Source organism: Streptomyces sp. NPDC054849 (genome assembly GCF_053610945.1).
In genome coordinates, this window is the sequence record NZ_JBSGZI010000009.1 from 1 (window position 1) to 50,788 (window position 50,788).

At 70.4% G+C, this 50,788-nt stretch carries 77 protein-coding genes and 1 pseudogene (1 of these 78 cut by a window edge); 67 read left to right on the forward strand and 11 right to left on the reverse strand.

What is annotated here, in order from left to right:
* Positions 1 to 23: 23 nt before the first annotated feature.
* A complete protein-coding gene (gene fabI / locus ACWGIF_RS06225; RefSeq protein ID WP_314249208.1) occupies positions 24 to 794 on the reverse strand; it encodes an enoyl-ACP reductase FabI in 771 nt (256 codons plus the stop codon).
* Between the two features lie 5 nt (positions 795 to 799).
* Positions 800 to 1,519: a 3-oxoacyl-[acyl-carrier-protein] reductase gene (gene fabG / locus ACWGIF_RS06230; protein ID WP_453491777.1), complete on the reverse strand. Its 720-nt coding sequence runs from the start codon at positions 1,517 to 1,519 to the stop codon at positions 800 to 802.
* 145 nt (positions 1,520 to 1,664) lie between these two features.
* On the opposite strand from fabG, the gene ACWGIF_RS06235 reads away from it, so the two are divergent.
* The 3 genes from ACWGIF_RS06235 (at position 1,665) to tyrS (ending at position 5,967) form a co-directional block, all read left to right on the forward strand.
* Positions 1,665 to 3,227: a TldD/PmbA family protein gene (locus ACWGIF_RS06235; protein WP_453491780.1), complete on the forward strand. Its 1,563-nt coding sequence runs from the start codon at positions 1,665 to 1,667 to the stop codon at positions 3,225 to 3,227.
* Positions 3,224 to 4,627 carry a metallopeptidase TldD-related protein gene (locus tag ACWGIF_RS06240; protein ID WP_453491783.1) on the forward strand — a complete coding sequence of 468 codons (1,404 nt, stop codon included), beginning with the start codon at positions 3,224 to 3,226 and terminating at the stop codon, positions 4,625 to 4,627. Before ACWGIF_RS06235 ends, ACWGIF_RS06240 begins: the two co-directional genes overlap by 4 nt.
* Positions 4,628 to 4,692: 65 nt before the next feature.
* Positions 4,693 to 5,967 (forward strand): tyrosine--tRNA ligase, encoded by a 1,275-nt coding sequence (gene tyrS, locus ACWGIF_RS06245; RefSeq protein WP_453491786.1) that lies wholly within the window; start codon positions 4,693 to 4,695, stop codon positions 5,965 to 5,967.
* An 82-nt stretch (positions 5,968 to 6,049) separates the two neighbouring features.
* On the opposite strand, the gene ACWGIF_RS06250 is transcribed toward tyrS, so the two are convergent.
* On the reverse strand, positions 6,050 to 6,328 hold the full coding sequence (locus ACWGIF_RS06250) for a GlsB/YeaQ/YmgE family stress response membrane protein (RefSeq protein ID WP_453491789.1): 279 nt from the start codon (positions 6,326 to 6,328) through the stop codon (positions 6,050 to 6,052).
* Positions 6,329 to 6,502: 174 nt separating this feature from the next.
* On the opposite strand from ACWGIF_RS06250, the gene ACWGIF_RS06255 reads away from it, so the two are divergent.
* The gene (locus ACWGIF_RS06255; RefSeq protein ID WP_453491792.1) at positions 6,503 to 6,844 is read left to right on the forward strand and encodes a DUF3099 domain-containing protein; all 342 of its coding nucleotides are present in this window, start codon (positions 6,503 to 6,505) and stop codon (positions 6,842 to 6,844) included.
* A gap of 136 nt (positions 6,845 to 6,980) precedes the next feature.
* Positions 6,981 to 7,232: a hypothetical protein gene (locus tag ACWGIF_RS06260; protein ID WP_453491795.1), complete on the forward strand. Its 252-nt coding sequence runs from the start codon at positions 6,981 to 6,983 to the stop codon at positions 7,230 to 7,232.
* A 6-nt stretch (positions 7,233 to 7,238) separates the two neighbouring features.
* On the opposite strand, the gene moaA is transcribed toward ACWGIF_RS06260, so the two are convergent.
* From moaA to ACWGIF_RS06275, 3 genes are all read right to left on the reverse strand, one after another.
* Positions 7,239 to 8,228, reverse strand: coding sequence for a GTP 3',8-cyclase MoaA (moaA, locus tag ACWGIF_RS06265; RefSeq protein WP_453491798.1), 990 nt, complete (start codon positions 8,226 to 8,228; stop codon positions 7,239 to 7,241).
* A 177-nt stretch (positions 8,229 to 8,405) separates the two neighbouring features.
* Entirely contained in the window at positions 8,406 to 10,034 is a 1,629-nt protein-coding gene (locus ACWGIF_RS06270) for a solute symporter family protein (RefSeq protein ID WP_453491800.1), read from the reverse strand.
* On the reverse strand, positions 10,031 to 10,399 hold the full coding sequence (locus ACWGIF_RS06275; RefSeq protein WP_453491803.1) for a DUF485 domain-containing protein: 369 nt from the start codon (positions 10,397 to 10,399) through the stop codon (positions 10,031 to 10,033). The genes ACWGIF_RS06270 and ACWGIF_RS06275 overlap by 4 nt, the downstream gene beginning before the upstream one ends.
* Positions 10,400 to 10,655: 256 nt before the next feature.
* Between ACWGIF_RS06275 and ACWGIF_RS06280 the strand changes: the two genes are divergently transcribed.
* A complete protein-coding gene (locus ACWGIF_RS06280) occupies positions 10,656 to 12,200 on the forward strand; it encodes a S8 family serine peptidase (protein ID WP_453491806.1) in 1,545 nt (514 codons plus the stop codon).
* Between the two features lie 75 nt (positions 12,201 to 12,275).
* Here ACWGIF_RS06280 and ACWGIF_RS06285 read toward each other — a convergent pair.
* Positions 12,276 to 12,581 (reverse strand): annotated as a pseudogene (locus ACWGIF_RS06285) (IMP dehydrogenase); the annotation flags it as partial.
* 38 nt (positions 12,582 to 12,619) lie between these two features.
* Here ACWGIF_RS06285 and ACWGIF_RS06290 point away from each other — a divergent pair.
* Positions 12,620 to 14,098 (forward strand): recombinase family protein, encoded by a 1,479-nt coding sequence (locus ACWGIF_RS06290; protein WP_453491809.1) that lies wholly within the window; start codon positions 12,620 to 12,622, stop codon positions 14,096 to 14,098.
* 2 nt (positions 14,099 to 14,100) lie between these two features.
* Here ACWGIF_RS06290 and ACWGIF_RS06295 read toward each other — a convergent pair whose 3' ends face one another.
* Both ACWGIF_RS06295 and ACWGIF_RS06300 read right to left on the reverse strand, forming a co-directional pair.
* Positions 14,101 to 14,295: a hypothetical protein gene (locus tag ACWGIF_RS06295; protein ID WP_453491812.1), complete on the reverse strand. Its 195-nt coding sequence runs from the start codon at positions 14,293 to 14,295 to the stop codon at positions 14,101 to 14,103.
* 214 nt (positions 14,296 to 14,509) lie between these two features.
* Entirely contained in the window at positions 14,510 to 14,953 is a 444-nt protein-coding gene (locus tag ACWGIF_RS06300) for a hypothetical protein (protein WP_453491815.1), read from the reverse strand.
* Between the two features lie 239 nt (positions 14,954 to 15,192).
* On the opposite strand from ACWGIF_RS06300, the gene ACWGIF_RS06305 reads away from it, so the two are divergent.
* The 32 genes from ACWGIF_RS06305 (at position 15,193) to ACWGIF_RS06460 (ending at position 30,229) form a co-directional block, all read left to right on the forward strand.
* Positions 15,193 to 15,531, forward strand: coding sequence for a helix-turn-helix domain-containing protein (locus ACWGIF_RS06305; protein ID WP_453491818.1), 339 nt, complete (start codon positions 15,193 to 15,195; stop codon positions 15,529 to 15,531).
* Entirely contained in the window at positions 15,528 to 15,689 is a 162-nt protein-coding gene (locus tag ACWGIF_RS06310) for a hypothetical protein (protein ID WP_453491821.1), read from the forward strand. Before ACWGIF_RS06305 ends, ACWGIF_RS06310 begins: the two co-directional genes overlap by 4 nt.
* A gap of 80 nt (positions 15,690 to 15,769) precedes the next feature.
* On the forward strand, positions 15,770 to 16,105 hold the full coding sequence (locus tag ACWGIF_RS06315) for a hypothetical protein (RefSeq protein ID WP_453491824.1): 336 nt from the start codon (positions 15,770 to 15,772) through the stop codon (positions 16,103 to 16,105).
* Positions 16,102 to 16,713 carry a hypothetical protein gene (locus ACWGIF_RS06320; protein ID WP_453491827.1) on the forward strand — a complete coding sequence of 204 codons (612 nt, stop codon included), beginning with the start codon at positions 16,102 to 16,104 and terminating at the stop codon, positions 16,711 to 16,713. Before ACWGIF_RS06315 ends, ACWGIF_RS06320 begins: the two co-directional genes overlap by 4 nt.
* Positions 16,706 to 17,023 carry a hypothetical protein gene (locus tag ACWGIF_RS06325; protein WP_453491830.1) on the forward strand — a complete coding sequence of 106 codons (318 nt, stop codon included), beginning with the start codon at positions 16,706 to 16,708 and terminating at the stop codon, positions 17,021 to 17,023. The genes ACWGIF_RS06320 and ACWGIF_RS06325 overlap by 8 nt, the downstream gene beginning before the upstream one ends.
* Complete coding sequence (locus tag ACWGIF_RS06330) at positions 17,020 to 17,256, forward strand: hypothetical protein (protein ID WP_453491833.1); 237 nt, start codon at positions 17,020 to 17,022, stop codon at positions 17,254 to 17,256. The genes ACWGIF_RS06325 and ACWGIF_RS06330 overlap by 4 nt, the downstream gene beginning before the upstream one ends.
* A complete protein-coding gene (locus ACWGIF_RS06335; protein WP_453491836.1) occupies positions 17,256 to 17,516 on the forward strand; it encodes a hypothetical protein in 261 nt (86 codons plus the stop codon). Before ACWGIF_RS06330 ends, ACWGIF_RS06335 begins: the two co-directional genes overlap by 1 nt.
* Complete coding sequence (locus ACWGIF_RS06340) at positions 17,513 to 18,334, forward strand: hypothetical protein (protein WP_453491839.1); 822 nt, start codon at positions 17,513 to 17,515, stop codon at positions 18,332 to 18,334. Before ACWGIF_RS06335 ends, ACWGIF_RS06340 begins: the two co-directional genes overlap by 4 nt.
* Position 18,335: 1 nt before the next feature.
* Positions 18,336 to 19,334: a recombination directionality factor gene (locus tag ACWGIF_RS06345; protein WP_453491842.1), complete on the forward strand. Its 999-nt coding sequence runs from the start codon at positions 18,336 to 18,338 to the stop codon at positions 19,332 to 19,334.
* A 77-nt stretch (positions 19,335 to 19,411) separates the two neighbouring features.
* Entirely contained in the window at positions 19,412 to 19,858 is a 447-nt protein-coding gene (locus ACWGIF_RS06350; protein WP_453491845.1) for a hypothetical protein, read from the forward strand.
* Positions 19,855 to 20,559 carry an exonuclease domain-containing protein gene (locus ACWGIF_RS06355; RefSeq protein ID WP_453491848.1) on the forward strand — a complete coding sequence of 235 codons (705 nt, stop codon included), beginning with the start codon at positions 19,855 to 19,857 and terminating at the stop codon, positions 20,557 to 20,559. The genes ACWGIF_RS06350 and ACWGIF_RS06355 overlap by 4 nt, the downstream gene beginning before the upstream one ends.
* Positions 20,559 to 20,930: a hypothetical protein gene (locus tag ACWGIF_RS06360; RefSeq protein WP_453491851.1), complete on the forward strand. Its 372-nt coding sequence runs from the start codon at positions 20,559 to 20,561 to the stop codon at positions 20,928 to 20,930. Before ACWGIF_RS06355 ends, ACWGIF_RS06360 begins: the two co-directional genes overlap by 1 nt.
* The gene (locus tag ACWGIF_RS06365) at positions 20,927 to 21,511 is read left to right on the forward strand and encodes a hypothetical protein (RefSeq protein WP_453491854.1); all 585 of its coding nucleotides are present in this window, start codon (positions 20,927 to 20,929) and stop codon (positions 21,509 to 21,511) included. Before ACWGIF_RS06360 ends, ACWGIF_RS06365 begins: the two co-directional genes overlap by 4 nt.
* Complete coding sequence (locus tag ACWGIF_RS06370) at positions 21,508 to 22,170, forward strand: class I SAM-dependent methyltransferase (protein ID WP_453491857.1); 663 nt, start codon at positions 21,508 to 21,510, stop codon at positions 22,168 to 22,170. Before ACWGIF_RS06365 ends, ACWGIF_RS06370 begins: the two co-directional genes overlap by 4 nt.
* A complete protein-coding gene (locus ACWGIF_RS06375; RefSeq protein ID WP_453491860.1) occupies positions 22,167 to 22,748 on the forward strand; it encodes a WhiB family transcriptional regulator in 582 nt (193 codons plus the stop codon). The genes ACWGIF_RS06370 and ACWGIF_RS06375 overlap by 4 nt, the downstream gene beginning before the upstream one ends.
* Positions 22,745 to 22,972 (forward strand): hypothetical protein, encoded by a 228-nt coding sequence (locus tag ACWGIF_RS06380; RefSeq protein ID WP_453491863.1) that lies wholly within the window; start codon positions 22,745 to 22,747, stop codon positions 22,970 to 22,972. Before ACWGIF_RS06375 ends, ACWGIF_RS06380 begins: the two co-directional genes overlap by 4 nt.
* The gene (locus ACWGIF_RS06385; RefSeq protein ID WP_453491866.1) at positions 22,972 to 23,406 is read left to right on the forward strand and encodes a hypothetical protein; all 435 of its coding nucleotides are present in this window, start codon (positions 22,972 to 22,974) and stop codon (positions 23,404 to 23,406) included. Before ACWGIF_RS06380 ends, ACWGIF_RS06385 begins: the two co-directional genes overlap by 1 nt.
* A 99-nt stretch (positions 23,407 to 23,505) precedes the next feature.
* On the forward strand, positions 23,506 to 24,453 hold the full coding sequence (locus tag ACWGIF_RS06390) for a mucin-2 (RefSeq protein ID WP_453491869.1): 948 nt from the start codon (positions 23,506 to 23,508) through the stop codon (positions 24,451 to 24,453).
* A complete protein-coding gene (locus ACWGIF_RS06395; RefSeq protein WP_453491872.1) occupies positions 24,450 to 25,127 on the forward strand; it encodes a zinc finger domain-containing protein in 678 nt (225 codons plus the stop codon). Before ACWGIF_RS06390 ends, ACWGIF_RS06395 begins: the two co-directional genes overlap by 4 nt.
* Before the next feature lie 10 nt (positions 25,128 to 25,137).
* Positions 25,138 to 25,422 carry a hypothetical protein gene (locus ACWGIF_RS06400; RefSeq protein WP_453491875.1) on the forward strand — a complete coding sequence of 95 codons (285 nt, stop codon included), beginning with the start codon at positions 25,138 to 25,140 and terminating at the stop codon, positions 25,420 to 25,422.
* A 112-nt stretch (positions 25,423 to 25,534) separates the two neighbouring features.
* Entirely contained in the window at positions 25,535 to 25,690 is a 156-nt protein-coding gene (locus ACWGIF_RS06405; protein ID WP_453491878.1) for a hypothetical protein, read from the forward strand.
* Between the two features lie 17 nt (positions 25,691 to 25,707).
* A complete protein-coding gene (locus ACWGIF_RS06410; RefSeq protein ID WP_453491881.1) occupies positions 25,708 to 26,289 on the forward strand; it encodes a hypothetical protein in 582 nt (193 codons plus the stop codon).
* Positions 26,290 to 26,361: 72 nt separating this feature from the next.
* A complete protein-coding gene (locus ACWGIF_RS06415) occupies positions 26,362 to 26,619 on the forward strand; it encodes a hypothetical protein (protein WP_453491884.1) in 258 nt (85 codons plus the stop codon).
* A gap of 31 nt (positions 26,620 to 26,650) precedes the next feature.
* The gene (locus ACWGIF_RS06420; protein ID WP_453491887.1) at positions 26,651 to 26,863 is read left to right on the forward strand and encodes a hypothetical protein; all 213 of its coding nucleotides are present in this window, start codon (positions 26,651 to 26,653) and stop codon (positions 26,861 to 26,863) included.
* Entirely contained in the window at positions 26,860 to 27,192 is a 333-nt protein-coding gene (locus tag ACWGIF_RS06425; protein ID WP_453491890.1) for a hypothetical protein, read from the forward strand. Before ACWGIF_RS06420 ends, ACWGIF_RS06425 begins: the two co-directional genes overlap by 4 nt.
* Positions 27,189 to 27,566, forward strand: a complete 378-nt coding sequence (locus tag ACWGIF_RS06430; RefSeq protein ID WP_453491893.1) for a hypothetical protein — start codon at positions 27,189 to 27,191, stop codon at positions 27,564 to 27,566. The genes ACWGIF_RS06425 and ACWGIF_RS06430 overlap by 4 nt, the downstream gene beginning before the upstream one ends.
* Entirely contained in the window at positions 27,563 to 27,847 is a 285-nt protein-coding gene (locus ACWGIF_RS06435; RefSeq protein WP_453491896.1) for a hypothetical protein, read from the forward strand. The genes ACWGIF_RS06430 and ACWGIF_RS06435 overlap by 4 nt, the downstream gene beginning before the upstream one ends.
* Positions 27,848 to 27,850: 3 nt before the next feature.
* Positions 27,851 to 28,069: a hypothetical protein gene (locus ACWGIF_RS06440; protein WP_453491899.1), complete on the forward strand. Its 219-nt coding sequence runs from the start codon at positions 27,851 to 27,853 to the stop codon at positions 28,067 to 28,069.
* Positions 28,066 to 28,353 (forward strand): hypothetical protein, encoded by a 288-nt coding sequence (locus tag ACWGIF_RS06445; protein ID WP_453491902.1) that lies wholly within the window; start codon positions 28,066 to 28,068, stop codon positions 28,351 to 28,353. Before ACWGIF_RS06440 ends, ACWGIF_RS06445 begins: the two co-directional genes overlap by 4 nt.
* A 109-nt stretch (positions 28,354 to 28,462) precedes the next feature.
* Entirely contained in the window at positions 28,463 to 28,978 is a 516-nt protein-coding gene (locus ACWGIF_RS06450; RefSeq protein ID WP_453491905.1) for a hypothetical protein, read from the forward strand.
* Between the two features lie 91 nt (positions 28,979 to 29,069).
* The gene (locus ACWGIF_RS06455) at positions 29,070 to 29,414 is read left to right on the forward strand and encodes a hypothetical protein (protein ID WP_453491908.1); all 345 of its coding nucleotides are present in this window, start codon (positions 29,070 to 29,072) and stop codon (positions 29,412 to 29,414) included.
* A gap of 95 nt (positions 29,415 to 29,509) precedes the next feature.
* Positions 29,510 to 30,229 (forward strand): hypothetical protein, encoded by a 720-nt coding sequence (locus ACWGIF_RS06460; protein ID WP_453491911.1) that lies wholly within the window; start codon positions 29,510 to 29,512, stop codon positions 30,227 to 30,229.
* A gap of 49 nt (positions 30,230 to 30,278) precedes the next feature.
* On the opposite strand, the gene ACWGIF_RS06465 is transcribed toward ACWGIF_RS06460, so the two are convergent.
* Together ACWGIF_RS06465 and ACWGIF_RS06470 are read right to left on the reverse strand one after the other, a co-directional pair.
* A complete protein-coding gene (locus ACWGIF_RS06465; RefSeq protein WP_453491914.1) occupies positions 30,279 to 30,791 on the reverse strand; it encodes a hypothetical protein in 513 nt (170 codons plus the stop codon).
* 61 nt (positions 30,792 to 30,852) lie between these two features.
* Positions 30,853 to 31,116, reverse strand: coding sequence for a helix-turn-helix domain-containing protein (locus ACWGIF_RS06470; protein WP_453491917.1), 264 nt, complete (start codon positions 31,114 to 31,116; stop codon positions 30,853 to 30,855).
* A gap of 188 nt (positions 31,117 to 31,304) precedes the next feature.
* On the opposite strand from ACWGIF_RS06470, the gene ACWGIF_RS06475 reads away from it, so the two are divergent.
* The 28 genes from ACWGIF_RS06475 to ACWGIF_RS06610 all read left to right on the forward strand — a co-directional run.
* Positions 31,305 to 31,661, forward strand: a complete 357-nt coding sequence (locus ACWGIF_RS06475) for a hypothetical protein (protein WP_453491920.1) — start codon at positions 31,305 to 31,307, stop codon at positions 31,659 to 31,661.
* A gap of 34 nt (positions 31,662 to 31,695) precedes the next feature.
* The gene (locus ACWGIF_RS06480) at positions 31,696 to 31,872 is read left to right on the forward strand and encodes a hypothetical protein (protein ID WP_453491923.1); all 177 of its coding nucleotides are present in this window, start codon (positions 31,696 to 31,698) and stop codon (positions 31,870 to 31,872) included.
* Positions 31,873 to 31,933: 61 nt separating this feature from the next.
* On the forward strand, positions 31,934 to 32,785 hold the full coding sequence (locus tag ACWGIF_RS06485; protein ID WP_453491926.1) for a protein transporter Sec31: 852 nt from the start codon (positions 31,934 to 31,936) through the stop codon (positions 32,783 to 32,785).
* Positions 32,782 to 33,282 carry a hypothetical protein gene (locus tag ACWGIF_RS06490; protein WP_453491929.1) on the forward strand — a complete coding sequence of 167 codons (501 nt, stop codon included), beginning with the start codon at positions 32,782 to 32,784 and terminating at the stop codon, positions 33,280 to 33,282. Before ACWGIF_RS06485 ends, ACWGIF_RS06490 begins: the two co-directional genes overlap by 4 nt.
* Entirely contained in the window at positions 33,279 to 33,869 is a 591-nt protein-coding gene (locus tag ACWGIF_RS06495) for a hypothetical protein (RefSeq protein WP_453491932.1), read from the forward strand. Before ACWGIF_RS06490 ends, ACWGIF_RS06495 begins: the two co-directional genes overlap by 4 nt.
* 76 nt (positions 33,870 to 33,945) lie before the next feature.
* Positions 33,946 to 34,080: a hypothetical protein gene (locus ACWGIF_RS06500; RefSeq protein WP_453491935.1), complete on the forward strand. Its 135-nt coding sequence runs from the start codon at positions 33,946 to 33,948 to the stop codon at positions 34,078 to 34,080.
* 445 nt (positions 34,081 to 34,525) lie between these two features.
* The gene (locus tag ACWGIF_RS06505) at positions 34,526 to 34,789 is read left to right on the forward strand and encodes a hypothetical protein (protein ID WP_453491938.1); all 264 of its coding nucleotides are present in this window, start codon (positions 34,526 to 34,528) and stop codon (positions 34,787 to 34,789) included.
* A gap of 148 nt (positions 34,790 to 34,937) precedes the next feature.
* Positions 34,938 to 35,327, forward strand: a complete 390-nt coding sequence (locus ACWGIF_RS06510) for a hypothetical protein (protein ID WP_453491941.1) — start codon at positions 34,938 to 34,940, stop codon at positions 35,325 to 35,327.
* Between the two features lie 9 nt (positions 35,328 to 35,336).
* On the forward strand, positions 35,337 to 36,362 hold the full coding sequence (locus ACWGIF_RS06515; protein WP_453491944.1) for a hypothetical protein: 1,026 nt from the start codon (positions 35,337 to 35,339) through the stop codon (positions 36,360 to 36,362).
* Positions 36,356 to 36,658, forward strand: a complete 303-nt coding sequence (locus tag ACWGIF_RS06520) for a hypothetical protein (RefSeq protein ID WP_453491947.1) — start codon at positions 36,356 to 36,358, stop codon at positions 36,656 to 36,658. Before ACWGIF_RS06515 ends, ACWGIF_RS06520 begins: the two co-directional genes overlap by 7 nt.
* Positions 36,659 to 36,917: 259 nt before the next feature.
* Positions 36,918 to 37,346 (forward strand): hypothetical protein, encoded by a 429-nt coding sequence (locus tag ACWGIF_RS06525; RefSeq protein ID WP_453491950.1) that lies wholly within the window; start codon positions 36,918 to 36,920, stop codon positions 37,344 to 37,346.
* A 15-nt stretch (positions 37,347 to 37,361) separates the two neighbouring features.
* On the forward strand, positions 37,362 to 37,646 hold the full coding sequence (locus ACWGIF_RS06530) for an HNH endonuclease (protein WP_453491953.1): 285 nt from the start codon (positions 37,362 to 37,364) through the stop codon (positions 37,644 to 37,646).
* A gap of 154 nt (positions 37,647 to 37,800) precedes the next feature.
* Positions 37,801 to 38,241 (forward strand): AAA family ATPase, encoded by a 441-nt coding sequence (locus tag ACWGIF_RS06535; RefSeq protein WP_453491956.1) that lies wholly within the window; start codon positions 37,801 to 37,803, stop codon positions 38,239 to 38,241.
* A gap of 283 nt (positions 38,242 to 38,524) precedes the next feature.
* Entirely contained in the window at positions 38,525 to 38,779 is a 255-nt protein-coding gene (locus ACWGIF_RS06540; RefSeq protein ID WP_453491959.1) for a hypothetical protein, read from the forward strand.
* Entirely contained in the window at positions 38,739 to 40,244 is a 1,506-nt protein-coding gene (locus ACWGIF_RS06545) for a terminase (RefSeq protein ID WP_453491962.1), read from the forward strand. Before ACWGIF_RS06540 ends, ACWGIF_RS06545 begins: the two co-directional genes overlap by 41 nt.
* Positions 40,226 to 40,423, forward strand: a complete 198-nt coding sequence (locus ACWGIF_RS06550; protein WP_453491965.1) for a hypothetical protein — start codon at positions 40,226 to 40,228, stop codon at positions 40,421 to 40,423. The genes ACWGIF_RS06545 and ACWGIF_RS06550 overlap by 19 nt, the downstream gene beginning before the upstream one ends.
* Positions 40,420 to 41,790 carry a phage portal protein gene (locus ACWGIF_RS06555; protein WP_453491968.1) on the forward strand — a complete coding sequence of 457 codons (1,371 nt, stop codon included), beginning with the start codon at positions 40,420 to 40,422 and terminating at the stop codon, positions 41,788 to 41,790. The genes ACWGIF_RS06550 and ACWGIF_RS06555 overlap by 4 nt, the downstream gene beginning before the upstream one ends.
* Positions 41,790 to 42,770, forward strand: coding sequence for an HK97 family phage prohead protease (locus ACWGIF_RS06560; RefSeq protein ID WP_453491971.1), 981 nt, complete (start codon positions 41,790 to 41,792; stop codon positions 42,768 to 42,770). The genes ACWGIF_RS06555 and ACWGIF_RS06560 overlap by 1 nt, the downstream gene beginning before the upstream one ends.
* The gene (locus ACWGIF_RS06565) at positions 42,770 to 44,245 is read left to right on the forward strand and encodes a phage major capsid protein (protein ID WP_453491974.1); all 1,476 of its coding nucleotides are present in this window, start codon (positions 42,770 to 42,772) and stop codon (positions 44,243 to 44,245) included. Before ACWGIF_RS06560 ends, ACWGIF_RS06565 begins: the two co-directional genes overlap by 1 nt.
* Positions 44,246 to 44,303: 58 nt before the next feature.
* Positions 44,304 to 44,714, forward strand: coding sequence for a hypothetical protein (locus ACWGIF_RS06570; RefSeq protein WP_453491977.1), 411 nt, complete (start codon positions 44,304 to 44,306; stop codon positions 44,712 to 44,714).
* A 9-nt stretch (positions 44,715 to 44,723) separates the two neighbouring features.
* Entirely contained in the window at positions 44,724 to 45,134 is a 411-nt protein-coding gene (locus ACWGIF_RS06575) for a hypothetical protein (protein ID WP_453491980.1), read from the forward strand.
* 10 nt (positions 45,135 to 45,144) lie between these two features.
* A complete protein-coding gene (locus tag ACWGIF_RS06580; protein ID WP_453491983.1) occupies positions 45,145 to 45,981 on the forward strand; it encodes a hypothetical protein in 837 nt (278 codons plus the stop codon).
* Positions 45,982 to 46,446, forward strand: coding sequence for a hypothetical protein (locus tag ACWGIF_RS06585; protein ID WP_453491986.1), 465 nt, complete (start codon positions 45,982 to 45,984; stop codon positions 46,444 to 46,446). It abuts the gene before it with no gap.
* Positions 46,447 to 46,458: 12 nt separating this feature from the next.
* On the forward strand, positions 46,459 to 46,668 hold the full coding sequence (locus ACWGIF_RS06590) for a hypothetical protein (protein WP_453491989.1): 210 nt from the start codon (positions 46,459 to 46,461) through the stop codon (positions 46,666 to 46,668).
* On the forward strand, positions 46,668 to 47,654 hold the full coding sequence (locus ACWGIF_RS06595) for a phage tail tube protein (protein ID WP_453491991.1): 987 nt from the start codon (positions 46,668 to 46,670) through the stop codon (positions 47,652 to 47,654). Before ACWGIF_RS06590 ends, ACWGIF_RS06595 begins: the two co-directional genes overlap by 1 nt.
* A gap of 2 nt (positions 47,655 to 47,656) precedes the next feature.
* Positions 47,657 to 48,160, forward strand: a complete 504-nt coding sequence (locus tag ACWGIF_RS06600) for a hypothetical protein (protein WP_453491994.1) — start codon at positions 47,657 to 47,659, stop codon at positions 48,158 to 48,160.
* A 12-nt stretch (positions 48,161 to 48,172) separates the two neighbouring features.
* Positions 48,173 to 48,601 (forward strand): hypothetical protein, encoded by a 429-nt coding sequence (locus tag ACWGIF_RS06605; RefSeq protein WP_453491997.1) that lies wholly within the window; start codon positions 48,173 to 48,175, stop codon positions 48,599 to 48,601.
* A 345-nt stretch (positions 48,602 to 48,946) separates the two neighbouring features.
* Positions 48,947 to 50,788: the 5' portion of a hypothetical protein gene (locus ACWGIF_RS06610; protein WP_453492000.1), read on the forward strand. Its footprint extends 366 nt past the window's final position; only the first 1,842 of its 2,208 coding nucleotides appear in the window; its start codon is at positions 48,947 to 48,949; its stop codon lies beyond the right edge, outside the window.

A 50,788-nucleotide genomic window follows, 5' to 3' on the forward strand; every position in this document is an offset into this window, starting at 1 on the left:
GATGCAGGGGAACCGATCGGAGATCAGGCACCCATCGCGTGCAGGCCGCCGTCCACGTGGACGATCTCGCCGGTGGTCTTCGGGAACCAGTCCGACAGCAGGGCGACGACGCCCTTGCCCGTCGGCTCCGGGTCGCTCATGTCCCACTCCAGCATGGAGCGGGAGTTCCAGACGTCCGCCAGCTCCGAGAAGCCCGGGATGGACTTCGCGGCCATCGAACCGATCGGACCGGCCGAGACCAGGTTGCAGCGGATGTTCTCCTTGCCCAGGTCGCGGGCGAGGTAGCGGCTGGTGGCCTCCAGCGCGGCCTTGGCCGGGCCCATCCAGTCGTACTGCGGCCAGGCGAACTGCGCGTCGAAGGTGAGGCCGACGACGGCCGCGCCCTCCGCGGGGAAGAGCGGCTTGCAGGCCATGGTCAGCGACTTCAGCGAGAACGCCGAGACGTGCATGGCGGTGGCGACCGACTCGAACGGCGTGTTCAGGAAGTTGCCGCCGAGGGCGTCCTGCGGGGCGAAGCCGATGGAGTGCACGACGCCGTCGAGGCCGCCGAGCTCGTCGCGGACGAGGCCCTCCAGGCGGGCCAGGTGCTCGTCGTTGGTGACGTCGAGCTCGATCACCTTGACCGGCTTGGGCAGCTTCTTGGCGATGCGCTCGGTCAGCGACGGGCGCGGCCACGCGGTGAGGATGACCTCGGCGCCCTGCTCCTGGGCCAGCCTGGCCGTGTGGAAGGCGATGGAGGACTCCATCAGCACACCCGTGATGAGGATGCGCTTGCCCTCGAGAATTCCGCTCATGGTGATCAGTGACCCATGCCCAATCCGCCGTCAACGGGAATGACGGCTCCGGTGATGTACGCGGCGTCGTCGGACGCCAGGAAGCTCACGGCTGCCGCGATCTCCTCGGGCTGCGCGTAACGGCCGAGCGGCACCTGGCCCACGATGCCCGCGCGCTGCTCGTCGGTGAGCACCTTCGTCATGTCGGTGTCCACGAAACCGGGGGCGACGACGTTGAAGGTGATGTTGCGGGAGCCCAGCTCACGGGCGAGCGAGCGGGCGAAGCCGACCAGCGCGGCCTTGGAGGCGGCGTAGTTCGCCTGCCCTGCCGAGCCGAGCAGTCCGACGACCGAGGAGATCAGGACCACTCGGCCCTTCTTGGCACGCAGCATGCCACGGTTCGCGCGCTTGACCACCCGGAAGGTGCCGGTGAGGTTCGTGTCGACGACCGAGGCGAAGTCCTCCTCGGACATCCGCATCAGCAGCGTGTCCTTGGTGATGCCGGCGTTGGCCACGAGCACCTCGACGGCGCCGTGCGCGTCCTCGATCTGCTTGTAGGCCTGCTCCACCTGCTCGGAGTCGGTGATGTCGCACCGCACCGCCAGGACACCGAGCGAGGTGAGCGCCTGCGGCGGCTCACCCGACCGGTACGTGATCGCGACCTTGTCGCCGGCCTCCGCGAAGGCTCGGGCGATGGCGAGGCCGATGCCCCGGTTTCCTCCGGTGACGAGAACCGAGCGGCTCAACGGATCACCCTTTCGCTAGCGGTCTGAATACCAAAAACCTATAGGTCACATCCCTCGTACGGAGAATCGACCCCCGACAGGGCCTCGCGACAGGCTCTGTCGAGTCCCTACAGAAAGATGTAGGCACAAGCGCCCCGATCGCGACATGATCGGAGCGACCGTCCCCGACCCCGGGAGGACTTCCGTGCCCCATTCCATCGACGCGGCCTTCACCGCGCTGCCCTTGCGGGCGCTCGCCGACGCGGCGCTCGCCCGGGCGCGCGCGCTGGGCGCCGAGCATGCCGACTTCCGGCTGGAGCGCGTCCGCAGCGCCTCCTGGCGCCTGCGGGATGCCAAGCCCTCCGGCGGGTCCGACACCACCGACCTCGGCCTCGCGGTCCGGGTGGTGCACGGGGGCAGTTGGGGATTCGCCTCCGGGGTGGACCTGACGATGGACGGCGCCGCCAAGGTGGCCTCGCAGGCCGTGGCCATGGCGAAGCTGTCAGCCCAGGTGATCAAGGCCGCGGGCTCGGACGAGCGGGTGGAGCTCGCCGACGAGCCGGTGCACGCCGAGCGGACCTGGATCTCCGCCTACGACGTGAACCCCTTCGAGGTGCCGGACGCGGAGAAGGCGGCGCTGCTCGCCGACTGGAGCGCGCGCCTGCTGGCGGCCGACGGGGTCGCGCACGTGGACGCCTCGCTGCTCGCCGTGCAGGAGAACAAGTTCTACGCCGACACCGCGGGGACCTCGACCACGCAGCAGCGGGTGCGGATCCATCCGCAGCTCACGGCGGTCGCGGTCGACGGCGCCACCGGCGAGTTCGACTCGATGCGCACCATCGCCCCGCCCGTCGGCCGCGGCTGGGAGTACCTGACGGGCACCGGCTGGGACTGGAACACCGAGCTGGACGAGATCCCCGGCCTGCTCGCCGAGAAGATGCGGGCGCCGAGTGTGCAGGCCGGGCGCTACGACCTGGTCGTGGACCCGTCCAACCTGTGGCTCACCATCCACGAGTCCATCGGGCACGCCACCGAGCTCGACCGGGCGCTGGGCTACGAGGCGGCGTACGCGGGGACCTCCTTCGCCACCTTCGACCAGCTGGGCAAGCTCAAGTACGGCTCCCCGATCATGAACGTCACGGGTGACCGCACCGCCGAGCACGGGCTGGCCACCGTCGGCTTCGACGACGAGGGCGTCGAGGGGCAGAGCTGGGACCTGGTCAAGGACGGCACCCTGGTCGGCTACCAGCTGGACCGGCGGATCGCGAAGCTGACCGGCCTCGGGCGCTCCAACGGCTGTGCCTTCGCCGACTCCCCCGGGCACGTGCCCGTCCAGCGGATGGCGAACGTCTCGCTGCAGCCGGATCCGGGCGGACTGTCCACCGAGGATCTGATCGGCGGGGTGGAGCGCGGGATCTACGTGGTCGGCGACCGCTCCTGGTCGATCGACATGCAGCGCTACAACTTCCAGTTCACCGGGCAGCGCTTCTTCCGGATCGAGAACGGCAGGCTGGCCGGACAGCTGCGCGACGTCGCGTACCAGGCCACCACCACCGAGTTCTGGGGCTCGATGGAGAAGGTCGGCGGTCCGCAGACCTACGTCCTGGGCGGCGCCTTCAACTGCGGCAAGGCCCAGCCCGGCCAGGTCGCGTCGGTCTCGCACGGCTGCCCGTCCGCGCTGTTCCGCGACGTGAACATCTTGAACACCACGCAGGAGGCCGGCCGATGAGCACGCTTTCGAACGGACGCAGCAAGCCGCACGAGATCGTCGAGCGGGCGCTGGAGCTGTCCACCGCCGACGGCTGCGTCGTCATCGCCGACGAGGAGTCCACCGCCAATCTGCGCTGGGCGGGCAATGCGCTCACCACCAACGGAGTCACCCGCGGCCGGACCCTGACGGTCATCGCCACGGTCGACGGCAAGGAGGGCACGGCCTCGGGGGTCGTGTCGCGCTCCGCCGTCACCGCGGCGGACCTGGAGCCGCTGGTGCGGGCCGCCGAGGCGGCCGCGCGCGGAGCGGGCCCCGCCGAGGACGCCCAGCCGCTGGTCACCGGGACCCCGGCCTCGGCGGGCTTCACCGACGCCCCGGCCGAGACCACCTCGGCGGTGTTCGCGGACTTCGCGCCGGCGCTCGGCGAGGCCTTCGCCCGGGCCCGCGAGGGTGGCCGGGAGCTGTACGGCTTCGCCAACCACGAGCTGGTCTCCACGTACGTCGGCACCTCGACGGGCCTGCGGCTGCGCCACGACCAGCCCAACGGCACCCTGGAGCTCAACGCCAAGTCCCCGGACCGCCAGCGCTCGGCCTGGGCCGGCCGCTCCACCCGGGACTTCAAGGACGTGGACCCGACCGTGCTGGACGCGGAGCTCGCCGTGCGCCTCGGCTGGGCGGAGCGGAAGATCGACCTGCCTGCCGGGCGGTACGAGACCCTGCTGCCCCCGACGGCCGTGGCGGACCTGCTGATCTACCAGATGTGGTCCGCGACGGCCCGGGACGCGGTGGAGGGCCGTACGGTCTTCTCCAAGCCCGGCGGCGGTACCCGGCTCGGCGAGAAGCTGTCCCGGCTCCCGCTGACCCTGCGCAGCGACCCGGACGCACCGGGTCTGGAATGCCCGCCGTTCGTGATCGCGCACAGCTCCAGCGACGACGCCTCGGTCTTCGACAATGGCCTTCCGGTCCCGCCCACGGAGTGGATCCGCGACGGCGAGCTGGCCCGGCTGATGACGACCCGGCACACGGCGGGCACGACCGGGATGCCGCTGTCCCCCGGTTTCGGCAACCTGATCCTGGACGGCGGCGGTGACAAGTCGCTGGAGGAGATGGTGGCGGACACCGAGCGGGGTCTGCTGCTGACCTGCCTCTGGTACATCCGCGAGGTGGACCCGGCGACGCTGCTGCTCACGGGCCTGACCCGGGACGGCGTCTATCTGGTGGAGAACGGCGAGGTCGTCGGCGAGGTCAACAACTTCCGCTTCAACGAGTCCCCCGTGGACCTGCTGTCGCGGGCCTCGGAGGCAGGCCGGACCGAGAAGACCCTGCCGCGCGAATGGAGCGACTGGTTCACCCGCGCCGCGATGCCCGCCCTGCGCATCCCCGATTTCAACATGAGTTCGGTCAGCAAGGGCGTCTGACCCACCTAGACTGATCGTTGCAACGAAGTGTTGCAATTCCGATCATCCGAAGGAGTCGAGAGACCGTGACGGACATCGTCGACGAACTGAAGTGGCGTGGGCTCTTCGCCCAGTCCACTGACGAAGAAGCGCTGCGCAAGGCCTTCGCGGACGGTCCGGTCACGTTCTATTGCGGCTTCGACCCGACGGCCGCCTCGCTGCACGTGGGGCACCTGGTGCAGGTGCTCACCGTGCGCCGGCTCCAGCTGGCCGGGAACCGGCCGCTGGCGCTGGTCGGCGGGGCCACCGGGCAGATCGGTGACCCTCGGCCGACGGCCGAGCGGACGCTGAACGACCCGGAGACCATCGCGAGCTGGGTGACCCGTCTGCGCACCCAGATCGAGCCCTTCCTGTCCTTCGAGGGCGAGAACGCGGCGCTCATGGTGAACAACCTGGACTGGACGGCGGGCATGTCCGCCATCGAGTTCCTCCGGGACATCGGCAAGCACTTCCGCGTCAACAAGATGCTGACGAAGGACTCCGTCGCCAAGCGGCTGGACTCCGACCAGGGCATCAGTTACACGGAGTTCAGCTACCAGCTGCTCCAGGGCATGGACTTCCTGGAGCTGTACCGGCGCTACGGCTGCGTGCTCCAGCAGGGCGGCTCCGACCAGTGGGGCAACCTGACGGCCGGACTCGACCTGATCCACCGGGTGGAGCCGGGTGCGGTCGTGCACGCGCTGGCGACACCACTGATGGTCAAGGCGGACGGCACCAAGTTCGGCAAGTCCGAGAGCGGGGCCGTCTGGCTCGACCCGGAGATGACCACGCCGTACGCGTTCTACCAGTTCTGGCTGAACGTGGACGACCGGGACATCTCCACCTACATGCGGATCCTGTCCTTCAAGTCCCGTGAGGAGCTGGAGGCGCTGGAGGCGCAGACCGCCGAGCGGCCGCAGGCGCGTGCCGCGCAGCGGGCGCTGGCGGAGGAGCTGACCACGCTCGTGCACGGCGCCGACCAGTGCGCCGCCGTGATCGCGGCCTCGAAGGCGCTGTTCGGCCAGGGCGACCTGGCGGAGCTGAGCGACGCCACGCTGGCCGCGGCCCTGTCCGAGCTGCCGCACGTCAAGGTGGCGGCGTCGGACCTGGGCCTGGTCGTCGACCTGTTCGCTGAGACGGGTCTGGTCGCGAGCAAGTCGGCCGCCCGCCGGACCGTGAAGGAGGGCGGTGCCTACGTGAACAACGTGAAGGTCACCGCCGAGGACGCGGTCCCGGCCAAGGAGGAGCTGCTGCACGGGCGCTGGCTGGTGCTGCGCCGCGGCAAGAAGAACCTGGCGGCGGTCGAGGTCACCGGCGCCTGACGCGCGGGGCGGCACGGAACACGGCGCAGGGGCCGGTTCGGACACTCGGTCCGGCCGGCCCCTGCGTCATGATCCGGGTGCCTCACGTCGTCCGGCGCCCGCGGCCCCTGATCGACCCGTAGACCATCTCGCCGAGAGCGACCACGGCGACCGCGCCGGCGAGCTGCAGCAGGTGGCGGATCCAGTCGATGCCCCTGGTCTCGCCGACGCCGATCCAGGTGGCCACGGCGTTGCCGAGGACCGCGCCGGCGATGCCGAAGAGGGTGGTCAGCCAGAGGGGCTGGTGCTGCTTGCCCGGCAGGATGGCCCGGGCAATCAGCCCCAGCACGAAACCGACGATGATCGCCCACAACCAAGACATGTCGAGCCTCCTCCTGGCGCGTTCTGCGCACGTGGGGCCAGTCTCGGCCCGTCCGGCATACAGCGCATTTCGGGCAGCGCCAGGAGGGGTCCCCCTCTCCTCGCGCGTCCAGGGGGCGCGTACCGTGGGAGGTCCGGGCCGGAGAGCGGCCGGCGGGTGATCAGGTGGTGGAGCATGGAGCGGCAGAAGCGGCAGAAGCGGAACGGGACCGAGGTCTTCCGAATCACCGGTGCGCGGATGGGACTCGCCGAGGACGTCCGGGGCCGCCAGCGCCGATACGTGATCTCGATGGCCGTCAGGACTCTTTCGGTCATCGCGACCGTGCTGTTGTGGAACGTGCAGCGCCCCGTGGCCATCGTGACGCTCGTCGCGGGAGCCCTGCTGCCGTACGTGGCGGTGGTCATCGCCAACGCGGGGCGCGAGTCGACGCCGTCGCTGCCCTCGCACTTCGTCCCGGCTCCTGTGCGGCCGGCACTGGACGCCGGAAACCTCAAGAAAAGCTCAGATCAATCATGAAGTTCCAGTGCACTCCAACGGGTCCTGCGTGACATACTGCTCACGCGCTCCGCATCCCCCGTCGGAGCGACGGACCGACGCCGGGCAGCTCCCCCCGTGGCTGCTCGGCGTCGCCATTCCGTTCTAGGGTTGGGCCGTGACTCCTTCTGACTCCGCCGGCCCCGACACGAACCCCACCTGCTCCGCCAAGGGCTGCCGCGACGCGGCCGTCTGGGTCCTGGCGTGGAACAACCCGACGCTGCACACGCCGGAGCGGCGCAAGACCTGGCTGGCATGCGAGGAGCACCGCGAACACCTCTCCCAATTCCTGGGGGTCCGCGGTTTCCTCAAGGACGTCGTCAAGCTCGACGAGTGGGTGCAGCCGGAGGGCTCGGAACGCCTGCGCTGAGGCGGCTCAGCCGCCGATCGCGGACATCGGGCGATCGGGCTGCATGAAGGACGGGTCGTCGAGACCGGACCCGGCCTTCTTGCCCCACATCGCGACCTCCCACAGCCGGGCGATCTCCTCGTCCGGGGCGCCCGAGCGCAGGGCTGCGCGCAGGTCCGACTCCTCGGTGGCGAAGAGGCACGTACGGACCTGGCCGTCGGCCGTGAGCCGGGTACGGTCGCAGGCCGAGCAGAACGGGCGGGTGACGGATGCGATGACGCCGACGGTGGCGGGGCCGCCGTCGACCACCCAGCGCTCGGCGGGGGCGGAGCCACGCTCGTCGGCGCCTTCCTCGGTGAGCGTGAAGCGGGTGCGCAGGGATTCCAGGATGTCCCCGGCGGTGATCATGCCGTCGCGCTTCCAGCCGTGCTGGGCGTCGAGCGGCATCTGCTCGATGAAGCGGAGCTCGTACTCGTTCTCCACGGCCCAGGCGAGCAGGTCGGGGGCCTCGTCGTCGTTGAGGCCGGGCATGAGCACGGCATTGACCTTGACGGGGGTCAGGCCGGCCTCGCGGGCCGCGGCCATGCCGTCGATGACGTCGTGGTGCCGGTCGCGGCGGGTGAGGGTCTTGAAGACTTCAGGCCGCAGGGTGTCCAGGGAGACGTTCACCCGGTCCAGGCCGGCGGCCTTGAGCGCCTGTGCGGTGCGCTTGAGGCCGATGCCGTTGGTGGTGAGGGACATCTTCGGGCGGGGCTCCAGGGCCGCGCACCGCTCGACGATCCCGACGAGGCCGGGACGCAGCAGCGGCTCGCCGCCGGTGAAGCGGACCTCGGTGATGCCGAGCCGGGTGACCGCGATGCGGATCAGCCGGACGATCTCGTCGTCACTGAGCAGGTCGGACTTGCCGAGCCACTGCAGTCCCTCTTCCGGCATGCAGTAGGTGCAGCGGAGGTTGCACCGGTCGGTGAGGGAGACGCGCAGGTCGGTGGCCACGCGGCCGTAGGTGTCGAGAAGCACTGTGGGCCCACTCCCCTGTCCGGATCTGTAGGGTGCGCGCGGCATGGATCTACGTCACGCGTTCTATTTCGAGCCTACGCGACGCGTGTGTCATATAGACGTGCCCAAATGAACGAGACGTAACGGGGCCGCGTCGTAGGGACCTACGACGCGGCCACGCTGGGTGTTCGGACGATGTCAGTGCGCCCCTGTACCGGTGAGGGAGCGGACCTCCAGCTCGGCGAACTTCTGGGGGTCGGCCTTCTCCTTCGACAGGACGGTTCCCAGCCATCCCAGGAGGAAGCCGAGGGGGATCGAGATGATGCCCGGATTCTCCAGCGGGAACCAGTAGAAGTCCGCGTCCTTGAACATCGAGGTGGGCTTGCCGGACACGACCGGCGAGAACAGCACCAGGCCGACTGCCGAGATCAGACCGCCGTAGATGGACCAGAGCGCCCCCTGGGTGGTGAAACGCTTCCAGAAGAGGCTGTAGAGGATCGTGGGCAGGTTGGCGGAGGCGGCGACCGCGAAGGCGAGCGCGACCAGGCCGGCCACGTTCAGGTCGCGGGCGAGGGCGCCCAGGCCGATGGCGACGGCTCCGATGACGACCGTGGACCAGCGGGCGGCGCGCACCTCCTCCTTCTCTGTTGCCTTGCCCCTGCGGATCACGTTCACGTACAGGTCGTGCGCGAAGGACGAGGAGGAGGCGAGGGTCAGGCCCGCGACCACGGCGAGGATGGTGGCGAAGGCGACCGCGGAGATCACGGCGAGCAGGATGGCGCCGCCGGTGGAGTCGGGGCCGCCGCCGACGGCTTGGGCGAGCAGCGGCGCCGCGGTGTTGCCGGCCTTGTTCGAGGCCAGGATGTCGGCCCGCTCCAGCAGGGCCGCGGCCCCGAACCCGAGGGCGATGGTCATCAGGTAGAAGGCGCCGATGATGCCGATGGCCCAGTTCACGGACTTGCGGGCGGCCTGGGCGGTGGGCACGGTGTAGAAGCGGATCAGGATGTGCGGCAGGCCGGCGGTGCCGAGGACGAGGGCGATGCCGAGCGAGATGAAGTCCAGCTTCGACGTGGAGTCCTTGCCGTACTTGAGGCCGGGCTCGAGGAATTTCGCCCCCTGTCCGCTGTTCTCGGCGGCCTTGCCCAGCAGGTCGGAGATGTTGAAGTTGAACTTCACCAGTACCAGGAAGGTGATCAGAAGGGCACCCGCGATCAGCAGGACCGCCTTGATCATCTGGACCCAGGTGGTGCCCTTCATGCCGCCGATGGTCACGTAGACGATCATCAGGACGCCGACCAGCGCGACGACGGCCACCTTGCCGCCGTCGCTGGTGATGCCCAGGAGCAGGGAGACGAGCACGCCGGCGCCGGCCATCTGGGCGAGCAGGTAGAAGATCGAGACCACGATGGTCGAGGTGCCGGCGGCGGTGCGGACGGGCCGCTGGCGCATCCGGTACGCGAGGACGTCACCCATCGTGTAGCGGCCGGAGTTGCGCAGCGGCTCGGCGACGAGCAGCAGGGCGACCAGCCAGGCGACGAGGAAGCCGATCGAGTAGAGGAAGCCGTCGTAGCCGAAGAGGGCGATGGCTCCGGCGATGCCGAGGAAGGACGCGGCGGACATGTAGTCGCCGGAGATGGCGAGGCCGTTCTGGAAGCCGGTGAACTGGCGGCCGCCCGCGTAGAAGTCGGCGGCGTCCTTGGTCTGGCGGCCCGCCCAGATGGTGATGATCAGGGTGGCGACGACGAACAGTCCGAACAGGGTGATGATCAGCGGGCGGTGCTCGGAGGCGCCTGCGGCGACCGTCGTCAGGTGGTGCGTACCGCTCATTCCGCGGCCTCCATCCGCGCCTTGATGGCCTCTGCCTTGGGGTCGAGCCGGGCGGCTGCGTGCCGCGCGTACAGCCAGGCGATCAGGAAGGTCGTCGCGAACTGGGCGAGGCCGAGCACAAGGGCGACGTTGATGTTGCCGAAGAGCTTGGTCCCCATGAAGCCGCCCGCGTAGTTGGACAGCAGGACGTAGAGCAGGTACCAGGCGATGAAGGCCACGGTGAGCGGGAAGGCGAAGGACCGGTAGGAGCGGCGCAGTTCGGCGAACTCCGGGCTCTGCTGGACGCGCGCGTAGTCATCGGCCGTGGGGCCCGCCAGTGGCGTTTCCGCGCTGCCGGGCGGCGGCGGCGCTGCTTCGGTGGTCACGGGGGAATCTCCTTGTGACGCGGATGCGGTGGGGACGACGGACAAAACAACCTCCGTGTGGGGGGACGGCGGTGCTGATCCCCCCTGTCAACGGCACGGCCGGCGCGCCGGGACGGTTCAACACCCGTGGATTCTTCGGAAACTGATTTCTCGAACTGATGGCGTAGAGGGGAACGGCGGCACTAGGTTCACTTGTCATGGACCCGTCCGACGCGACCGCGTCAGGACGGCTTTTTCAAGATGATCTGGAGAACCCATGGCTCATCTGGGACCCCGCCGTCGGCGTGCCCTCTCCGTACCGGTCGGCGTGGCGCTCACCGCGTCGCTCGCCTTCCTGCCCTCGGTCGCGGCCTCCGCCGCCCCGCTGGGCAACGCGACGGACACGGTGGTGGCTTCGAAGCCCGACACCTCCGGCCCCAAGCTGTCGTATGTGGCGAACCTGAACGCGTACGCCACGATGCAGGCGGCGAAGAAGGCCGTGGAGCGGGCCGGCGGAACGGTGGTGACGGCCTATGAGCAGATCGGCGTCGTCGTCGCGCATTCCCAGAACCCGGACTTCGCCAAGCAGCTGCGAGCCCAGCGCGGCCTGTTCGTGTCGGTCGGCGCCACCCGGACGGCCCCGCTCCAGACGGTGCAGACCACCGAGGAGGGCGCGACCCAGCAGCTGAGCGCGGCGGACGCCGCCAAGGCCGCGGCGCAGGCCCAGGACGGGCAGGAGCCGCTGGAGCCCAACCAGTGGGACCTGCGGACGATCAAGGCCGACGAGGCTCACAAGATCAACGATGGCAGCCCGGACGTCACGGTGGGCATCATCGACACGGGTGTCGACGACACCCACCCCGATCTCGCCCCGAACTTCTCCAAGGGCCAGTCGGCCAACTGCGTCGGCGGTGTCGCGGACACCTCCGAGGGCGCCTGGCGCCCGTACGCCGACGGCAGCGACCACGGCACGCACGTGGCCGGCACCATCGGGGCCCCGCGCAACGGCCTCGGCATCAGCGGCGTCGCGCCCGGCGTGAAGATCGCCGCGATCAAGGTGAGCGAGCCCGGGACCAGCCTCTTCTACACCGAGGCGGTCGTCTGCGGCTTCATGTTCGCCGCCGAGAAGGGGATCGAGGTGACCAACAACAGCTACTACGTCGACCCCTGGCTCTTCAACTGCAAGACGGACGACGACCAGAAGGCACTGGTGGAGGCCATCGCCCGGGCCACCAAGTACGCCGAGCGCAAGGGGACGCTCCACGTGGCCTCGGCCGGCAACTCCAATCAGGACCTGGCGGCCGACTCCCTCGTCGACGACACCAGCCCGAACGACACCACCCCGGTGCCGCGCACCATAGACCCGCGCGTCTGCCTGGACCTGCCCACGCAGCTGCCGGGCGTGGTCACGGTCTCGGCGACCGGCGACAAGGGCCTGCGCTCGTACTACTCCAGCTACGGCCTCGGGGTCGTTGACGTCGCCGCGCCCGGCGGCGACAAGTGGCAGGTCCCGGCCACCCCCGACGCCAACGGGCGCGTGCTGTCCACCGTCCTGGGCGGGGGCTACGGCTACAAGCAGGGCACCTCGATGGCCGCACCGCACGTCGCCGGCGTCGCGGCGCTGCTCAAGAGCGCCCACCCGTCGGCCACGCCGGCGCAGCTCCAGGCGATGCTGAAGGCCCAGTCCACGAAGGCGGCCTGCCCGACGCAGATCTACGACGCCGCGGGCACCATGATCGACGCCACCACCTGCGAGGCCAAGTGGGGCCAGACGGGCTACTACGGCTACGGCGTGGTCGACGCGCTCAAGGCCGTGAAGTAACAGCGGGAACCGTGAAACGGACGGGGCGGGCGGGGATCACCCCGCCCGCCCCGTCCGCCCCGTCCGTTCATCCGGTCAGGGCTTGATCAGCACCTTGAGCGCGCTGCGGTCGTCCATCGCGCGGTAGCCGTCCGGGACCTCGTCGAGGGACACGGCCCGGTCGAAGACCGGCGACGGGTCGATCGCGCCGCTGAGCACGTCCTCCAGCAGCTCCGGGATGTAGGCCCGCACCGGGGCCACGCCGCCGCGCAGGGTGATGTTGCGGTCGAACATCACACCGAGGTCGAGGCCGGTGCCGCTGCCGTGCGGGACGCCGACGTAGCCGACGGCCCCGCCGTCGCGGGTGATGTTCACGGCGGTGCGCATGGACTGGACAAACCCTCCACCAAGACGCTTCAGGGGCCCTACACTTCACAGCCATGGGGACCCAACACGACGGCAAGCGCCTCCGCGTCATCATCTACTGTCGCATCAGCGACGACCGAGAGGGCCGCGGCGCCGGCGTCGCCCGCCAAGAGGAAGCGTGCCGGGCCCGCGCCGCGAAACACGGCTGGGACGTCGTAGCCGTGTTCGTCGAGAACGACCTCAGCGCGTACAGCGGCAAGAAGCGCCCCAAGTACCAGCAGATGCTCGCCATGCTCAACGCCGGCATGGCCGACGCCGTCCTCGCCCTGACACCAAAGCGGCTCTATCGGCGGATCGGCGACGCGTTCGACTTCTTCGACCTCATCACCGAGCGCGGCATCCACGTCGAGACCATCAAGCAAGGCCGCTACGACCTCACCACCGCCGAGGGCCGACGCGACGCACGCCGGGCCGCGATCGACTCCCAGTACGAGTCCGAGGAGATCGGCGAGCGCGTCAGGGACGCAAAGGCGCAGACCCTTGCCGCGGGCGGCTACCGGGGCGGGCCGCGCCCGTTCGGGTATGAGGCCGACGGGCTGACGATCCGGGAGTCCGAGGCCCGGCACTTGCGCGAGGCTGCCGAGGCCGTCCTCGCGGGCGCGTCCATGAAGTCCATCGCCCGGGAGTGGCAGGCCGCCGGGGTCCGGACTGTGCCGCGCCGGTACCGGCAGGAGGACGGGACGAGGGGCGAGCCTGAATCGCGTGACTGGTCGGCCAGTGAGCTGCGGACTTTGCTGTTGCGCCACCGCAACGCAGGTCTCCTCGCCCACCACGGCCAGGAAGTGGGGGCGGCCGCGTGGCCTGCGATCATCCCGGAGCCGGTGTGGCGGGGGGTCGTCACGAAGCTGAAGGACCCAGCCCGGTTGACCGCGGCGAGCAACGCGCGCCGGTGGCTTGGCTCCGGCCTCTTCCGGTGCGGGGCCCGGGTCGGGGACGCCGAGTGCGGGTTGCCCGCGCGATGTTCGACGTCCGGCACGGGGGCGGGGCACACGCATGTTGCGGCGTACCGCTGTTCGGGGGGCGGCCACGTGACACGACGGGCCGAGCCGCTCGACGACTACGTCACGCGGGTGGTGGTCGGCCGGCTGTCGCGGAAGGACGCCGTGCACCTGCTTGCTCGCCGACAGGACGATCCGGTCGACCTTCAGGCGGCGGACGCCGAGCTGACGGCGGCGCGGGAGCGGCTGAAGGAGCTGGCCGAACTGTTCGGTGACGGCGAGATGGACAAGGCGGAGTATCGGGCGGCGTCGGCGAAGGCGCGGGAGCGGAAGCGGAAGGCTGAGGAGCTGCTCGCGATGGCGTCGGTGACGAATCCGCTGGTGGGGCTGGTGGGCGCGGCGGATGTGGCGGCTGAGTGGGAGGGCATCGACCTGTCGCGGAAGCGGTCTGTGGTCGATGCCCTCATGGAGGTGTGGATTCTCCCGGCGCGGCGAGGCCGCATGCCGAAGGGTGTGGAGATGGACGTGGAGCGGATCGATATCCGCTGGAAGTAGGGCTACACGGCCGGGTGGGGGCGTGCGGGGGCCTCGCTGCCGATGCCGTGGCGGCCGACGTGTTCCATGGCGCGGTTGTACTCGTCTACGGCCTTTTGGCTGACCTCGTGAGGGTGTACTGCGAGGCATAGGCGGCCGTCGTCGGCCTGGAGGAGGACTGCGGCCATGCCGTCGGGGACGCGGGAGTCTCGCACCATCGGTACACATGCCAGAGGCATATCCGTCTTACAGACCTCGTCGTCTGCCATCACAACCCCCAGCGTTGGGTGCATCGCCCGTTCGATCACATGTTCGATCGCACGTCAGATGCCAGGCTAGCTGACCTCACGCCCCCCAGGCGGAAAGCCCAGCATGCCATCTCAGTTAGTGGCGGACTACACGCTGCGCATAACTGCTACAAATCGAAACTGTTCACTCCTGAGTAACTGATGTCCCATCAGGTCCCTCATTTGCGAACGTTTCGGCAAGTTCTTCCAGCAGCTCCAGCTGCCGGGGGGTGAGCTTCTCCGCGTTCTGAACCAGTGCGCGGGCCCGGCCGGAGCTACTCCACACCGAGTCGATCCCCATGAACTGGGCGCCGGCTGCGTCCTGTACGCGCGCCAGGGGGAGCTCGTACGCTCGCGCAAGCGCCTGGAGCTCGGGAAGGCGCGGCGTCCAGGACATGCGAGGGACGGCCTTCTCAAGGTTGTCGAGCGTGGAACGCTTAATGACCGGCGTGCCGTCTTCACGGAGGCCCGTACGCTCCTCGACCTGCCGGAGGGAACGACGTAGCTCCACTCGGCGATCACGCAGCAGGTCGGACAGGTCCGTCCGAGCGGGCGTGCGCGCGTTGTTGTCCTCGACCATGACGGTCATCTTGCCACTCCCCAGTGGGCGCTGTGCCGGTAGGTGTCCCTGTTGCCAGCGTGAGTTGGTCTGCAAACGCGCTGGTGGTGTGGGCAGAGGTGCCCTCCAGCATGGACAGAGTGTCCACGGTGGCGGCCTAGAGCGCCATACCGCCCGGGATTTTTGACCGGAACGAGCACATTAGAGAGTCGACATATCGGCCTTGTCCACGAGGGTGGACAAGCTGTCCACCCCGTGCCATGCTTCTCGTGTCCACCTCGGTGGACAACAAGACCAAGGAGGTGGACATGTCTCCGAGCGAGCCCGTATATCGGCTGCTCAACCGCGAGCTGCTCAAGTTGCTCATGACCCGCACCGGCACCGGCCAGAGCATCACGATCCGCGAACTCGCCCGCCAGGCCGGCTGCTCCAGCACCACCATCGGCGCTTTGGCCAGTGGCGCAAAAGCGTGCGTCGTAGCCAGCACCGCTCACGCCGTAGCTCGTGTCATCGGCGTCGACACGCTGATCCTCTTCACCCCGGCGGGCCGATCCGTACCGGTCCCCCACAGCGAGACCCCGGTATCCGTCGTCCGGGTCGCCGGATGAACAGCGCCGAGCCCGACCAGCCGCTGTCGCCGTACGAGGCGCACATCGCCGCCGTCGTGGCCGCCGCACCGCCGCTGACCCCCGAGCAGGAAGCCCGCATCCGCGGACTGTTCCGGCCCGGCGTCGCGAGCCTGCCGGCCCTGCCGCTGGCCGCCTGACCCAAAGAAAAAACGGGGCCGCCCGGACGGCTATCCGGAACGACCCCGGCATTCCTCAACCCAACGAATCGAGGAACACCATGAACCACCAGAGTAGCCCGACAGCCCCGCCCGCAGGCCTCGCCGCCGCCGCAACCGCGCTGGTCTCCCTCACCGAGATGTACGCCGGCCTCCCCACGCCGTACGTCACCATCCACACCTTCGAGGGCACCCCGACGATCCACTTCCAGCTCACCACGCCCCACGGGTTCGAGCAGTGGCGCACCGCCCTGGTGGTCCCCGCCGAGGCCATCGACCTGACGGCGTACGCCGGCAGCACCTGGCTCGCGGCGAACGCGGTGTTCCAGGGGATCGAGATCAAGCTGGCTGGGTACGGCATCGAGCTGGCGCCCGGCCTGTCGGCGGTGGCGGCATGACGCACTCGCCGACCCCGACGGAGCTGCTGGCGCTGAAGACTGCGCACGCGGCTGAGGCTTCGAAGGACGCCTCCTACGACCTGGTGTCCACCATCGTGTTCGCGCTCGGTTCCGCGCAGCTGCTCCAGTCCCCGGAGACGGCCGCCGAGCTGTCCCGGCTGGTCCAGGACCGGGCTCAGTGGCGGACCCGGTACTACGAGGAGTCCCGCACGTATTGGGACGCGGAGCTCCCGCCGGGCGGCGAGTGCTGCGCCGACTGCAACCAGCCGGTGGAGTCCGAGCCGTGCGCGGAGCACCACCCGGCGACGGTGGCGGCCCGGCTGGTCGAGGAGAACGCCCGGCTGCGGGCCCGGGTGGCCGAGCTGGAGGCCGAGCGCAGCACCCTCGTCGCCGACCGCGACGCGCAGATCGTCGCGTGGCTCGGCAAGAAGGCCCGCGAGTACCGGTCGACCCGTAGCCGCGAGCACGCGGCGCAGGCCGAGGTGCTGGAGCGCATGGCCGACAAGGTCCGCCGCGGTGCCGTGCGCCCGCTGGAGGACCCGCACGACTCCCCGCTGCACCACACCTACCGGCTCGGCCACGACCTCCCCGAGGTGCCCCATGCCTGACCCGAAGCCCGCCCGCGGCCCGCTCTACGTCGAGGCCACCCCGCTGCTGGTGACGCTCGACGCGTCCCCGCTGGTCTCGGCCAACGTGCACGACCTCCTCGAACTCCTCCAGGACGAGTTCCTCGACGAGTTCATGGAGCTGGACACCGCCGACGGCCTCGCCTTCGAGGAGCTGCACGCGAAGCTCGTCGCGCGCATCGCCACCAAGGTCGCGCTGACCGGCCGGCAGGCCTGCTCGGTCGCCGCCCAGCTGAACCGCCTCGGCCAGGAGCGCAGCATCCCCGGCCAGCAGGACCGGAGGGCATCGTGACGCGCCGGGAGTGGCTGCTCGCCGCCGTACAGCAGACCGGCCACCCGGTCACCACGCACGAGGCGGAGCTGCTGCTCGCCGGGTCGCCGTGGCCGACGTCGGGCCGCAACACCGCCCGGAAGGACCTGCGCGGGCTGTCCCGCCGCGGCCTGCTGGCCGCGGTCCACGCGGAGGGCCGCCGGGCCTACCTGCCCGCGCCGGCCCCCGCCGTCGAGGAACGGAGCGCGGCGTGATGACCGGGCCCGAGCACTACCGCGAGGCTGAACGGCTCCTCGCTGGCGCACAGAACGTCATGGACGTGGCTCCGATCGACGGCCTCACCCGCCGCGAGTGTGCCGATCTGGCTCAGGTCCACGCCACGCTCTCGCTCGCCGCCGCAACGGCTGCTCGGCTCGCCGACCCGTACATCGGGGACGGCGACCACATCAATGACTGGCGGACCGCCATCGGTGACACGACGCAGCCGGTGTTCGTGATCGAGGGGGAAGCATGACCAACCCCCGCCACGCGCGGGACACCGAGCGGGGTCGCTACTACAGCGACCCCGCCGGGGGCCCCGACCTCGTCTCCGTTACCAACGTCCTCGGCACCGCCATCGCCAAGCAGGCGCTCATCCCGTGGGCCGTGAAGCTCACCGTCGAGTACGTCCTCGCCAACCTGCCGGCCCTCACGCTCCGCCTCGTCTACGAACGCACCGCAGTGGTCAAGGAGATCAAGGCCGTCCACCGAGAGGTGAAGGAGCAGGCCGCCGACCTCGGCAACCGCATCCACAAGGCCGCCGAGCTCCGTCTTCTTGGCGCTCCGGTCCCGGCCGACCTGGAGGTGATGCCCTACGTCACCCAGCTCGAACTGTGGCTGGACGGCTGGGGCGTCGACCTCGACAAGCACATCGAGGCCACCGAGATCACGTGCCTGCACCGACGGCTCGGCTACGCAGGGACGGCAGACCTGCTGATCTGGCTGCCGACCGGGCCCGGCCGGGCGCTGGAGCTGTGGTTGATCGACTTCAAGACGTCGGCGACCCGGCCCGCGAAGTCCGTCTACCCGGAGAACACGCTCCAGCTCGCCGCGCTGCGGTACGCGGAGACGGTCCTCCTCCCCGACGACACCGACGCCCCGATGCCCAAGGTCCAACGGGCCGGCGTCCTGAACCTGCGCCGCAACAGCCACGCGCTCGTCCCGATGCCCGCCGACCGGACCGCCCACCGCGCATTCCGCGGCGCCCTCGAAGCGACCCGCTGGCTCCACGCCGCGCCCTCCTCATACGCCGCGCTGTCGCCCTCGACGGCGCCCACCCGAAAGGCGGCCTGAGATGGGCTCCCGCCTCCTCAACATTCAGCGCCGGGCCGCCGAGCACGGCCGCCTCCGCACCGGCTACACCCAGGGCAACCGGCCCATGCGGTCCGCGACCTGGGTCATCACCTCCCACTCCGAGGAGCACGTCCGTACCGCCGCCGAGCTGTGGGGCGGCACCCCGGAGTCGTGGAAGCCGCTCAACTCGACCATCGAGCAGTGGCGGGTCATCACCAAGGCCTCAGCGATCGAGGCCCTGATCACCCCGGGTGACCCGCTGAATCAGTACAACGAGATGTGGTCCGCGGGCGGCTGCCAGCGCCGCTGTGACGGCACCACCGAGCTCCTGAGCCGCAAGGCGTGCGTGTGCGCCGCACAGTTCGGCGAGGACTGGCACCAGCAGCCCAAGGGCCGTGTGTGTGCGGCCACGTCCCGGCTGAACGTGATGCTCCCGGACTTGTCCGGAATGGGCATGTGGCGGGCCGAGACCCACAGCTTCTACGCCGCGTCGGAGTGGGGCGGCATGGTCGACATGGTCCTCGCCGGCACCGACGGCCGCGGGTTCGTCCCGGTGACGCTGCGGATCGAGCCCCGGCAGGTTATCCGGGACGGGCAGACGAAGAAGTTCCCGGTCGTCGTGGTGGAGCTGCGCGGGATCACCCCGCGGCAGGCCCTCGCCGGGCCGATCTCCACCGCGCTGGCGTTGGACCCGACCGGGTCCCGGGCGGTCGCCGCGATCGAAGCCCCGCGCCCCGACTACGTGGCCGAGGCCGAGGCCGCCCTCGGCTCCGACGACGTCCGGGACGTGTGGCGCAAGGCCAAGGCTGCCGGGCACATGGACGACACGCTGTCGAAGCGGCTCGTGGCCATCGCCGAGGAGAAGGACGCCGAGGCGACCACCACCAGCGAGGTCGGCCCGGACGAGGACGGCGTCTACCCGGTCGAGGTCGTCGAGGACGACGACGAGTCGTCCAGCTGGCCGGCGGTCGCCGCTCCCGGATCGGGGGCCCGCTCATGAGGCCTCGGATCATTCCCGTCGGGGAGCGGTATGGGCGCCTCGTCGTAGTCGTTCAGCGGAACCCGGGCGAGCCTCGCGTGCAGTGCCGATGCGACTGCGGCCGCGACCACTCCGTCCAGCTCGGGCAGTGGGGCAAGACCCGCTCATGCGGATGCTTCCGAGCCGAGCAGCTCACCGCCCGCAACACCACCCACGGCCACAGCGGCACGTCGATCTACATGACGTGGGCCGACATGATCAACCGCTGCAAGAACTCCACACACCCGCGCTGGGCTAGCTACGGCGGCCGCGGCATCACCGTCTGCGAGCGCTGGCGGGACTTCGCCAACTTCCTCGCTGACATGGGCGAGCGGCCCGCCGGGATGAGCCTCGACCGCATCGACAACGACGGTCCGTACGCGCCGGAGAACTGCCGGTGGGCGAACTGGTCCACGCAGTCGAAGAACCGGCGCCCCTCGGCGTACAGCGGCAGCGTCCGCGACGTGGTCACTGGCCGGTTCCTCCCCGGAAGGAGTGCAGCATGAGCTGGCACCTGGGCCGTCTGGCCGGCTTCGACATCGAAAGTTCGGGCCTGGACGTCGAGAACGACCGCATCGTCACCGCGTGCGTCGTGCAGTGCGGCGGCGGCCAGCCCACCGACTCCGCAACGTGGCTCGCCGACCCCGGGATCGAGATCCCCGCCGAGGCGGAGAAGGTCCACGGGATCAGCACCGCGCGGGCCCGCGCCGAGGGCCGCCCGGCCGCCGAGGTCGTCGCCGACGTCCTCGCCGCGCTCGGGCAGGTCATTGCGGCCGGTGTCCCGGTCGTCGCGATGAACGCCTCCTTCGATCTGACGATGCTCGACCGCGAGGCCCGCCGTCACGGGCTGGCCCCGCTCCCCACCGGGTTCCCGGTCATCGACCCGCTGGTGATCGACCGGACCGTCGACAAGTACCGCAAGGGCAAGCGCCGGCTGACCGACCTCTGTGCGCACTACGGCGTCCGGATCGGCGAGGCCCACACCGCGGACGCGGATGCCATCGCGGGCTGCCGGGTCGCCTGGTCCCTCGCCAACAGGCACTGGGGAATCCGGGCGACGTCGCTGGCCGAGCTGCACCAGCAGCAGATCGGCTGGTCGGCCGAGTGGGCCGCCAACTACCAGGAACACCTCCGCAAGAAGGACCCGGCCGCCGTGGTCCGCGGCGAGTGGCCCTTGATTCCCCACCAGCAGGACGGAGACCAGTGATGCGACCCCGAGACCTCATCAAGGCATTCCGCGGCGACCAGGCCAAAGCCCAGGACGTGATCGTGGCGAAGGACGCCCGCATCCACGAGCTGGAGGACAAGCTCGCCGCGACCGAGCGAGACGTCATCAAGCTCATGCGCAGCGGCAACAGCAGTGCCATCGACAGGATCGGCTACCTGGAGAAGGAGCTGAACCGGCGGGCCCGGACGATCGACCAGCTCCGCGCCGGTGTCGTCGACGACGCTCAGACCGCCGAGCTGCGCCGCCAGCTGCACGACCTGCGGGCCGCCCACAAGGGCCTGCACGCGCAGGTCGAGATCCTCACCGCCGCCAACAGCGGGATCCCCACCCTCGTCGAGGTGGCCGCGTGAGCCTCACCGTAACCCCCGCGGCCGGGATGCCCACCCTCCCGGCCGCGGGCACCAACCGCCCCCTCGTCGTCGGCCTGGACCTGTCCCTGACGTCCACCGGCATCGCCGGAGACGGCTGGACCGCCCACGTCCGCACCAAGACCCGCGGCGACGCCCGCATCCGAATCCTCCAGATCGAAATCGCCGACTACATCAAGGCCGCTGACCTCGTCGTAATGGAGGGCCCCAGCTTCGGCCACATCGGCCCCCGCAACCCCGAAGACCTCGCCGGGCTCCGCGTCATCGTCCGCCAATACTGCTACCGGCATCACATCCCCTACGGCGTGATGCCCCCGTCGTGCCTCAAGGTCTACGCGACCGGAAACGGCCGCGCGTCCAAGGACGGCGTCCGGGCCGCCATCGCCGAGCGGTACGGGCAAGCCACCGACGGCCCGGCCAAGGACGACGAGGCCGACGCCTACGCCGCCATGGCCGCCGGGTACGACTGGCTTGGCCAGCCCCTCAAGTCGGTGCCTCAGTCGCACCGGCGTGCGCTGGCTGGCTGCGCCTGGCCCGAGCTTCTGTCCGGGGGTGCCCTGTGACCCGCCGCCCGACGCTCCTCGACCTGTGCTGCTGCGCAGGCGGCGCCGGACGCGGCTACGACCGCGCCGGGTTCGACGTCACCGGCGTCGACATCGTCCCCCGCCCCAACTACCCGTACAAGTTCGTCCAGGCCGACGCCGTCGCCTACGTCCTCGCCCACGGCCACGAGTACGACGCCATCCACGCCTCGTGGCCCTGCCAGTACGGCGCCGCCATCACCAAGGGCACCAACGCCCACCTGCGCGACACCTACGACAACCTCCTCCCCGCCGGGCGGGAAGCCATGTTGGCCACGGACCGGCCGTACGTCATCGAAAACCCGGAGGCCCGCGCCGACGTGGTCCTGTGCGGCACACAGTTCGGGCTGCCGATCCTGCGCCACCGCCGGTTCGAGGTCCACGGCTGGACCCCCATGGCACCCCCGCACACCAAGCACCGCGGGCGGGTCCGCGGCTGGCGCCACGGCACCTACTACCCGGGCGACTACCTCGCCGTGTACGGCAAGGGCGGCGGCAAGGCCACCGTGCCCGAGATGCAGGCCGCACTCGGCATCGACTGGACGGACAGCCACGAGGAACTCACCGAGGCCATCCCGCCCGCCTACACGCAGTTCCTCGGCGAGCAGCTCGCCGCACAGCTCCAGGTGGTGACCCGATGAATGTCCTGCCCCTCAACCCGCACCTCGCCCCCAAGACCACCCACCGCGCCTACCACTGGCGAGACGACGCCGCCTGCCTCGGCCGCGCCGCCCTGTTCCTCCCCCGCCAGGACTACGGCCCTGAGTACATCGCCAGCGTCGTTGCCGCCAAGCGGGTCTGCGACCGCTGCCCCGTCCGGCTGGCGTGCCTCGACGACGCCATGGCCACCGAGCGCGCCGACGACGAGCGAGCCCGCGCCGGCGTCCGCGGCGGCCTCACCCCCCAGGAACGCGCCGCCCGCTACAAGCGCCAACGCCGCAAGGTTCCCGAGCCGCCCACCCTCCTCGACCAGTACCTCCGCCGCACGGAGGCCCTCGACGACGGCCACGTCCGCTGGACGGTGAACACCTCCTACATCACCTTCGAGGGCCGCCAGTACACCGGGGCACAGCTTGCGTGGGCCGTGTCGACGAACCGGGAGCCGGAAGGGATCCTCCGGACCGCGTGCGGCCTTGGCGGGTGCGTCGCGGCCGAGCACCTCACCGACGAGGTCATGCGTGACGCCGCCAACCGGTACCGCTTCAGGCAGACCGCGTGACCGGCCGCCGCCCGCGCCGAGCCCCTCCCCCGGCCGCTGGACAGCTCCTCGACTGGTCCGACCGCCGCCACTGGGCCCGCACACAAGCCCCCTGCCGGTACTGCCGACAGCCGACGTTTCTCCGGGACGACGACAACCTCCCCGCGGACAAGGTCTGCGCCGAGAAAGCCCTCCAGCAGCGCACCGACCGCACGGCCGCCGCCTACCAGAACGGACAGCTCTGATGGACCGAGACGACCACACCCGTCTGACCATGGACGCCATGGCGTTCGCAGTCGTCGGAGACGCTGACCGTGTCTGTGAAGCCCTCGACCAGCTCGGCAACACCGGCAACCCGTTCCACATGTACGCGGCCTGCTGCGCCTTCGCGGAAGTCGGCACCCGCGCCATGCGGATGGTCACCGGGGAGACACCCGACCTGGCCCGCGGCGACATGTGGGCGCTCCAGGAACTCAAGCCCGGCGGCATGGACGCCAGCCCGGCCAAGACGTTCGCCGTCCGCTTCCTCGTCGCCTACGCCAACAACGACCGCGACACCGTGCCCGCCCTCTACCGGGCAGCACTGGACGCCGGGCCCGAGGCCTTCACCGAGTCCGTCTGCGAACTCCTGGCCAACGCCGCAGACCTTCACCGCCTCGCCACCACCAGCCAGCCCTGACCCTCCCGCCCGTCCGGTAGCCAGGCCGGCGCCCGGGGGTCGACGCCCCGGGCGGGCACTCACCACCCGCACCCGCTCCACCGAACGGAGACCGACCCGATGCCCTGGTTCAAGATCGATGACGCGTCCCACAGCCACCCCAAGTTCATGGCGGCCGGGAACGCGGCGCTCGGTCTGTGGCTGCGCTGCGGGGCGTACTCCGCCCAACACCTCACCGAGGGGCACGTACCCGCCGCCGTCGCCAAGGCATACGGCACCCCGCCGCAGGCCCGCAAGCTCGTCGCCGTCGGCCTGTGGCACGAGCCCGGCCACGACTGCCCCCGCTGCCCGCAGCCCGCCGCCGGATACGTCGTCCACGACTTCTTCGAGGGCGGCCGCAACTCCACCCGGGAGCAGGTCGAGGCATCCCGGAAGGGGGCTGCCGAGCGGGCCGCGAAGCACCGCGAGAGCAGGAAGGGCGCGCGATCCGAAGGCGAATCGGATGCGAATCGCACGCGAATCGACGACGAACCGGACGCGAATCGCGAACGAAACGCATCCCACTTTCCGGACTCCACCGCAGGTCAGAAGGACTCGTCACAGCGCACGGGCCTTGAGGGTGGTGCGACCCCCCATGCCACAGCCACGCCTAGCCACTCCACTTCCTACGGAAGTGGAGTGGCAGCAGCTCCCGACACCCGCGCCTACGACACCCTCGGCGACCTCAAGCGCGCGATCTCCGACGCCGGCATCCGCGGAGTCAGCTGGAACCTCCAGCCCTCCCAGATCGAACGCGTCCGCCAAGTCCGCGACCGCATCGGCATCCCACTCATGGTCTCCATGGCCGTCAGCAACGCCAGCTACCGCGGCGTCCCCGGCCGCGCCACCGCCTGGATCGACGACTGGGAAGGCCTGGAACCTGCCTCCGACCCCGACCCCGGGCCCGGGGTGACCCGGCTCCCCGTCGTACGCCAGCAGCCGCCCAGCCCGGCCGCCGCCCGCCGCAACGCATCCCGCGACTACCTCGACGAACTCTCCGCCCAACTCCGAGCAGGAGGCGCCCAGTGAACCCCGAGCAGATCCCCCAGCTCCTCAAACAGGTCTCCTACGCCGACCCCCGGATCCTCCCCGAGGACCGCCAGGAGCTCCAAGGCCTCGCCGCGCTCTGGGCCGGCGTCCTCGCCGACGTCCCCGCCGAGTTCGCCATGTGGGCCGTCGGCCAGCACTACGCCGAAAGCCCCTTCCCCATCAAGCCCTCCGACATCGCCGGACGATGGCGCGCCCACGTCCGCGACCGCATGAACCGCCACACCGGCACCCTCGAACCCACCCGCTACCCCGAACTCGACCCCGACGACGTCGCCGGCTTCATGCGCACCCTCCGCACCGAACGCCACGCCGTGATCATGGGCCAGGCCGAGCCGATCCCGTCGAAGGCCATCACCGGCACCGACGCCGTACCCGCCGACGTACAGGAACGCCTCGACGCCATCGGCCAGTACATACCCGACCACGTCCGCCAGCAGATGGCCGCGTACCGCCCGCAGAAGGCCGAACGCGAACGCGCGATACGGGCGGGCCAGCCCGACCCGCTGAGCGTCTCCTGCCCCTGGTGTGACGCCGCCATAGGCAAGCCCTGCCGCGGCCGCCGTACCGCTCCCGGCCGCGACCCCGAGAGCAAACGGCAGGGCACCCGCGCCCCACACCCCTCGCGCACCGATGCCGCACGCACCGCCGCCTGAAGGAGCCCTCATGGCCATCCACACCATCACGTTCGAGCCGCTTCCCCAGGCCACCACCAAGGGCCAGTGGGGCATCAACGCCGCGATCGCCGACCAGCTCCGCACCCGGCCCGGGCAGTGGGCGCACATCGACTCCAAGGGCACCCGCGCATCCGCCGCGTCCACCGCCTACCTCGTCAACAACGGCCGACTCGGCGCCTACGCCCCCGCAGGAACCTTCGAAGCCAAATCACGCACCGTCGACGGCGAATACCGCGTGTACGCCCGCTACATCGGCACCAGCGCCGCCACCTGACCGGCGCGCATCCGGATTGTCCGCCCTCGCACACAGGGAGACCCACCATGACCAACCCGCCCGAACCCCTCCGCATCGACACCCCGCAGTCCGACACCGCTCAGGAGTCCTGATGCCCCTCTTCCTCCTCGGCCTGGCGCTCGGCGCCCTCTCCGGCGGCGCCACCTACCTGATCACCGCCGACGGCCTGATCGCCGGAGTCGCGGCCGGTGTCGCTGCGGTCCTCACCTGGCTCGGTATCGGCGCCTTCATCCTGCTCGACGACTGACCCTTCAAGGAGCCCTCATGTACCCCAGCCTGTTCACCACCCCCGGCCTCGCCAAGTTCGCCGAGGAAGTCGACGCCGAGCGCGGCCGACAGCTCGCCAAGTTCGGCGACCAGCGCCACCGCGACGGCACCAGCATCGGCAACGCCAACTGGGCGCAGGAAGCCCTGGCCCAGTGCCAGCAGGCCACCGACGAGGACTGCCTCACCTGGGGCCACATCCTCTACGAGGAGTTCACCGAGGTCATGGCCGAGACCGACCCGGCCCGGCTGCGCGCCGAGCTGCTCCAGGTTGCCGCGGTGTGCGCGGCCTGGGTGTCCGACCTCGACCGGCGGCCCGCCGCGGTCGTCGACGACGGCCTCCCTCCGGAGCTCCTCGTCACCGCCTCCGGCGACCACAGCGACGGCACCTACAAGCCCGCCCTCTGTGGCTGTGGGAACCCCACGCACTCGCCGCTGGTCGAGTGCCCGCCGCCGGTCCACTGGACGGTCTGCACGCCCGACTTCCTCGCCATCACCCCGGGGGCCTGCCAGACGCTGCCGCGGCTTCCCGGTGACGGCGTGTCCGTCTCGCACTACCACCCGCAGCCCGAACGCCCCTAACGCAGACGGCCGCCCCGGGGCGAATCCGGGGCGGCACACCACCAGCACACCACACACCATCAGGAGCACCCCATGCGCAGCACACGCCCCACCACCACGCAGACCACGTGCGACTGCGAGGACTGCACGTCCTACACGCTCACCGGCCACATGCGGCGCACCACCCCCGCCAACCAGGCCGCCCAGCACCACCAGGCGGCGGCCGCCGACGGTTGGTCGGACGTGGAGGGCCGGGACTACTGCCCCGGGTGCTCGCCGGCGGTGCCGGTGGCCGATCACGACCACGCCGGACTGTGGGCCACCGACCCGGCCGCCCCGACGCCCGTCTGACCCTCGCCCGCGCCGCACGAAGGAGAACCCGATGACGACGACCTACTTCAGGATCGACGCCGACTCCGGCCCCTGCCTCGGCTACGTCCACAGCGACGGCAAAGCCATCACGCTGGCCGATCAGCAGCCCGTCACCGACCCCCGCGAACGCGCCATCCTCCGCAGCCTGCTCCAGCACGCGATCAGCCTCCTCGACCAGACCGAGCCCACCAGCCCCGCCGTCCGGGCGGGAGGCGCGCTGTGAGCAGCTTCGAGTACACCGACGAGCACGGCCGCCGTCTCACCATCAGCCCCAACGCCGATAGCCCCCGTCCCAGCCTGAAAGTCACCACACGGTCCGGCCGCACCACCATCCCCGTGTACGTCCCGCTGGACCAGGTGGAGGAGGTCATCGCGGGGATCCGCGACATGGCCCGCCAGTCGGCCTACGCCACCGCGTACCACCAGCCCAACCGGTTCCCGGGGGACTCGGCCGCGATGCGCGCCGCCGCGATTTCGGGTGTCCGTCGCAGCGCCGACGACGAGGCCGCCGTCGCCCTCATCCGCCGCGCCGCCGAGGAGGCCGGGGCATGAGCCAGCAGCCCGCCGTGCGCCTCTGGGAGATCGACCACCCGTACTACTGCAACGAGGGCAACTACTTCAAGGGCGGCCAGCACACCACGTGGTTGTCCTGGGAGAACTTCCGCAAGGAGACCGTCTACGTCACCGGCGACCGGGACTTGAACCTGCTGTTCCGCTGGGACTGGCGCAAGCCCGGCTTCTGCGACTGGGACGGCGAGGAGTACCTCCTCCTGTTCTTCGTGATCCAGCGGAAGGGCTTCAACTGCTCCCACCAGGTGAAGGTCACCGAGGCCGACGAGCCCGCGATCCGGGCCTGGCTGGCCGAGTGCGCGCAGACGATGCGCGCCCTGTGGGAACCGCTCCTCGACGACGAGCCGACCCGGTGACCGCGCTCCTCCTCGCCGCGGCGGTCGTGGCCGGCTACCTCACCGGCCGCACCCGCCCCGCCCGCCGCATCTCCGACTGGGCCGAACGTCTCCCCTGGCGCCGCCCCGGCTTCTCCCGCCGTGAGTGGCGCTGGTGGGCCGCGCAGCCCGTGTACGCCTGCCAGATCGCCGTACTCCTCGCGACCCGGCCCCGGCACACCATGCATGCCTGGCAGACCCGCAACGACCCGCCCCCGCCCCGCTCACCCGCGCCGCGCCTCCGCGCCTTCCCCGAGGAGTAGGCCGTGCTGACCTTGCTCCTCGTCCTGGCCGGCCTCACCGCCATAGCCCTCACCGCGGTCGCCTTCAGCTACGCACTCCGCCACGGCGAGGAGCAGGACCGGCAGACACGCCACGTCGACCCCCACGCCGCGTACTGGGGCCGCGACAACCACCCGGCCCCGACCGCCGACGACAAGCCCTCACACGGCCGTACACGGCCGCGACACCGGAGAGAGCGATGACCGAACCCACCGCCTACGAGCGGCTCCAGCAAGCAGCAGCGAAGGCAAACCGCGGAGCGCACCTGCTCGCCCTGGACACCCTCCGGAACGTCCACCGCGAATGCGCGGCCCTGGAAGACGACTGGCGTGACCGCCAAGACGCTGGCGCCGACGAGGTACGAGCCGTGCTCGCCCGCATCCGCGCCAAGCTCGACCCTGCGGTCGCTGCCCCCCAGTCCCTGGAGGACCGTGCGCGTCTCGTGGACCACCTTTTCGGCGACCAGCCCGACGGGGGCCAGTCGTGACCGAAGCCGTGTTCTTCACCCTCGCCGCACTGATTGCAGCGCCCATCGTTGGCGTGTTTGCCTACTGGTGGACACACTTCAGCATTCGCGTCTACCGGCGGTGGGTCCGATGACCGAGCCCTCCGGCCCCATCGGCGCCGCCCTCCCCGCGCAGGCCGAACGCGAGCAGCCCGTCTGCAAGTTCCCTCAGGGGTGCCACCGAGTCGTGGCGTGCAACCCCGGCTGCGGTGCCCCCATCCCCGCCGCCGAGCAGCCCGGCCGGCACACCGTCGACACGATCACCGATGACGCCCTCGACCAGCTGTACGCGCGCCTCGACGCCATCGAGTCGGGCATGCCTCAGCCGCTGCTCAAGTACGTGCAGCAGGTCAACGACATCGAAGCCCAGCGCGCCCAGCTCCCTGATGAGGAAAGGCAGCGGCGTGAGGCTGCTGACGCGCCGTTGCTGCGTATCCAGCTGCTGCACCTACTGGCGCGCGCCGACCGTGCCGAGGCCGCCATCGCCCGCGTCCGCGAGACCGCCGCGTGCTGGGAGCGGATGCCAAGCGACCGCCACGTCTACATCCACGAGGCCGCCCGTGCCCTGCGCGTCGCCCTCGACGAGCCCAAGGAGCCCCGCCCGTGAGCCAGACCAGCGTCATCGTCACCTGCGTTACCGCGTTCTTGAGCGCCTGCCTCTGGGCCAGCACCAAGCAGCAGCCGAAGGGGAAGTAGCCATGATCCTCAACCGCACCCCGCACCCCATCCGCGTCTACGAGTGGGTCCGCGAGGACGGCAACGACGACCTTGACGCGCACCTGAAGTACGTCATCGACCCCGAGCCTGAGCCCGCCCGCCTCGCCACGATCGAGCTCGGCACCCAGGCCGACGGCATCGAGCTCGTCGAGTTCGGCCACCGCGTCGACCTTCCCCGCCCGCAGGACGGCGTCCGCCACGTCGTCTCCCTCGTGGTCGCGCTGGCCCTCGCCCCCCGGCGCTCCGACCTCCTCGTCCCGTACAGCGAGGTCCGCAACGCCTCGGGCACCGTCATCGGTTGCCGCGCCCTCGCCCAGCCGGTCTGAGCATGCGCGAGGGGCGTGCCCATCCGTCCGCCAAGACCGGGCACGCCCCTACAGGTGGTCACCACCGTACCCCGCCCAGCCCCAGGAGCACCGCGATGACCATCACCGCCGCACAGCACCTCGCCACCATCGGCATCCTGTACCCCCACCTCAACAACGCACTCGACCAGCACGGCGGCAGCAGCTGGCCGCCCGCCGGCCGCCTCCGCGACTACCTCACCGCGCTCGAGCAGCGAGACGCGGACGAGACCACCGCCCTCCGCGCGCTCGAGCGGGACCCGCAGCAGATCGGCGAGACCCGCGCCCCCCTGTCCATCCGCATCCTCGACACCGCCCGGCTCGTCGAGACCACCCTCGTCCACCTCGCCGACACCCTCGCCCCCCAGATCACCAAGGCGGCCGCCACCCACGGGCCCGCCGACTGGAAGGCACGCGGCTGGACGGCGGACGACCGGGCCCGCCGCGACGCCCTCGCCGACCGCGAGCAGGGCGACCCCCGACGCTGGCGCTACGTCGGCCTACGCACCGCCGAGTACGCCGCGGGCTGGCTCCACGCGCGGGTCCAGTTCGACGAGGGCCCGTTCTGGCCGCTGTCCGCCGCGCAGCTCCTCCACGTCGAGCAGGTCGCCGCCGGCTGCGTGGACCGGATCTCGGCCGCCCTCGACCTCACCACCCGCACGATGCCCGCGTCCCGGCCCTGCCCGAGCTGCTTCGGCGAGGTCACCGTCGTATCCGGCGGCGGCCGGGACCCGGAGGCACACTGCACGGGCGTCTGCCGCCGGGTGTGGACGATGGCCGACACGGTGGCCGCGTAGGGCAGCACAGAGCCCCCGACCCTGGGCGGATCGGGGGCTTCGACGCAGGCTAGAAGCCGTGAATCTCCAGCCGGCGGCGACGGCGCTTCACAGCGTCCGTGAACAGACCTGTGGCCTCCATGAACTCAATGGCGGCCAGGGCGCCCATCTTTGACGCCTCGGCCGTCGGTACACCACGCTGCCGCGCGGCCGAAGCCGTCGTGTACGCGAGCGTGTCCGCCTCTGAGATCAGCTTCTGTCGCAGCGGCGCCAGTTCCTGCCTGCGCCGAATCCCCTCGGTCTGCGGCACGCGATACCCGGGCGTGCCCATCTCGTTGTACTTCGCCCTCTCGGCGGCGATCGCTTTCATCTCCGCCACGTAGGCCGTGCCCCGGTTCGGGAACCACTCCTCCGTTCGCCGTGCAACCTCGCCCCACCACGGCTTCGTGTGGTGGCGCTTGCAGCGGTGCTCAGGCTCGTACGCGGACCCGATGTACAGCAGCTGCCCCGCCTCATCCCACAAGCGGTAGACGGCTGCCGGCTCGCGCCACCGCCGCTCCCGGTTGGTCTCAGATACGATCACTGCGCGCCTTCTCTCAGTAGTGCGCTCAGGCCGGGCGGTCTCCACACCGCTCGGCCTTCTCCTATTGCGGCGACGCGTCCGCCCTCTCAGCGAGGATCTGCCGCACTCGTCCGAAGCTGATGTCCAGCTCCTTCGCGATCTGTCGGTAGGTCATCCCGCTCTGGTGCATCTCCCGTACGGCCAGTTGCCGTTCCTGCCGGACCCTCTCCTGCACGGAACTCAGCATCTCCGTGAGCCGTCTGGCCCGGACCGCTGGCGGCTCTCCGGCCGCGATGGCGTCGATCGCATCGAGCACGCGCTGCACCTCCTCTGGCTGGTCCTGCATGCCCGTCCCTCCGGTGATTCGGGAGGCGGTCCGCGCTGCCGTCTTGTGTAGTCAGCCTACACGCGTGTAGCGTGACTACACAACGGCGCGGAGCCCCCTCCGCCCGAACAAAGAACGGCCCCGGCCGGCGCTCGCAACGCCATTGGCCGGGGCCAGCCATCCCACCTGCACTACCAGGAGGAACAGCTATGGCACACCGTACCGACCTCTCCCAACCGGATGAAGCCCTCCGCCAGGCCGACGCCGACCCGGCCACCCTGCGCACTCTCATGCAGCGCATCGCCGTCTGGATCAGCCGCGAGAACCCCGGCGCCCCGATCACCGCCGCCGACCTCGACGACCAGGCCAACCAGCAGGCCTGGGCGCACCTCAAGAGGGTCAGCCGCTTCGGGCACGTCGACAACGACCGCCGAGAAGCCCTGCGCGCCGCCCTGGTCGCCGCCATGCCCGGCCCCCGCGACGCCGAGCACGCCAGCCAGAGCCGTCCGGCCGAGACGCGCGGCGAGTACGCCCTCCGGCTCCGCGCCGCCGCGAAGACCGCATAACCCACCAGCTCGGCGATCCGGAAGGACCCACCCCATGAACGCCACCACGAAGGCCGCCCGACTCCAGCAGGCCGCATACCACGCGCGGGCCGCCGCCGCTCTGTTCACCGAGCTGGCCGACGAGGCCCGCGCCGCCGGCCAGCACACCGAAGCCGACTGGCTCGACGCGTCCGCCGCCCACTACCTCGCCGGAGCCGAGCGCACCGCCTGACCCACACCGCCCGGCCGGGCCCGCACTCGCGGCGCCCGGCCCCACCCGCCCTGGAGCACCCGTGCGCACCCGCACCGAGACCCGCACCCGGCAGGTCCCCCACACCGTCGACGGTAAGACCCACCTCATCGACGAGACCTACGACATCCACGTACCCGTACCGCCCCGCGACTGGGACCACACCATCCGCACTGCGGTCCTCGGCGCGGCCTGCCTCATCCTCACCGGGTCCGTCGTTTGGTCCACCGCCAGCATCGGCGCTCTCCTCGACCTCCTCGTCGTCGCCCCCGCCGCCTACGCCGCAGCCGTGACGTTCGACCTCGTGTGGATCAGCTGCATGGCCCTGGAGTGGCTCGCCCGCTACGACCCGCCACGCGCCCGAGCCCCACGCATCGCCGGCCACGTCGCGCTCGGCGTTGCCATGGCCGCGGTCGCCATGCACGGCCACGCCGAGGGCCAGCTCCCCATCGGCATCACCGGGGCCGTCGTCTCCGGCATGGCCAAGGGGTTGTGGACCGTCCTCCTCGCACAGACCACCCCACGGCTCAGCCCGCAGGCGATGCAGTGGGCGCAGGCCGAGCGCGCGGAGCTCGGGTCCCGGCTCGGCATGATCCCGCTGCGCCGCGAACTTGCCCGCGCCGAGGGCCTCGTCGAGGCCGAGGAGGCTGCGATCCGGACCCGTCCGGACGCCGATCCGGACCGTCCGGACGCGTCCGCGGACAGTCCGGACGAGGAGCCCGCATCGGAGCTCACCGCGCCCATGACCATTAAGGACGCGGTCCGGACCGCCGTGGACAGCGGGATCCGTAGTCCGGATTTCGTCCTCGGGTATGTCCGGAAGCGGGCCGACGCCAACGCCTCCGAAGAGACCGTCAACCGGTACCTCCGCACGATGACCCGGAGCGTGTCATGACCCCCACCCTCGGCGCCGTCCTCGCCGGCCTGCTCTTCCTCGTCTGGGAGATCGCCGTCTGGTTCCCCGGCGTGAAAGCCCTCCAGTCCAACGCGATCGGATACCTCGGCGACCTCCTTCCGTTCGTCCTCTGCTGGGCGATCGGCGCCCTGACCGTCATGGTTGTAGGCGGCGTCGTCGGCTGGGCAGGCGACACTGCCCTGTGGGGCCTCAACACGTTCGGGGACGGGCTCCTCGTCTACGGCGTTGGAGCCGACACCGGCACGGCGCCCGGATCGACTGCCGCACCCCTCACGCAGGGCGGCCTGTTCATCACCGTGCTCGTCCTCGGCGGGTTCATCGCCCGACGCAAGAAGGGCGCCAAGGGCTCAAAGCTGCGCGGCTGGCTCTCCGGCATCGGCATGGGCCTCTCCGCCGGCGTCGCCCGATACGCCGCGGTGCCGCTCGCCTCGGCCGTGAACGTCGCCGGGGTCTGGCTCACGGGGATCGTCGCGTGACCGCCGCCGAGGACGCGGGGGAGCGCGGCAACCGGGTCGCGGGCGGCTGCGTCCTCGCCGTCGCCCTCGCCGCGGGCGGCACGATCGCCTACAACGTCCCGGAGTCCGCCTACTTCGTCACCGGCCTGCTCGCGACGGCCGGCTACCGCAAGGCCCGTACCTGGGTCGCCACTCGGCGCGGCAGCGGCGAGGAGCCGGGCAGTGAGGGCGAGGTCGACATCGTCGCCGAGCTTCAGGGCCTCGCCGTGGGTGGCGGGCACGTCCGCCTCACCCAGCTGCAGAAGGCTGCCGGACTCCCCGACACGAAGGCCGTCCGCGCGCTCCTCGACGAGGCCGGGATCCGCATCCGGGACGGGGTTCGCGCGGCCGGCAAGAACGGGCCCGGGGTCCATCACGACGATGTGCCGCCCCTCCCCGACGCCGGGAAGGGCACCCCTTCTGGGGGTTGTTTGTGCAGCTCAGCGGCCAACACCAACGCCAACAACGCGGGCTCGGAAGGGGGCCGAGAGGGGTTGAGTGTAGAGCCCATCGGCCAGAGCGGCGCTGTTGTTCGGGTCGCCTCGGAGCGGCGCGCGTACACCGTTTGAGCCCGGGGCGGCCGCCGCCTGGCAGCTGATCGGCCGCCCCGGTTCCCGTCACCTCACGAGAGACAGGACCGCCATCATGGCACTCCGCAAAACCATGCCCATGGCGCCGGAAACCCGGCCCGACCCGAAGCACGCGAACGACTACCAGGCGAGCCGCGGCGGCCACGTGCAGGCTCCGCCGAAGCCCGTCCCGGGCCAGCCGAAGATCTGATATCGGCCACGCACGAGGGGTGTTGTTCCAGCCATCCCGGGCGTAGCGTGAGCCACCTGCCCTCGGAGGCACGGCGGCTTGCTCCCTCCAGGTGCTACGCCGCCGTCAGAGCCCCGCCGCACGCACCCCCGCGCGGCGGGGTTCTTCGTTCTCAGAGCCGATACGCGTGAGGGGTGTTGTTCCAGGCGGGCCCGGCGTAGCGTGTGCGCCGTACCGTGAGGGGGGCGCCCTCGAAGGGCCCTGCCGGATGCATCCCGGCGGGGCTCTTCTGCACCTAGTTGCAAAACCGGCCGCCGTGCCCCATCCTGGCCTCACGTCCCGCGTGCCCGGACACCAAAGCCCCGCCACAGTGCGGGGCATTCGCATGTCACGGGTACGTCACACGACAGACACCCGAACCACCCCGGTGCAACGATGCGGCTCCACCACCGCACCAGGGGGCACCATGGGGTTCATCAACAACGCGAAGGCCGACGTGGCCACCAAGGCCGCCGCCGAGGCGTACCAGCAGGGCCGGCACGTCCTCACCTACAAGATCATTGAAGCGAACATGAACAGCCGCGCCACCGCAGTGATGCCCGGCGTCGGCGAGCAGATCGAAGCCATCGAAGCCCAAGGCTGGCACCTCACCAACATGGCCGCCGCCGAGGGCAAAGCACTCACCGGTGACAGGACCGCGCTGATCTGCCTGTTCCGCCGCCGCCAGTAACCAACCACACCCCGAGCCCGGCCGCGACTCCCCTGCGGCCGGGCTTACCCATGACCACTCAGTGCGGAGTGGGTGCGGGTGCAGCCGCCCGGGACGAGGGCCCCGGGCGGCAACCCCCGCACACCGTCACCAGACCGAGGAGGCCCCGGTGGCCAGCGCGCTCTACCCATCGTTCAAGGCCCTGCTGCTCACCGCGAGCATCAACCTCAGCTCGTCCGACATTCGGGCCGTCCTCGTCGACACCGCCGACTACACGTACAACTCCGCACACGACTTCCTCGACGACGTGCCTGCCGGAGCCCGGGTCGCCGTGTCTTCAGCGCTCACCTCCAAGACCACAACAGCAGGCGTCTTCGACGCAGCCGACGTCCCCTTCCCATCCGTCACAGGAGACAGCGTCGAAGCCATCGTGCTCTACCGCCACACCGGAACCGACGCCAACTCCGACCTGCTCGCATACATTGACGGGGTGTCTGTCACCCCCAACGGCGGCAACATCGTGGCCTCCTGGAACGCCTCCGGCATCTTCGCTCTGTGAGGTAGCGCCATGGCCGTAGGGCAGCTCACCCACCTCGCCGACACCGTCACCCTCTCCACCAGCTCCTCCGCGGCCGCCACCATCCCCAACGACGGCAGCGTCGTCGTCGGCGACCTGCTGCTCGCCGCGTGCGTGATGCCGTCCGGCTCCCGTACGTTCGCCATCTCGGGTGGCGCCGGCGCCTGGACGAGCCTGGGCACCGCGATGCAGTCCGGGCACATGTCGCAGCTGTGGTGGCGCATCGCCGAGGCCGGCGACCTCGGCGCGGTCATCACCGTCACCCCGAGCACCGGCAGCATCCGCCAGGTGCTCCTCCTCGGCCGCGTACGCGGCGCCCTCGCCTCCAGCCCGATCACGTCCGCTACCAACACCTCGACGGCCGCCACCACCAAGACGACACCGTCCTTGGGCTCGGTCGGTGCAGCGAGCCGGGAGATCGGCGTCGTCTGGGACTCCCGGGGCGCTGCCACGCCGCAGACTGCGGCCTGGACCGCCCCCGCGGGCCACACGCGGCGCGGGCAGGCGTTCACCACCTCGGGTAGCGGCGCCAGCTCGGGCGCGTGGGGCGACTCGGACGCCACGGTGTCCGGGACGATCGGCTCCCGCGTCTGGACGGCCGACCAGTCCGCCCTCGGCTCCGCGTGGACCCTGGCCGTCGCCGCCGGCGAGCAGGCCCTCGCCCCGGCCCGCATCGAGTCCACCGCGTCGCTGTACGCGCCCACGCTCGCCCCGGACGCCGTCACCATCGCCCCGGGCCGCATCGAGGCGACCACGGTCCTCTACGGGCCCGCGCTCCTCCCCGGTGAAGTCACAGCCTCCCCCAACCGGATCGACTCCGCCGCAGCGCTGTACACGCCAGCGTTCACCCCGGGCCCGGTGACCATCAGCCCGGCCCGGATCGAGTCCACCGCCACGCTGTACCCCGCAGACCTTGACGGGTTCGACTCCGACATCACAGTCACCATCGGCGCCCCCACGACCTCGTGGGGTGTCGCAGCACCCGCAGCCCGGTGGGAGGTCAGCAGCCCGTGTTGATCCCCGCCACGAGCACCGAGTACATCAGCGTGACCATCACCGCGTCACCTGCCGGCGTGGACCTCACCGGGACCCCGCCGCAGTTCCAGTTCCTCGCCGAGACCAACAGGGGCAACCCTGCGCTGGCCGACTGGCTCACCGGCGAATGGGAAGACAGCGACACGGCGCGCATCCTCGTCGGCCCCACCGGCGGCGAGACCAGCCTCACCCGCGGCGACTGGCACGTCTGGGTACGCATCGACCCGCCCAACGACGAACTGATCATCCGCCGGTCCGGGACGCTCACCGTCACGTAGGTCACGAATCGGCGATACCGGCCAGTCGCCGCGCGCCAGCAGCAGATGATGCCCCCTCACCACTTCGCCTGGGGGACAGATGCCCGCCCGCACTACACACGCCGCTGTGGCAGCCACTGCCGCAACACTCCTCGCCGTCACCGGCTGCAGCAGCGCCAACAGCGCAGCCGACAAGCCCCCCACCTCGCCAGCTGTGACCACGTCACCCCCGACGAGCAGCGCCTCGCCCACACCGTCACCCACACCGACTCCAGACCCCGTGTTCACCATCGGACACACGTGGGGCTTCAAGGCAACCCTCGACGATGGGCCGGCCGTCGGCAACGTCACCGTGCTCGGCTACCGGCACAAGTTCCGCTCCGTCGGCTCGGCCGCCGAAGAGTCCGGCACGCCCGGCTACGTGTGGGCCGCCCTGGACGTCAAGGTCTGCAGCGACACGGGAACGTTCCTCGTCACCGACCAGCCGTGGACGCTGACCTACGCCGACGGGGCTCGCATCGACTCGTCCAGCAGCAAGTACGGGGACTTCCCCAAGCCGGAGTTCCCCTTCGAGACGACGCTGACCTCCGGCAAGTGCGTCAAGGGGAACATCGTCTTTGCCGTCCCGGACAGCCCGCGTGCGGTCACCGCCGCCTACGCCCCGGCCGGGCTCGCAACTCCCCGAGAGTGGGACCTCAGCAAGTCGTAGTCGGAGGTGGCGCCCGTGGCCGTCAATCCACGCAACGGGCGCCGCTACCGCTCCTTGTGCGCCCGCCAGCGGGCCCTGCGCCTGCCCTGCTGGATCTGCGGCCACGACATCCGGTACGACATCACCGGGCCCGAGGCGGGGCGCGACCGGTGGGCATTCACCCTCGACCACCTGCTCCCCCTGTCCAAGGGCGGAGACCTCCTCGACCCAGCCAACGCCAGGTCAGCACACCGGCGCTGCAACAGTGCTCGCGGCAACCGGCTCACCCTGCGTGTCCAAGGCTCGTCAAGGAGGTGGTGACGATGAGTGAGGTCACCCTCCATGACGGCGAGTACGTGCTCAGCGCAACGGCCGTCCGGCATCTGGCCCAGGCCGCCGCTCTCCGCGAGTCCTGGCCGCCGGACCGATGCTGTGGCTGCGTAGGTGAACAGTGCTGCAACTGCGTTGAGGCGTCGTGCTCTACGTCGTGACCGGCCCGCCGGCCGCTGGCAAGTCCTCATGGATCACCGCGCACGCAGGCCCCGGTGACATCGTCATCGACCTCGACCGCATCGCCCTCGCGCTGGCCGGCCCAGACGCCAGGCCCTGGGACCACGACGAGACCTTGCTGCGAGTCGCCCACCGGGCCCGCTTCGCAGCGATCGACGAGGCAGTCACCCACCGCGACAAGGTCGACGTCTACCTCATCCACACCCTGCCCAGTGAGAAGGCCACCGCCCGGTACAAGCGCCTCGACGCGCGGATCGTGGTGGTGGACCCCGGCAAGGAGATCGTCATGCAGCGGGTCCGTGACATGCGGCACCCGGGCATGGAGGCCGTGGCCACCCGGTGGTACCGGCAGCGCCGGCGCCCGGCAGGGCAGGGCACGGGAGTCCAGGCGTCCCGTGCCTGGTAGGTACCCGGCCCGGGCCCATCCCGTCACCGCGCACGTCCGCCTCGGCTCGTTCGTCATTCTTGATCAAATCGCGATGTCGAACAGTGACGAGGAGGGGGCAACCCCTGAGGGGGGTGGCCCCTGGTCCCGCGAGAAATCAGGGCGCCGGGCGACCTCAACCGCCCTTCTCGCCCGATTTTTTGCGTGGCCGATTTTAAAGACCACTAATCACTCGGAAAGTCCAACTCGGTAAATAGCGACTCTCTGTAGTCGTCACTGAATGTGACTGAGGGTGGGGGCGATCATGGACGGCGCCGAGGCGGCAACCCTCAAAGAGATCGCAGAACTTGGCGTCGCCGAAATAGCGCCAGGCCTCGCCGCGCTGGCGATCATCCTCGCCCGACACCTCGACGAGTCCGACGCCGCGACAAGCGCCGCCGTCGTCGGCCGCGAGCTGCGGGCCACCCTCGACAAGCTGCGCGCCGTCGCTCCTGGCAAGGCGGAGGGGGATGGTGTCGATGACCTCTCTGCTCGACGCGCCGCACGGCGCGGTGCCTGACCTCAGCCGACTCGGCTCCCAGCGGCCCCGCCTCTTCACCGCGCCCCCCTTCGTCTCCTCCTCCGGGCAAGAGGCCGTCGAGCTCGCCGCGATGGCCGGCCTCCAACTGGACCCCTGGCAACAGCACGTGCTCGACCTCGGCCTCGGCGAACGCGCCGACGGCAAGTGGGCCGCATTCGAGGTAGCCGTCAACGTGCCCCGCCAGAACGGCAAGGGCGCGATCATCGAGGCCCGCGAGCTGGCCGGCCTGTTCCTCCTCGGCGAGGAGCTGATCCTCCACAGCGCCCACGAATTCAAGACGGCCATCGAAGCGTTCCGCCGGATCGTCGCGCTCGTCACGAACACCGATGCCCTGCGCAAGCGGGTCGCCCGGGTGCGGCGGACGACCGGCGAGGAGTGCGTCGAGCTGCTCACCGGTCAGCGGCTGCGGTTCCTGGCCCGCAGCGGCGGCAGCGGCCGTGGCTTCTCCGGCGACTGCAACGTCTGGGACGAGGCGATGATCCTCGGCGACGAGGCCGTTGGCGCTCTGATGCCGACCATGTCCGCCCGGCCCAACCCCCAAATCTGGTACTTCGGCTCCGCAGGTATCGGCGGACCGTCCATGCAGCTCGGACGGCTGCGCGAGCGGGCCCTACTCGCCCAGGAGGGCACCCCGGACCCGTCGCTCGCCTACTGCGAGTGGTCGGTGGACCCGCACCTGGCCGAGTGCCCCGCCGACTGCACCACCCACGATGACGCGGCGGACCCGGCGACGTGGGCTCGCGCGAACCCGGCCTTCGGCATCCGGATTTCGGAGGAGCACGTGACCCGTGAACGGCTCTCCATGTCGGCCGAGGTGTTCGGCCGTGAGCGGCTCGGCGTGGGCGACTACCCCTCCGACCGGGCCGATACCTGGTCCGTAATCGGTCAGGACGCATGGCGGGCCCTCACCGACGGGGAGTCCAAGCCGTCCGACCCAGTTGCGTTCGCCATCGACATGACCCCCGAGCGGTCACACGCTGCAATCGCCGTAGCCGGGACCAACGGGGCTGCGGTGCACGTCGAGGTGGTTGACCACCGGCCTGGCGTCGGCTGGATCGTAGAGCGGGCCGTTGACCTGCAAGAACGCTGGAGTCCGTGTGCATGGGTCGTGGACGGCGGCGGCCCGGCCGGGGCGCTGATCGCCGACCTGGAACGGGCCGGACTCACCGTGACCGTGCCCCGGGTCCGCGAAGTGGCGCAGGCCTGCGGACAGTTCTACGACTCGGTGACCGAGCAGACCCTCGTGCACCTCGACCAGGCCCCGCTCGCCGCGGCACTGGCCGGCGCCCGCAAGCGGGACTTGGGCGAGGCCTGGGCGTGGGCCCGGCGCGGGGTGTCCGTCGACATCAGCCCGCTGGTCGCCGTGACGCTCGCCGCGTGGGGCCTGCGGACGAGGACCGAACCAGAAGCAGAGGAGCCCGAGCCGTGGGTCGCATTCCTGTGAGCCGGGCCGCCTGGGCGCGGGCCGGTACCGCACTGGGCGGGGCACTGATCGCCGCGGGCGCCGGGCTCGGTCTGGGCCTGGCGATCGGCCTCGCGGTGGGCGGAGCGCTGATGGCCGGGTACTGCCTGTTCCTGGCTGAGGTGGACCCGCCGCGCGGTGAAGGGAGGGGTGGCTCGTGACGAACCTGTGGCGAGCAGCGCGTGGCCGGCGGGCCTCCGGCGAGGAGCGGTACATCGCCAGCCTGGAGGACTACGTCAACAGCTTTCAGTTCGGTGGCGCCTCATACAACCCGCTCGGCATTCAGCAGACGATGCCCGGTCAGGCTAGCGAGCCGGTCCCCAACGACTTCCAGTCGTACGCGATCCGGGCCGCGACGAACGGCGTCCTGTCGAGCTGTCTGGACGTCCGCAAGGACGTGTTCAGCAGCGCCCGCTTCACCTGGCAGCGCCTCAACAAGGGGCGGCCGTCCGAGATGTTCGGGACGAGCGACCTGAAGCTGCTGGAGCAGCCGTGGCCCGGCGGCACGACACAGGATCTCCTGGCTCGCGTCCTCCAGGATGCCGACCTCGCGGGGAACGCGTACTGGGTGCGGGATGGCGACGAGCTCGTGCGGATGCGTCCGGACTGGGTGCAGATCATCCTGGAGCCCCGGAAGTCCAGGGGTGGTGTGCTGGGCTGGCGGCGCCTTGGCTACCTGTACACCGAGGGCGGCGTGCACTCCGGCGCCGAGCCGGTGGCGCTGCTCGTCGACGAGGTGGCGCACTTCGCGCCGAAGCCGGATCCGCTGGCCACCTACCGGGGCATGTCGTGGATGACACCGATCCTGCGGGAGACGACCAGCGACGGGCTGATGTCGGCCCACAAGCAGCGGTTCTTCGAGAACGCGGCCACCCCGAACCTGGTGGTCAGCATGCCGCGGGAGATCAGCGCGGATGCGTTCGAGAAGTTCGTCGCGAAGATGGACGCTGGCCACAAGGGCGCCTCGAACGCCTACAAGACCTTGTACCTCGGCGGCGGCGCCGACGTGACCGTGGTGGGAAACACCTTCGCGCAGATGGACTTCTCGCGCGTGCAAGGCGCGGGCGAGACTCGCATCGCCGCGGCGGCCGGTGTACCGCCGGTCATCGTCGGCCTGTCTGAGGGCCTGGCCGCGGCCACCTACTCCAACTACGCGCAGGCCCGCCGCCGGTTCGCGGACGGCACGATCCACCCTCTGTGGGCCAACGTCTCGGGAAGCTTCGCGCACCTCGTACGCCCGGCCAGCGCCGGAAACAGCGGCGCGGTGCGGCTCTGGTACGACCCCAGGGACGTCCCTTTCCTCCGGGAGGACCGCAAGGACGCTGCGGAGATCGCCTGGCGTCGCGCCCAGACGCTCCGCTCACTCTCCGACGCCGGGTTCGAACCCGAGTCGGCCGTACGCGCCGTGAACTCCGACGACTTCACCCTGCTGGTCCACAGCGGCCTGTTCTCCGTGATGCTCCAGCCTCCGGGCTCCACCCTGCCGACCACCGAGCCGGCGCCACCGACCGACGAGGAGGGCCCGTGATGGGCACAGCACATGCCGTCGCGCGCGACCTGGTGAGGTCCGCGCCGTTCCGCGCCGAGGCAGCAGCCGACGGGGAGGCCGACGACGGCCGCACCCTCGCCGGATACGCCGCGGTTTTCGGTGAGGCGACCGAGATCGACTCGTGGGAAGGGTCGTTCTCCGAGACGATCCGCAAGGGCGCATTCCGCAAGACAATCCGGGAATCCACGCCGGTCATGCAGTTCGACCACGGCCGGCACCCGCTGATCGGGTCGATCCCGATCGGGTCGATCACCGATCTCCGCGAGGACGACCACGGCCTGTACGTCGAGGGCCGGATCTCCGACAACTGGCTGATGCAGCCCATCCGGGACGCGATCGCCGAGAAGACCGTGAACGGCATGTCGTTCCGGTTCGAGGTGATCCGCGAAGAGTGGCGCGACGCCGGGGGCAAGCTCGTCCGGCCCGAGGAGGTCGGCGAGCTGCTGTGGATGCCCGGCGACCGAGGCCCGCTGCAGCGCGAGATCATCGAGGTCAGGTGCCGCGAGCTCGGCCCGGTCGTGTTCCCGGCCTACGCCGGGACTGAGGTGTCCGTACGGGCCCGCGGCATGGCCGACGAGCTCGCTCACGACGGGCAGGCTACCCGGCAGATCCGCCAGTCCCTGGCCCGCGATGCCGCGGCACCCTCGGTGCCCGAGGACCCCGAGCTACGCCGAGAGGTAGCCGCATCGCTGCTCTTCGGCGACAAGACCACCCCCGAGCGCATTGAGGTCGTCTACCGGACCCCTCCGCTCGTGGTGGACGTACGCAGTCTGGATCTCCCCGAAGGCGCGCCGCTCGCTCCTGAGCACCCGCCTGCCCCCAGCAGCACCGACGCGCCGCCCGCCGATGGGCACCCGTCTACATCCCCCGCCAGCGACCGCATGCGGGCTCAAATCCGCGAGGTCAGGGCCCGTATGGCCCAGACGCTGGCGCTCATCGACGAGAAGGACGCAAGCTGATGGAACTTTCCCACCCCCAGGCGAAGATCCGCCTGAAGGACATCGAGGCCGAGCTGGAGCGCCTCGGCGCCAAGGCCGACCTCACCGCCGAGGACGAGCAGTCCTTCGACGAGCTGACCCGTGAGTTCGGCGAGGTCGACCAGCACCGCCGGCAGCTGGAGCGCCTTGCCGCGCTGGAGCGGGTCCGCTCGGCTGCTGTGGTCAGCGACCGCCGCCCGTCCGCCGCCAGCGTGCGCGCGGCCAGCGGCACGTCGTACGGCTCGGACGGCTACGACACCGACCCGATCCTCAACCCGGACTCCGTTGAGCAGGGCCGCTTCCGCAACCCGTGGGACCTGTCCGAGGTGCGCACGTTCTCCCGGTCGAAGGAGGAGGTGGCGGGTGAGCTGCGGGCCCGCGCGCTGTCCGCGATCGAGAAGATGTCCGGCGCTAACGACCGTGTCCGGGCCGCCGCTACGAGCATCATCGAGCAGTTCGACGACAGCGACTCCCGCATCGCCCGGCTGTGCCTGGCCACTTCCTCGCCGGAGTACCTGCGCGCCTGGTCAAAGGTCGCGCGCGGCCGCGGGCACCTGATCTCCCAGGACGAGCAGCGGGCCCTGGAACGCGCCATGTCGCTCACCGACAGCGCCGGTGGCTACCTGGTCCCGTTCCAGCTGGACCCGACGGTCATCATCACGGCGAACGGGTCCCGGAACCAGATCCGCGAGGTTGCCCGGCAGGTCGTCGCCACCGGCGACGTCTGGAACGGCGTGAGCAGCGGCGCGGTGTCCTGGAGCTGGGACACCGAAGGCACCGAGGTGTCCGACGACACCACCACGTTCGCCCAGCCCACCGTCCCGATCCACAAGGCGTCCGGCTTCGTGCCGATCTCGATCGAGGCCCTGGAGGACGAGGCCAACGTCACCCAGGAGGTGGCCAAGCTCCTCGCGTTCGGCCGCGACGTCCTGGAGTCCGCGGCGTTCGCCACGGGGACCGGATCGAACCAGCCGACGGGCATCATCACTGCTCTGACCGGCACGTCCAGCATCGTGACGAGCACGACCACGGACACGTTCGCTGCGGCCGACGTGTACAAGGTCGACAACGCGCTCCCGGCCCGCTACCGGGCGAACGCGTCGTGGGTGGCGAACCGAGCGATCTACAACCTGATCAGGCAGTTCGACACCGGCGGCGGCGCGCAGATGTGGGAGCGCATCGGCGCGGACGTCCCCGCGATGCTCCTGGGCCGCAACGCCCTGGAGTCCGAGGACATGGACGGCACCGTGACCGCGGCCGCGGAGAACTACCTCGCGGTCTACGGCGACTGGTCGAATTACGTGATCGCCGACCGGGTGGGCGTCACCGTCGAGTTCATCCCGCACCTGGTCGGCTCTAACCGCCGGCCCACCGGGCAGCGCGGCTGGTACGCGTACTACCGCGTCGGCGCCGACAGCGTCAACGACGGCGCGTTCCGGATGCTCAACGTCACCTGACCCCCGTGGGCCCCCACCCCCGCGGTGGGGGCTCCGCCTTTCCGAAGGAGATCCGCTCATGCGGAATTCGCTCTACGGCCTGGCGCGGGCCAAGGTGACCCTCACGGTCGCGGCCCGCACGAACGGCACCGTCAACGGGACCACCGTCGACCTCAACGAGAACAAGGACAACTGCCGCAGCGCGATGCTCGTGGTCCACACGGGCACCGTGACCGACGGCTCGCACGCGATCACCCTGCAGGAGTCCGACGACAACTCGGCGTGGAGCACCGTCGCCGCGGCTGACCTCCAGGGGTCCGCGCCGACGCTTGTCGCTGCCGACGACGACGTGCTGTACGAGCTGGGCTACATCGGCTCTAAGCGGTACCTGCGCGCCTCGGTCACCACGTCTGCCGCGACGACTGGCGGAGTGTTCGGCGCCACGATCATCAGGGCCTTCCCCCGCCGCCGCCCGATCTCACACAGCTAGGAATCCACCATGCCGATCAAGCGCTGCACAGCCGCGTTCAGCGTCTGGGTGGGCGGGTCCCCGCGGGTCTACTCCGGCGGCCAGCTCGTCGACGAGAAGGACCCTGTACTCAAGACCCACGGCCACCTCTTCGAGGACGTCGACACGCACGTCGCCGCCCGGACCGCGCGGCAGGCCGAGGCGGCCACCGCCGCGCCCGGGGAACCGCGCACCCGCACCACGCCGCCGCCGGGCCCGTACGACCCGGGCGCCGCGAACGTCAAGGACGTCCTGGCCCACCTGGCCGAGACCGAGGACGAGGAGGAGCGGCGGCGCATCCTCGACGCGGAGGAGAAGGGCCAGGCCCGCGCCGGGATCCTCAAGCACCGTGCCGAGCTCCTCCCCGAGGCCTCGCCCGCCGACGCCGAGCAGGCCGAGTAGGAGGTGAGCGATGCCGTTCGACCTCGGGGACTCCGTCCGTCTGCGCGGTGAGTGCCGGGACCCGGGCGGCACGCTCACCGACGCGGCCAGCGCCACCCTCACCATCACCCTGCCCGACGGGACCACCACCGCCCCTGTGGTGACCAACCCGCCCGCGAGCACGGGCGAGTACACCGTCGACTACACCACCGTGCAGGCCGGCCGCCACGGCGTGCGCTGGCTGTTCGCGACACCCAGCGCGGCGTACACGGACATGTTCGATGTGCGGGCCGCTGATCCGCCGCTGATCCTGTCCCTGGCCGACGCCCGCCGGCACCTGCAGTTCGCTGCGACGGACACCTCGGCTGATGAGGAGATCCGCGGCTGGCTGGAGTCCGTGACCGAGCTCGTCGAGGGACTGTGCGGGCCGTGCGCCCGCCGTACGGTCGTCGAGGACCACGCTGTGTCCCGCTGGGGCGTAGCCGAGATCGCGCTGCGCCGTACGCCGGTCCTCTCGGTGACGTCAGCCGCGGGGATCCTCACCGGTGGCGAAACGTACGCGCCTGGCGACTTGCACGTCGATAGCAGCGGGATTCTCCGTCGCCTGGACGGAGGTCTCCTCGTCGGCCCGCTGCGGATCACCTACGTCGTCGGACGGGTGATCGTCCCCTCGAACCTGACCTCAGCATCGAAAATCATCCTTCAGCACCTGTGGCGCACCAAGTACGGCGCGTCCCGCGCCCTCGGAGGCATCGGCGGTGGCGACGACTTCGCCGTGACCGAGCCCGTCGCCGGATTCGGGTACGCCATCCCGAACAGGGCGCTGCAGCTGATGGAACCCCACCGGCTCCCGCCGGGGGTGGCGTAGATGGCCACCTCCGCTGTCCCGGCCGCGGTCGCCGAACTGCTCGACATCCTGCGCGCCGCGCCCGGCCTGGCTGGGGTCACTGTGGTGGACGGGCCACCCACCGTCAACTTGACCAGCACGGATTTGCTGTTCGTGGGCTTTCAGCCTGGCGCCGAGATCGCAGTGAGCCTCAGCCAGGAGTTCGCCTCGGCCGGGGCCCGGGACCGCGACGAGAACTTCGATCTCCTCTGCTACATCGAGTCCCGCTCCGGTGGCGTCGACATGGGTGCCCGCCGTACGCGGGCCTTCGAGATTCTGGCCGAGGTTGAGAACGCTCTCCGCGCTACCGACGCGGCACCCGAGGCCCCGACCTTGAACGGCACGGTGCTGTGGGCTCACCTCGCAGCCGGTGACCTGGTGCAAATCCAGTCCGACGGCGTGCTCGCCGCTATCCCCCTCACGGTCCGCTGCCGGGCCCGCATCTGACAGGAGATCCACATGGCCAAGGTCCGCTGGATCGGCCCCGTGCCGGTCACCGTGCCGGAGCTCGGTAGCCGCACCGTCGAGCCCGACGAGGTCGTCGAGGTGCCGGATGCCCGGTACGACGGCTACGTCTGCCAGACCTCGAACTGGGAGCCCGTCGAGGAACCCAAGACGACGCCCGCGCCGACCAAGGCCGTGGGCAAGACCCCGAAGGGTGACAGCTGATGGCAATCGGATCCGGCCTCGGCGGCCAGCTCGGCATCGTCGCCGAGGTCACCTACGGCACCTACGTGGCGCCGACCAGGTTCCTGGAGTTCACCAAGGAGAGCTTGGTCCTGAAGAAGACGACCGAGCAGTCGGCCGGCGTCGCCTCGGGCCGCCTGATGGCGCTGTCTGCCCGTCGAGTGCTGACCCAGCTGGAGGTGACCGGCAGTATCGACCTCGAGGTCACCAACAGCGGGATGGGTGTTCTGCTTCAGTCGCTCATGGGTACGACGGTGACCCCCGTCCAGCAGGCCGCTACGGCCGCCTATCTGCAGACCCACATCCTGGCCGACAGCTTCGGCAAGAACCTGACCATCCAGAAGGGCGTGCCCCTCACCACTGGCACGGTCACCGACAAGAGCTTCGTCGGGTGCAAGGTCGTCGGCGCGGAATTCTCGTGCGAGGTCGGCGGCATGCTGATGTCGTCGTGGGAGATCGACGGCAAAACCTGCGACGAGGGACAGACGCTCGCGGCCGCCAGCTACCCGTCGCGCAGCCCGTTCCACTTCGGGCAGATGGCCGTCAAGACAGGCGCATTCGCGTCGGAGACGGCGCTGGACGGGGTTCGCAAGGCCTCGGTGAAGATCGAAAGGCCGATGGCGACGGACCGCTTCTATGCCGGTCAGGCCGGTCTGAAGAAGGAGCCGATCGCCAACGATTTGGTGAAGATCACCGGGTCGATCGAGATGGACTACGTCTCGACCACGCTGGATGACCTCCACACCAGCGATACGGCCACCTCTCTGGTGCTGGAGTTCGTCGGTCCGCTGATCGCGTCCACGTACTACGAGACTTTCCGGATCACCCTGCCCGCAATCAAGATCGACGAGGCGCCGCCGGTCATCGACGGCTTCGAGGTCATCAAGCCCAGCTACCAGTTCACCGCCCTGTACGACGGCACGAACCAGGTGTCCATCAGCTACATCTCCGTCGACACCGCGGTTTAGCAGTGACCCGCGACATCCGGATCCTCAACACCGGCTCACTGCTGGAGCTGGCGCGCCGCCTCAACGCGGCGAGCGGGGCGCCGGTCCGGGCCGCGATGCAACGCAGGATCCGGCGCGCGGCCGATCCGCTGCGCGCCGACCTGCAGCGCACGGTGCGGTCCCTGCCGATCCGCAGTCAGGGCGCCACCGGCCGCGGCGGGCCGTCGCCCACGACCAGGCCGCTGCGCGCCACGATCGCCGCCGCGATCCGCATCTCCGTGCGGACCACCGGCAACCCCGGCGCCCGCGTCTGGATCGACCGGACCGCGCTGCCGCCTGATCTCCGCAACATGCCCAAGGTCATGAACACCGGCCTCATCCGGCACCCGGTTTTCGGCAATCGTCGCCGGTGGGCGAACCAGAGGACCACGCCGCTGTGGTGGGAGTCCACGATCCGCCGGCACCGCCCGCGCATGGAGCGCGAGGTGGAAGCGATTTTGCGCGACGTCCGCCAGCGCCTCGATTAGACAGGAGCCACAGTGATCATCTTGTACCGCCCCGCGGACGGCGAGGAGCGCCGCTTCGATGTCAAGTCGGTGCGCACCTCAGAGGCACAGGTCGTCGAGCGCACCACCGACATGACGTGGGGCGCACTCAAGCGAGGCATCCGCGATGACGACCCGACCGCCATGCGCGGCATCGTCTGGGTCCTCCTCAAGCGGGAAACGCCGACGCTGCGCTGGTCCGACTTCGACCCGTTCATCGACGAGCTGGTCAGCCGGTTCGATGCCCGGGAAGTTGCTCTCGTCGCCGAGGACATCGTGAAGCTCCCCGAAGCCCAGCGCGAGCACGCGATCGCCGAGCTGAGGTTCTACGCCGCTGACCCGGCCGCTGTGGACGTGGCCTTGGCGGAAGCGGCCGCACCCCCAAAAGAGCCGACGACGGAGACCTCACCGCAAAGCGCCTGAAGTACCTCGGCCTCTTCGCCTACCTGCTCCACCTCGGCGCCAGGGACGTAGACGACCTGACCGTCGAAGAGTTCGAGACGTACTGCGACTGGATCGACCAGCACCAGGCCGACGGGGCAAGGGAGGCATCCAGTGGCTGAGCGCATGGCTTTCGTCCTCGACGGCGACGACAACCTGTCCCCCGTCTTCCGCCGGATCGGGGAGTCCGCCGAGCGCTTCCACCAGCGCATCAACACCGCCGTCGACGAGTCCGGCGGCGAGCTCCGCGCGTTCACCCGCACCGCCGGCGGCGGCCTACAGGAGCTCGGACGCAACCTCGACGGCGCCGGCCGCGCGGCGGCGACCATGGGCGCCGAGGCCAGCGCGGCGGCCCCCGCGGTAAGCCAGCTCGGCAACGCCGCCCAGCAGGCGAACACCGAAGTCGAACGATTCACCCGGGACTCCAACGGTCGGATCCGCGACATGCGTGGCCGCTTCCTCACCGCGGCCGCCTCGGCCGAGCTCCTTGCCCGTGAGGCCGCTGGCGCCGCACCTGAGATCCGTGACGTAGGCGACGCCGCGGGCAGCAGCGCTGTGCAGGTCCGCAACCTCGGAGACGGAGCCAACAGGACGCGCCCCGCGCTGGCCAACCTCGGCAGGTCAGCGGCCACGGCAGGCGCGGAAGTCGGTAGCAAGGGCGGCGGCCTCGGCGGCGCCCTGTGGGCCGTGGCCGGAATCGCCGCGCTGTCTTTCCTGCCCGCGATCGGCGCGCTCGTGCCCATGGTGGCTGGCCTCGGCATTGCCGCAGTCACGATGAAGCTCGGATTCTCCGGTGTCGGCGACGCGCTGGAGGCGGCTGGCAAGGGGAAGAAGGAATACGCCGCCGCGCTGAAGAAGCTGTCTCCAGAAGCGCGCGCGTTCACCAAAGAGCTCGTCGACACCAAGAAGGAATTCGCGGGGCTGTCCGGCGAAATCCAGAAGGCCATGCTGCCCGGATTTACGGAGGCCCTGAAGGAATCCAGCCCGCTCATCAAGATTGTCGGCGCGTCCGCGACCGAGATGGGCAAGGGCTTCGGGAATGCCGCGGCCGGCGTCGGCCGCCTGATGAAGGACTCCGGATTCCAGAAGGACTTCACGACCGTCCTGGCGCTGGGCAACGTTTTCGTGAAGGACCTGACCCGCGGGCTCGGCGGGCTCACGCGAGGATTCATAGAGTTCGGCGCGGCCAGCGAACCGACCCTGCGATCGCTGTCGGGCGGGATCTCCAATCTCCTCGGCCAGGGCCTGCCCGGAATGTTCCAGGGCCTGGAGCGCGGGGTCGAGGGGTCGTCGAAGTTCCTCGACGGCCTCTTCGGAATGATCAACGAGCTGCTGCCCGCCTTCGGCCGCTTCTCGGGCGAAGTCGCCCGTACCTTCGGCCCCGCCCTCGGCGAGCAGATGACGCTCTTCGGACACGTCGTCAGCCGCGCCTTGGACATGGTCGGCTACGGGGTACGCGCCGCGAAGCCCCTCCTGGACGACCTGACCTTCGGCCTGAAGTCGGTCTGGCTCCTCGCGCAGCCCTTCGCGACCGCCTTCAAGAGCGCGGGCAAGGCCATCGTCGAGGCACTCGCCCCCGCAGGAAAGAGCGTCGAGGAAGTCCGGGGCCCCCTGCAGCGCCTGCACTCCACCGTGCAGGAGAACAAGCTCGGTCTGATGGAGTTTGCTCGGCTGGGCGGGAACGTCATGCTCAGCGTGGCGGAGGGCATCATCCGATACCTGCCCGACGCGATCGGCGGCTTCCGGCTGCTGGCGATCGGCGCACTCAGCTCCCTGGACGTGATCGTCTCGGGTCTCGCCATGACCATCGGCAAGATCCCCGGGATCGGCGACGCCTTCGTAAAGGCGAACACGGATTTCGACAACTTCCGGGACTCCTTCGTCGGCGGCCTGCAGACCGCTCAGGAGAAGACGCAGAGTTTCTCGAATGCGGTCCTGCCCCGGCTAAGTCAGAACCGGTTGCAGATGAACATCAGCGCCTGGGAAAGCCAGATCGGCGTAGCCAAGGGGCAACTGGCGTCGGTGCCCCCCGAGAAGCGCGCCAAGCTCACCGCGCACATCGACGACCTGGAGAGGAAGGCAGCAGCAGCCCGGGCCGAGCTTGCGTCCATCCGAAACCGGGCGGTCACGGTCACGCTCACGTACGTGACTCGCAACTCCATGAACAAC

What these genes read in the sequence shown, in the direction of transcription:
- fabI (WP_314249208.1), bottom strand. Translation starts at nt 794, where the DNA reads ATGAGCGGAATTCTCGAGGGCAAGCGCATCCTCATCACGGGTGTGCTG.
- ACWGIF_RS06235 (WP_453491780.1), top strand. Translation starts at nt 1,665, where the DNA reads ATGATCGGAGCGACCGTCCCCGACCCCGGGAGGACTTCCGTGCCCCAT.
- ACWGIF_RS06240 (WP_453491783.1), top strand. Translation starts at nt 3,224, where the DNA reads ATGAGCACGCTTTCGAACGGACGCAGCAAGCCGCACGAGATCGTCGAG.
- ACWGIF_RS06250 (WP_453491789.1), bottom strand. Translation starts at nt 6,328, where the DNA reads ATGTCTTGGTTGTGGGCGATCATCGTCGGTTTCGTGCTGGGGCTGATT.
- ACWGIF_RS06255 (WP_453491792.1), top strand. Translation starts at nt 6,503, where the DNA reads ATGGAGCGGCAGAAGCGGCAGAAGCGGAACGGGACCGAGGTCTTCCGA.
- ACWGIF_RS06270 (WP_453491800.1), bottom strand. Translation starts at nt 10,034, where the DNA reads ATGAGCGGTACGCACCACCTGACGACGGTCGCCGCAGGCGCCTCCGAG.
- ACWGIF_RS06280 (WP_453491806.1), top strand. Translation starts at nt 10,656, where the DNA reads ATGGCTCATCTGGGACCCCGCCGTCGGCGTGCCCTCTCCGTACCGGTC.
- ACWGIF_RS06290 (WP_453491809.1), top strand. Translation starts at nt 12,620, where the DNA reads ATGGGGACCCAACACGACGGCAAGCGCCTCCGCGTCATCATCTACTGT.
- ACWGIF_RS06295 (WP_453491812.1), bottom strand. Translation starts at nt 14,295, where the DNA reads ATGGTGCGAGACTCCCGCGTCCCCGACGGCATGGCCGCAGTCCTCCTC.
- ACWGIF_RS06300 (WP_453491815.1), bottom strand. Translation starts at nt 14,953, where the DNA reads ATGACCGTCATGGTCGAGGACAACAACGCGCGCACGCCCGCTCGGACG.
- ACWGIF_RS06310 (WP_453491821.1), top strand. Translation starts at nt 15,528, where the DNA reads ATGAACAGCGCCGAGCCCGACCAGCCGCTGTCGCCGTACGAGGCGCAC.
- ACWGIF_RS06315 (WP_453491824.1), top strand. Translation starts at nt 15,770, where the DNA reads ATGAACCACCAGAGTAGCCCGACAGCCCCGCCCGCAGGCCTCGCCGCC.
- ACWGIF_RS06320 (WP_453491827.1), top strand. Translation starts at nt 16,102, where the DNA reads ATGACGCACTCGCCGACCCCGACGGAGCTGCTGGCGCTGAAGACTGCG.
- ACWGIF_RS06325 (WP_453491830.1), top strand. Translation starts at nt 16,706, where the DNA reads ATGCCTGACCCGAAGCCCGCCCGCGGCCCGCTCTACGTCGAGGCCACC.
- ACWGIF_RS06335 (WP_453491836.1), top strand. Translation starts at nt 17,256, where the DNA reads ATGACCGGGCCCGAGCACTACCGCGAGGCTGAACGGCTCCTCGCTGGC.
- ACWGIF_RS06340 (WP_453491839.1), top strand. Translation starts at nt 17,513, where the DNA reads ATGACCAACCCCCGCCACGCGCGGGACACCGAGCGGGGTCGCTACTAC.
- ACWGIF_RS06345 (WP_453491842.1), top strand. Translation starts at nt 18,336, where the DNA reads ATGGGCTCCCGCCTCCTCAACATTCAGCGCCGGGCCGCCGAGCACGGC.
- ACWGIF_RS06355 (WP_453491848.1), top strand. Translation starts at nt 19,855, where the DNA reads ATGAGCTGGCACCTGGGCCGTCTGGCCGGCTTCGACATCGAAAGTTCG.
- ACWGIF_RS06360 (WP_453491851.1), top strand. Translation starts at nt 20,559, where the DNA reads ATGCGACCCCGAGACCTCATCAAGGCATTCCGCGGCGACCAGGCCAAA.
- ACWGIF_RS06375 (WP_453491860.1), top strand. Translation starts at nt 22,167, where the DNA reads ATGAATGTCCTGCCCCTCAACCCGCACCTCGCCCCCAAGACCACCCAC.
- ACWGIF_RS06385 (WP_453491866.1), top strand. Translation starts at nt 22,972, where the DNA reads ATGGACCGAGACGACCACACCCGTCTGACCATGGACGCCATGGCGTTC.
- ACWGIF_RS06390 (WP_453491869.1), top strand. Translation starts at nt 23,506, where the DNA reads ATGCCCTGGTTCAAGATCGATGACGCGTCCCACAGCCACCCCAAGTTC.
- ACWGIF_RS06400 (WP_453491875.1), top strand. Translation starts at nt 25,138, where the DNA reads ATGGCCATCCACACCATCACGTTCGAGCCGCTTCCCCAGGCCACCACC.
- ACWGIF_RS06405 (WP_453491878.1), top strand. Translation starts at nt 25,535, where the DNA reads ATGCCCCTCTTCCTCCTCGGCCTGGCGCTCGGCGCCCTCTCCGGCGGC.
- ACWGIF_RS06410 (WP_453491881.1), top strand. Translation starts at nt 25,708, where the DNA reads ATGTACCCCAGCCTGTTCACCACCCCCGGCCTCGCCAAGTTCGCCGAG.
- ACWGIF_RS06415 (WP_453491884.1), top strand. Translation starts at nt 26,362, where the DNA reads ATGCGCAGCACACGCCCCACCACCACGCAGACCACGTGCGACTGCGAG.
- ACWGIF_RS06420 (WP_453491887.1), top strand. Translation starts at nt 26,651, where the DNA reads ATGACGACGACCTACTTCAGGATCGACGCCGACTCCGGCCCCTGCCTC.
- ACWGIF_RS06430 (WP_453491893.1), top strand. Translation starts at nt 27,189, where the DNA reads ATGAGCCAGCAGCCCGCCGTGCGCCTCTGGGAGATCGACCACCCGTAC.
- ACWGIF_RS06445 (WP_453491902.1), top strand. Translation starts at nt 28,066, where the DNA reads ATGACCGAACCCACCGCCTACGAGCGGCTCCAGCAAGCAGCAGCGAAG.
- ACWGIF_RS06450 (WP_453491905.1), top strand. Translation starts at nt 28,463, where the DNA reads ATGACCGAGCCCTCCGGCCCCATCGGCGCCGCCCTCCCCGCGCAGGCC.
- ACWGIF_RS06455 (WP_453491908.1), top strand. Translation starts at nt 29,070, where the DNA reads ATGATCCTCAACCGCACCCCGCACCCCATCCGCGTCTACGAGTGGGTC.
- ACWGIF_RS06460 (WP_453491911.1), top strand. Translation starts at nt 29,510, where the DNA reads ATGACCATCACCGCCGCACAGCACCTCGCCACCATCGGCATCCTGTAC.
- ACWGIF_RS06470 (WP_453491917.1), bottom strand. Translation starts at nt 31,116, where the DNA reads ATGCAGGACCAGCCAGAGGAGGTGCAGCGCGTGCTCGATGCGATCGAC.
- ACWGIF_RS06475 (WP_453491920.1), top strand. Translation starts at nt 31,305, where the DNA reads ATGGCACACCGTACCGACCTCTCCCAACCGGATGAAGCCCTCCGCCAG.
- ACWGIF_RS06480 (WP_453491923.1), top strand. Translation starts at nt 31,696, where the DNA reads ATGAACGCCACCACGAAGGCCGCCCGACTCCAGCAGGCCGCATACCAC.
- ACWGIF_RS06490 (WP_453491929.1), top strand. Translation starts at nt 32,782, where the DNA reads ATGACCCCCACCCTCGGCGCCGTCCTCGCCGGCCTGCTCTTCCTCGTC.
- ACWGIF_RS06500 (WP_453491935.1), top strand. Translation starts at nt 33,946, where the DNA reads ATGGCACTCCGCAAAACCATGCCCATGGCGCCGGAAACCCGGCCCGAC.
- ACWGIF_RS06505 (WP_453491938.1), top strand. Translation starts at nt 34,526, where the DNA reads ATGGGGTTCATCAACAACGCGAAGGCCGACGTGGCCACCAAGGCCGCC.
- ACWGIF_RS06515 (WP_453491944.1), top strand. Translation starts at nt 35,337, where the DNA reads ATGGCCGTAGGGCAGCTCACCCACCTCGCCGACACCGTCACCCTCTCC.
- ACWGIF_RS06540 (WP_453491959.1), top strand. Translation starts at nt 38,525, where the DNA reads ATGGACGGCGCCGAGGCGGCAACCCTCAAAGAGATCGCAGAACTTGGC.
- ACWGIF_RS06545 (WP_453491962.1), top strand. Translation starts at nt 38,739, where the DNA reads ATGACCTCTCTGCTCGACGCGCCGCACGGCGCGGTGCCTGACCTCAGC.
- ACWGIF_RS06560 (WP_453491971.1), top strand. Translation starts at nt 41,790, where the DNA reads ATGGGCACAGCACATGCCGTCGCGCGCGACCTGGTGAGGTCCGCGCCG.
- ACWGIF_RS06565 (WP_453491974.1), top strand. Translation starts at nt 42,770, where the DNA reads ATGGAACTTTCCCACCCCCAGGCGAAGATCCGCCTGAAGGACATCGAG.
- ACWGIF_RS06570 (WP_453491977.1), top strand. Translation starts at nt 44,304, where the DNA reads ATGCGGAATTCGCTCTACGGCCTGGCGCGGGCCAAGGTGACCCTCACG.
- ACWGIF_RS06575 (WP_453491980.1), top strand. Translation starts at nt 44,724, where the DNA reads ATGCCGATCAAGCGCTGCACAGCCGCGTTCAGCGTCTGGGTGGGCGGG.
- ACWGIF_RS06580 (WP_453491983.1), top strand. Translation starts at nt 45,145, where the DNA reads ATGCCGTTCGACCTCGGGGACTCCGTCCGTCTGCGCGGTGAGTGCCGG.
- ACWGIF_RS06585 (WP_453491986.1), top strand. Translation starts at nt 45,982, where the DNA reads ATGGCCACCTCCGCTGTCCCGGCCGCGGTCGCCGAACTGCTCGACATC.
- ACWGIF_RS06590 (WP_453491989.1), top strand. Translation starts at nt 46,459, where the DNA reads ATGGCCAAGGTCCGCTGGATCGGCCCCGTGCCGGTCACCGTGCCGGAG.
- ACWGIF_RS06595 (WP_453491991.1), top strand. Translation starts at nt 46,668, where the DNA reads ATGGCAATCGGATCCGGCCTCGGCGGCCAGCTCGGCATCGTCGCCGAG.